Raw genomic sequence first — 57443 nt, forward strand, 5'->3', positions numbered from 1 at the left:
GGGGGGTCCTGAGGGGTTGGGACCAGTGGCCCTGCTGTCAGGGGGTGGTGGGAGGGCACCGTGGAAGGGGTAACGGGAGAGTGTGAGGGGGTCCGACCATGGACATCGGCTACAGCGTCGAACAGTTGCGGGTTGCGGCCACCGATGCGGTACGCGCGCCGTCCCTGCACAACGTCCAGCCGTGGCGGTTCCGGCTGCGCGACGGCGGCATCGAGATCCTCGTCGACCCGGCCCGCCGGCTGCCCGCCACCGACCCCAGCGGATGGGGTGCCCGGGTCGCCGCCGGCGCGGCACTGTTCAACCTGCGGCTGGCCCTCGCGGTGGCCGGCAACCCGGCGACGGTCCGGCTGCGACCGTACCCGGCGGAACCGGACGTGGTCGCCCGGCTGGTGCCGGACGTGCCACGCCGACCCACCCCGACCGAACAGAACCTGTACGCGGCCATTCCCCGCCGGTTCAGCAACCGTGCCCCCTTCTGGCCGGATCCCGTACCCGCCGACGCCCGCTGGCGCCTCGGCGACGCGGCGCGCGCCGAGCACTGCTGGCTGGAGCTGGTGATCGGGGTCAGCGCGGTCAACGCGTTCGCCGAGATCGCCCACGGCGCGAACCGTGTCCTCGAACGCGACCCGGCCTACCGGGCGGAACGGCAGGCCTGGATCCGCCGTGAGTACGCCCTCGACGGCGTACCTGCCGCTGCCGGCGGCCCTCGCGCCGAGGCGCAGGACCTGCTGCCGGCGCGGGGCTTCGGCGACCGGTACCGCCCGCCCGGCCGCGACTTCGAACCCGAACCGCTTGTCGCGGTGCTCGGCTCGACCGGCAACACCGCCGTCGACCAGGTCGTCGCCGGTCAGGCGTTGCAGCGGGTGCTGCTCACCGCCACCGACTGCGGATTGTCGGTGTCGATGCTGTCCCAACCGGTGGAGGTGCCTTCGGCGCGGGAGCAGTTGCGCGTGTCGCTGGGACGCTTCGGCACCCCCCAGATGGTGATGCGCATCGGGTACGGCCAACCCGGCTGGCCCACCCCGCGTCGGGACGTCGACGAGGTGCTGGACCTGCCGGTGCACCAGATGTAGCGCCGGCTACATGCTCCGGTCCGCAGCGAGCGAGGCGAGCAGAGCGGCCTCCCGCTGCGGGTCCAGACCGACCGGCGGCCGGGCCGGACGACCGGCCCGGGACGGCACTTCACCGACCCGACGCAACCACGACCAGGTGTCGGCCACCGTGTCGGCCAGGGGCCGGCAGCGCAGTCCGTCGGCGTACGCGCGGGTGACGTCCTTCTCCTGGATCCATCGCCAGTCGTGGCCCGGCGGGATCCAGATCGGCAGGTCGTTCCACGGCACCACACCGGCGGCGAGGATGCGCTCCGGCTCGACCCAGCGCAGCCGGGCGTCGGCGCCCGTGACGGCACGACAGGCGTCGAGCAGTTCGCCGAAGGTGGCCGCCCCCGGTCGACCGACCACGTTGACCGGTCCGCCACGGCCCGCGGTGCCGGCCTCCAGCAGGAAGGCGGCCAGGTCCCGGACGTCGATGTACTGCACCGGCAGGTCCACCGGTCCCGGTGCCAGCACGTCACCGCCACGCGCGAGGCGACCGAGCCACCACGGCAGCCGACCGATGTCCTCGCCGGGCCCGAGGATCAGCCCGGCCCGGGCCAGCAGCACACGCTCGCCGAACACCTCGCGCAGGGCCCGTTCGGCGCCGGCCTTCAACTGCGGGTAGTCGCCCTCGGTGGCATCCGGGTCGGCGTCCACCACCGGGCTCTGTTCGGTCACCCCGACCGGCACCGGCGGGGCGTAGACGGAGCCGCTGGAGACGTAGACGTAGTGGCCGATCCGACCGTCGAGCAGCCGCGCCACCGTCCGCGCCGCCCGGGGTGCGCCGTCCCAGGTGTCGACGACCAGGTCCCACTCGCCGTCGGTGAGGGCGGCCAGCCCGTCGGGAGCGAGGCGGTCACCGACCAGCCGTCGTACGCCGGCCGGAGCAGCCCCGTGCCGCCCCCGGTTGAACACCGTCACCGACCAGCCACGGGACAACGCTTCCTGGACCGTCGCCCCGCCGACGAAACCCGTTCCACCCAGCATCAGCAGTCGCATACCGCCACCCTGCCGTCGCTTGCGGACGGACGCGAGTCCGGTTCGCCGTGAGCGGATCTGCCGACGGCAGAACGAGGGTGCCCGCGCCGCCCGGACGATCAGTTGTCCGGTCGACGCGGGCCAGGTTCGGCGGTGCCGCGGGCACGGCGGGCGACCACCTGATCACGTCGTTACGAGAACGGGTGACCGACTCCATCGTCGGCCGCGGCCGATACGCCGGTCAACAACTTCCGGAAAACTATCGGTAAATTCCTATGCGGCGGGGGCGGCGCTGTCCCGGATCACGAGCTCGGTGGCCAGCTCCACCCGAGGGCTCTCCACCTTCTCCCCCTTGGCCAGCCGCAGCACCGTACGCGCGGCCAGCATCCCCATCTCGCTCAGCGGTTGACGCACGGTGGTCAGCGGCGGCGAGCACCAGCGCACCTCCGGCAGGTCGTCGAAGCCGACCACGCTGATGTCGTCCGGGATGCGCAGCCCGCGCTGCCGTACCGCCTCGTAGACGCCCAACGCCATCTGGTCGCTCGACGCGAAGATCGCTGTCGGCGGCTTCGCCAGCCCCAGCAGCCGCCCGCCACCGACGAAGCCGGCCTCGTGGTAGAAGTCGCCGGGACAGACGAGTGCCTCGTCGAAGGCGATCCCGGCGGATTCCAGGGCGGCCCGGTAGCCGTCCATCCGGGCCCGACTGCACATCAACTGCGGCGGCCCGGCGATGAACCCGATCCGCCGATGCCCCAGACCGATCAGGTACTCGGTGGCACGCAGGCCACCGGCCCAGTTGGCGGCACCGATCGTCGGCGCTTCCTGGGCCGGCAGTCCGTCCGCATCGACGATCACCACGGGCACGTCGAGCCGACGCAACTCGGCCTGCAGCGGCGCCTCGACCATCGAGGTCACGAAGATGACGCCCTCGGTGCCGCGCCGCCGCATGCCGTCGAGCCACTGTTCCGCGGAGGTGTTCTGGCGGTGGATGGCGGAGACCACCGTGCCCACCCCGGCGCTGTGCGCGACGTCCTCGACCCCGCGGATGATCTCCACCGCCCACGGACTGTCCAGGTCGTTGAAAACCAGATCCACCAGCCCCGAACTCGCCCGCATACTCGGCGGCCGACGCCGGTAACCATGCCGCGACAGCAACTCCTCCACCCGCTGACGCGTCTGCGGAGCCACATCCGAACGACCATTGATCACCCGCGACACCGTCGGCACCGACACCCCGGCCAGATCGGCGATCACGGAGATGGTGACCTTGCGGGTCTCTCTGGCAGCCACTGCACTCCCAACCGGTACGGCGACAGCCCGCGCGGCGACGAGGAGCGGCCGGGACGGGCTGCCGGCTGCCTCCCCTACCCTAGTGCCGAGAAATTCCAGCCGCCTACCGGTAATTGGTGCAATTCACATCGGGCCAACGGTCATCGCACGGCAGCAGTCGGGCTGCTGCCGTGCCTCTCCGGCCAGGTCAGACCTTTGGCGGTGCCGCGCTGTCCCTGATGACGAGTTCGGTGGCCAGTTCCACCCGAGGGCTCTCCACCTTCTCCCCCTTGGCCAGCCGCAGCACCGTACGCGCGGCCAGCATCCCCATCTGGGCCAACGGTTGACGCACCGTCGTCAGCGGCGGCGAGCACCAGCGCACCTCGGGCAGGTCGTCGAAGCCGACCACGCTGATGTCGCCGGGCATCCGCAGCCCGCGCTGCCGTACCGCCTCGTAGACACCCAACGCCATCTGGTCACTCGACGCGAAGATCGCCGTCGGCGGGTCCGCCAACGCCAGCAACCGTGCCCCGCCCGCGAACCCGGCCTCGTGGTAGAAGTTGCCGGGCTGGATCAGCCGGTCGTCGATCGGCAGTCCGGCGGCTTCCAGGGCGGCCCGGTAGCCGTCCATCCGGGCCCGACTGCACATCAACTGCGGCGGCCCGGCGATGAACCCGATCCGCCGATGCCCCAGACCGATCAGGTACTCGGTGGCACGCAGGCTGCCCGCCCAGTTGGTGGCACCGATGGTCGGCGCGTCCTGGGAGGGGACACCGGCCGGGTCGACGATCACCACGGGAATGTTGAGCCGGCGCAACTCGGCCTGCTGCGGTGGCTCAAGGGTCGAGGTCACGAAGATGACCCCCTCGGTGGACCGGGTCCGGATGTTGTCGAGCCACTGCTTGGCCGACGACGTACGGCGGTGGATGGCGGAGACCACCGTGCCCACCCCGGCGGCGTGCGCGACGTCCTCGACCCCGCGGATGATCTCCACCGCCCACGGACTGTCCAGGTCGTTGAAAACCAGATCCACCAGCCCCGAACTCGCCCGCATACTCGGCGGCCGACGCCGGTAACCATGCCGCGACAGCAACTCCTCCACCCGCTGACGCGTCTGCGGAGCCACATCCGAACGACCATTGATCACCCGCGACACCGTCGGCACCGACACCCCGGCCAGGCGGGCGATCGCCGCGATGGTCACCGTGCGGTTGTCGTTGGCACCCACGCGGCCCCTCCCCCTTGCTCATGTTCCTTGCCGGCCGTCGGCCGACGGACACCACTACTGCTTCTGCGCCACTCGGGTGATGTCCTTGACGATCTGCTCCGGCTTCTTGGAACCGACGATCAGATCGGCGACGCTCTTGTTGATCTGCTCACCGACCGCCGGCGGGAAAGCCTGGTCGAGATAGAGCTGGAACCCGCTGGCGACGGCCAGATGCGCCGCGACCACCTGGTTGTTCGGATCCTTGATCCGGCCGACGGCCGCCAGGTTGGTGGGCAGCACCGCGCCGGTCTCCGCCGCCCAACGCTGATTCTCCGACCGCAGCAGCGACCGCAGGAAATCCACAGTGGCCGGTGGTGCGTTGCGACCGACCGCGAAGCCGTTGCCACCGCCGAAGGCGTCGGTAGCCTCACCCTTGCCACCCTCCACCGTCGGAAAGGTGAAGAAGCCGAGCTGCCCGCCGATGCCGAGCTTGCTGGTCGACGACGACGCCTGGATGGAGGGGGCCCACTGGCCCATCAACTCCATGGCCGCCTCGCCGTTGCCCATCGCCGCGGCCTGCCCGTTCGACGACCCGTACTCGGCGCGCCGGAAGCCAGGCTGGAACGGTTGCAGGTCGATCAGCTGGCGGACGTGTTCGCCGGCCGCCACGAAGTCCGGAGTGTTGAAGTTGCCGTCCTCGGCCGCCTGTCGCAACGCACCCAGACCACCGATCCGCATCGCCAGGTACGCCCAGTAGTAGTGCCCGGGCCACTTGTCCTTGCCGGCCAACGCGATGGGCACGATGCCCGCGGACTTGAGCTTCTGCACCGTGGTCAGCAACTGGGCCCAGGTGGTCGGCGGCGAGGTGATCCCGGCCTCGGCGAAGAGGTCACGGTTGTACCAGAAACCGATCATGCCGATGTCGAACGGGATGCCGTAGATCCGGCCGTCGATGGTGTACGGCTGCAACGCGGCCGGCAGCAGTTGACCGATCCAGGGCGACACCTCCGAGGTGATGTCCTTGACCAGCCCCGCCTCGGCCTGTTCGCGCAGCAGACCACCGCCCCAGGACTGGAACAGGTCCGGCGGCGAGCCCGCCTTGGTGACCTTGGCCAGCTCCGCCTTGAAGACCTCGTTCTCCAGCGGATTGACCTCGATGGTGATCTTGTCGTGCCGGGTGGTGTACAACCGCGCCATCTCGGCCCACACCGGCAGCATGGGATCGGTGTTCTGGATGTGCCACCAGTTGATCCGCTGTGGAGTGGTCGGGCCGCTGGGCTCGTCGTCCGCACAGCCGCCGAGCAGAACCGCGCCGACACCCGCACCAGCCAGGCCGAGCAGCGATCTGCGGGAAACGTGCGTTGTCATGCCTCATCCCTTCAACCATGTGACGTGCGCGCGCAACACCACAAACGGCGAGAGGCCAGTCGGCAGCCCGAAAGTTTTCAGCCTGATGCCGGTATTTTCGAGGTGATGGCCGGCACGTTACGACGCGTTGACACACGCGGTCAAGAGGGGTGTCGCAAGGAGACGCCAGCCGATACCGTGAGGCAATCCTGGCGTGTCCAACGGCGACTTTTCCGGAAGTACTCCGGGATCAGAGCCTGAAGGAGTCGAACATGTCGACCGAGACCGCAGACGTGACGACCACCCGGTCGATCCGCAATCCCGTGCTCCCAGGCTTTCACCCGGACCCCTCCATTCTGCGGGTCGGCGACGACTACTACCTGGCCACCTCGACCTTCGAGTGGTACCCGGGGGTACGCGTACACCACTCCAGAGACCTCGTCCACTGGCGGGCGCTGGGCGGCATCGTCACCGAACGCCGGCTGCTCGATCTGCGCGGCTGCGGCGACTCCAACGGCATCTGGGCTCCCGACCTCACCTGGCACGACGGCCTGTTCCACCTCGTCTACAGCGACGTGGCCAGCTTCGCCAGCGGCTACTGGGACGCCCAGAACTTCCTCACCACCGCACCGGCCATCACCGGCCCCTGGTCGGATCCGGTCCGACTGCACTCGCACGGCTTCGACGCCTCACTGTTCCACGACGACGACGGCACGGTGTGGCTGCTGGCCATGAGCGCCGACTGGCGTCCCGGCCGCAACCGCTTCGGCGGCATCGAGATCCAGCAGTACGATCCCGACCGCCGGCAACTGATCGGCCCGACCCGACTCATCTTCACCGGCACCGAGGTCGGCCTGACCGAGGCACCGCACATCTACCGCCACGACGGGTGGTACTGGCTGGTCACCGCCGAGGGCGGGACCAGCTGGGAACACCAGGTCACTGTCGCACGCTCGCGTGAGCTGTTCGGACCGTACGAGGTCGACCCGGCCGGTCCGCTGCTCACCTCGGTGGGCCGACCGGACCTCACCCTGCAGAAGGCCGGCCACGGCAGCCTGGTCCGCACCCAGCACGGCGACTGGTACCTCGCCCACCTGGTCGGCCGCCCCTACACCCCGCTGGGCAACTGCGTCCTCGGCCGGGAAACCGCCCTGCAGAAGGTCGAATGGTCTCCCGGCGGCTGGCCGAGGATCCCCGGCGGCATCCCGGCCGACGAGATCGCCGCCCCCGACCTGCCCGCCCATCCGTGGCCTGCCGAACCGGCCACCGACCACTTCGACGCGCCGGAACTGGCCAGCTGGTGGTCCACCCTGCGCCGGCCCGCCACCGACGACTGGATCGACCTGCGGTCGCGCCCCTCGCACCTGCGCGTCTACGGCGGGCAGTCGCCGGTCGGCAAACAGACACCGAGCCTGGTGGCGCGGCGGGTCGATGCACCACGCTGCTCGCTGGAGACGGTCGTCGAGTTCGACCCCGGCAACCACCGCCACCTGGCCGGCATCACCGGCTACTACAACACCCAGAACTGGCACTATCTGTACCTGACCCGGGCCGACGACGGGCGGACCGTGCTGGAACTGCTCAGCTGCGACAGCGGACGACGCACCCCGTACCCCGAACTCACCGTCGACACCGGCGGTGCCCGCCGGGTCGGGCTACGGGTGAGATTCGACGGCCCGGCGCTGCACTTCGCGTACGACCTCGGCGACGGCTGGCGAGAACTGCCCGTCACCCTCGACGCCACCATCCTCTCCGACGAGCACGCAGCCCAGATCGTCGACGGGGAACCCGCCGCCTGGGGCTTCACCGGCGCCCTGCTCGGCCTCTGGGTGCAGGACATCGGCGGCGACGGCCACTACGCCGACTTCGACCACGCCACCTACCACCAAAAGGGCTGACCGATGTCCCCTCACCCCTCACCCCCGATGACCGCGCGGCACAACAGTTCCATGCCGGGCACCCCGGCCTGCCCCGAAGCGACGATCGGCACCGACCGCGTCCTCTGTCTCACCTTCGACGACGGACCGCATCCGGTGCACACCCCACGCCTGCTCGACGTACTCGCCGCCCACGATGTGCCGGCGGTCTTCTTCCTCCAGGGCGACCAGGCCGCCAGCCACCCGGACCTGGTCCGCCGGATCGTCGCCGCCGGCCACGCGCTGGGCAACCACAGCATGCACCACGACGACATGAGCGACTGGACTCCCGGCCGGATCGCCTCCGACCTGCTGGAAACCAACGCGGTCATCCGCCGGGCCGTGCCCTATACGCCACTGCCCTACTTCCGGGCCCCGTACGGCGCCTGGGGTCAGACCCCGACCGTGGCGACCGCGCTGGGGATGCGACCGATGGGCTGGCAGCTGGCCGTCACCGACTGGGTGCCACCCGGCACCGACGAGTTGGCCCGCCGCCTCACCGAGGGCGTCACCCCCGGCGCGGTGGTGCTGCTGCACGACGGCGGCGGCGACCGCAGCCAGACCGTCGACGCCGTCGACCTCGTCATCCCCCCGCTGCTGGCCGACGGCTGGCGATTCGCCCTGCCCGCATCAGCCGGAGCCTCCGCCGGCAGGTGAACCGACACGTCACGGGTGAGCCTTGATCAGGGTCTGCTCGCCCTGGCTGTCATCGGACGACACCGGGCCGACCCTTGCGCCCTTGACCGCCCGCCAGATCGCGATCGCCGCGGCGATGACGCCGAAGGCCACCGTCAGCACCGCTGCGGCCAGGATGGTGAACTCGGCACCGATGCCGGTGATCAACGGCCCGGCGGTGATGGTGCCCAGCGGTACGGACAGCGTCGCGATCGCGGCGTACGCGGCGAGGACCGGTGCTCTGCCGGCGCCGTCGGTGCTGCGTTGCAGCAACGCCATCGTGGCGGCCGGATACGGGGCCCAGATCAGCCCGCCGATCGCGATGGCGACCAGGGCCACGGCGGTCGGTGCGCCGAGGCCCAGTGGCAGCAGGGCCGCACCCCAGCCGACGACGATGGCGATGATTGTCGGCCACAGCCGCCAACGGCGCAGGTAGCCGGCGACGAATCCGCCGATCAGCGCCCCGGCGCCGAACGCGGTCCAGAATGCGGCGAGGGTGCCGGCGGAGTTGCCGAGCGACTCGGCGACGTGGATCGGCAACGCCACCTGCACGGGCCCGTAGAGGAAGAAGAACCCGAAGGTCAGCGCGGACAGTCCGAGCAACGGTCGATCGCGCCAGATCGCGGCGAAGCCGGCGAGGCTCGATCCCTGCCGCTGCTCGATGGGGGCCCGGGCCGTCCTCGGCACGGCGACCAGGTAGCTGACCGCGAGGACGGCGTACGTGCCGGCGGCGACGCCGATGACGAGCACCGGCCCGGCGGCCGCGATGAGCAGTGCCGCCAGGGCCGGCCCGATCAGCGTCGACGCCTCGCTGAACAGTCCGATGAGCGCGTTGCCCGCCAGCCGGTGCTCGACCGGCAGCAGCTCGGCGATGAGGGTGAACCGGCCCGCCGACCCCCACGAGCGCAGCAGTGCGGAGCACCCGAGCAGCAGCGTGAACCACCTGATGTCGAGGGCTCCGGCGAGGTGGACCACGGGGATCGCCCCGAGCATCACCGCCCGGACGACCGCGTCCCAGGCGGCCAGCTGACCCCCGCTGCGCCCACTGAGCATCCGGGCGAACAGCACGGTGCCGAGGGCACCCGGCAGCGTGTACGCGGCGACCGCGGCGGCCACCCAGACACCGGCGTTCGCCCGGGGCGCCAGCTGGATGGCCAGCCAGCTGACCGCCAGCAGCGCCATCCCCTCCCCGAGGTACGACAGCGCGAATCCCGGCAGCAGCCGGCGCAGGATCCGGTGTCGGACCACCGGCCAGTACGGTGACGAACGAACGAAAGCCGGGGTGCCCATGCGGGAAGTCTGGCAGCTCGATCGAGCATTGCGGCCCGGGCTTAGCGCCCGGCAGAACGCGAATCAGCGCCTGCTCATCGAGACCACACTCCTGGCCGCGGTCCGGATCGCTGGTCAGCCGCGTACGCCGGGTGCGACGTGCAGTGAGAGGTGCGGGGAGATGGCGCGGAGGAAATCCGGGGCGTCGAAGATCGCGCCCGCGGAGGCCACGCCGGTGCCCCTGGTCCGGCCCGTGAGGATGCGGTCGACGGCCTCCACCGCGAGGGGTGCGCTGACGGCGTAGATGTCCTGACCGGTGGCGGCCAGGCGGCGTTCCGTTGCGCCGGAGCGAACGAGGACGTCGACGACGAAGGTCTGCGCGGAACGGCCGCGCTCATCGACGGCGTCCGGCGCCGAAGCGTACGGAGCGGAGAGCTCCGCAGCCGCCTTGGCGGTCATGTAGGTGCGAATCTCCGGGACGGCCAGGTGGCTGGCAATGGTGACGATGTCGGCCATGGTGAACTCCGCGATGACGCTCTGGGAGCCGAGCGGAGCAGGGAAGTCCCACTGCACGGTCGGCAGAGCGTCGTCGTGGTACTCCACCTGTCCGCCGGTGTAACGGACCCGCCGGCCACCGCGTCGCTGCTGCGACACCACACCCGAGGCGACAGTTCCGCCGGTGGGGCTCCAACTGCTCAGGCCGTAGGCGACGTGCACCTCGTCGGCCGTCGTCCAGTCGCCCATCGCGGTGGTGACCAGCAGGTCACCGAGGCCACCGTAGAAAGCCATCGCCGGCACCACCACGGTGCCCGCGGCGTTGGCGCGCTCCGCGAAGTGCGCGAAGGTGTCGAGGTTCGCCTCGATCTCGGCCGCCACGTCGACGTACGCGATGCCGGCGCGCAGCGCCGCCTCGACAATCGGGCCCGCCGTGGCGGCGAAGGGCCCCGCACAGTTGATCACGGCGGCTGCGCCCTCCAGCCCGCGGTCGAGCGAGGCCGGATCGTCGACCGACGCCTGACGCACCCCGAGCCCCGGATGGGTCTGCGCAAGCGCCCGCAACTTGTCCTGGTCGCGGCCGAGGAGCAGCGGTACGTATCCGCGCTCGCGTAACTCCGCGACCACGAAGCGCCCAGTGTGCCCGTACGCGCCGAACACCGCCACGGTCTGACCTGATCCCACGCTTACTCCCAGGTACTCGAAGTGATCCACTGCGGACAATCCTTTCCCCGTCGACCCACCCGGACCAGTGTCTGAAACGACACGCCTCGTACAATTCCCGACATGAGTTCTGCGCGGCGCTCCGTTGCGCTCGCCGCTACCCACGGGATGCTGCACTTCGAGCTGGGCCTGGCCTACGAAGTCTTCGGCTCCAAGCCGGATGCCGTGCCCGGCCCCTGGTACGACGTCCGGGTGTGTGGCACGGAGACCGTCCGGGTCGGCCGGTTCCTGCTGGAGCCGGACTGCGCGCTCGACCGGCTGGCAGATGCCGGCACCGTGATCGTCCCCGCCCTGGCCGATGTCGACGAGGAGCCACCGGCCGACCTGGTCGAGGCGGTACGTGCGGCCCACGCGTCAGGCGCGCGGGTGGTCTCCCTGTGTACGGGCGTGTTCGTGCTCGCCGCCGCCGGTCTGCTCGACGGGTTGTGCGCGACCACGCACTGGGCCCACACCGAGCAACTGGCCACGCGCTATCCCCTGGTGAAGGTCGACCCGGATGTGCTCTATGTCGACAACGGCAGCGTGCTCACGTCGGCGGGCAAGGCTGCGGCGATGGACCTGTGCCTCCATCTCGTCCGCCGCGACCACGGCTCGGCAGTCGCCAACGTCGTCGCCCGCCGCCTGGTCGTGCCGCCGCACCGGGCTGGCGGCCAGGCCCAGTTCGTCACCACGCCGGTACCCGCCCACGACGACCATCCGCTCGCCACGTTGCTCCCCTGGGTGATGCGGCGGCTGGACCAGCCGCTGACCGTGGAGGACCTGGCCCGTCAGGCGAACATGAGCTCGCGCCACCTGGCCCGCCACTTCCACGCGGTAACCGGCACCACCCCGTTGCAGTGGCTGTTGACGCAGCGGATCCGCCGCGCGCAGGAACTGCTGGAGACCACGGACGACAGCGTCGACACCATCGCCTCGACTGCGGGCATGGGCACTGCGACGACTCTGCGCCGCCACTTCCACCGCACCATCGGCGTACCGCCGGACACCTACCGTCGCACGTTCCGAGGATGAGGTGCGTTTCGAGTGGGCGATACTGGGTTTGAACCAGTGACCTCTTCCGTGTCAAGGAAGCGCGCTCCCACTGCGCCAATCGCCCGTGGTGACCGCCACACCCGATCGGGTGTGGGCGAATCGCGAGCGGACGACGGGATTCGAACCCGCGACCCTCACCTTGGCAAGGTGATGCGCTACCAGCTGCGCTACGTCCGCCTGCCCCGGCACCGCCGGGGACGGGCCAACTGTACCCGATGACAAGATCGCCCGAACGGCCACCCCACAGTGCGGGTGATTGCGCCGGTCACCGCCGGGGTACAGAGCCCTTCGACAGCACACCGCATCCCCCGGAAAAGGAGGCTGTCATGGGTATCGGCACCAGTATTTTTCTGCTCGCGGTGGGCGCCATCCTCACCTTCGCGCTCAACGCCAGCATCGGCGGTCTGGACCTGGACGTCGTCGGCTGGATTCTGATGGCAGCCGGTGTGGTCGGCCTGATCATGACCACGCTCGTCTGGGGACGCCGGCGTGAGGTCGTCGCCACCACCGAGGAGCCGGTGGAGTACCGCCGGGTCGAGGAGCGTCGGGACGTCGCACCGCCGCTGTGACAAGCGGCCCAACAAGTTGAGCGATCGACGAGCGGTGGCGGCCACCAGGTTGGTGGCCGCCACCGTCGTGTCCGAGCACGGATCGCAGCGCCGCCGGTCAGTGTTGCGCCAACTCCGCGCTGACCGGGGCGTCCCAGTCGATGCGGTAACGCTGTTCGGCGCCGAGGGACCGCTCCGGGTTGAGGAAGGTCCGCAGCGCCAACGGCATCATGATCCGCATCATCCGCTTCGCGACCGGTCCGGCCGTCTTGGTGGAGGTGGTCTGCCGGCCACGGCGGACCACCTTCTCCACCCGCGGGCGACGCAACCGTTCGTAGGCGGTGAACGCCGCCGGCAGGTCCGGGTGGTCGCGCAGGCAGCGCGCCAACTGCACGGCGCTCTCCACGGCCAGTGACGCGCCCTGGCCGGAACTGGGTGACGGGGCGTGCACCGCGTCGCCGACCAGAACCATCCGGTCGCGGTACCAGCGCGGCACCGACGGCATGCTCTCGATCGACCCGATCGCCACCACGTCGGCGGGCTCGGTGTGCGCGAGCACCTGGTGGGCCGGCACGTCGTCGGCGTACACCTCACGCAGCCGGTGCAGCCACTGGTCCGGCGGGGTCTGGTTGGCCTCGGCCCAGGTGGTCGGTCGCGGGTCGGGCACGTTGGCGAACCAGGCCGTCCGGCCGTCCGGCTCGACCCAGTAGCCGAAGAAACCCCGGGCTCCGAAGACCAGGTACATCGCCTCCGGGTCGGCGTCGGGCACCGCGTACCGGGCGGCGCCGCCAAGGTTGAGCAGCGGCAGCACCTGCGGGTCGGGGGCGGCCGGATCGATCAGGGTACGCACCCGGGAGCGGATGCCGTCGGCACCGATCAGCAGGTCGGCGGTGGCGGTCGAGCCGTCGCCGAACCGGGCCAGCACCCCGTCGGCGGTCGACTCGGCGTCGACGAGACGCTTGCCGTACACGATGGGCACGCCCTGCGCCTCGGCCCGCTCGCGCAGGGCCCGCGCCAGGTCGTCGCGCCACAGACCGACGGTGACCGGCTCCACCGCGACGTGTGGAAGCGTGCCGATCAGCCCGCCGCGGCCGTCGGTGATCACCGTCCGGCGCATCGGCAGGCCGACCTCCCGGACGGCCTGTTCGGCGTCGACGGCGCGCAGCGCGGCGAGCCCGTTGGGGGCCAGGGTCAGGGTGACGCCGGCGCCGTCGGCGGCCGACGGGTGGCCCTCGTACACGGTGGCTTCGATCCCGGCGCGGCGCAGGGCCATCGCGGTCACCGGTCCGGCGATGCCACCGCCGACGACCAGGGCGGTACGGACAGCTGTCATGTTCGATCCCCCATGGTTTCCTGCCAGGACCTGGCGTAGTCCGGCTGCTTGAGCGACTCGATGAGGTCGGCGACGAAACGCCGCTCCGCCTCCAGCAGGGCGAGGCTGTACTCCTCCTCGACCAGGTAGATCCAGGCGAGACCGTCGGCGCGGGCGTCGGCCACGGTGGTCCGGGTCTCCTCGATCTGTCCGGCCAGCGCCGCCGAGCGACGGCGCAGCACCTCGACTGCCTCGTCGGGCGGCAACAGGCTCAACAGGGACAGCGCGACGGCGAAGTGCGGGTACTCCTGGCGTGGCTGGGCGAGCAGCGTACGCAGCCAGTCGTGCACCTCGTGCCGACCCTCGTCGGTGATCGCGTACACGGTCCGCTCGGGTCGGGCGCTGTCCCGGACGGTTTCCTGTGGTGCGACGAAGCCCGTCACCGCTGTCCGGTGACGGGCTTCGTCGTCGAATTCTTCTGGTGGGCGATACTGGGTTTGAACCAGTGACCTCTTCCGTGTCAAGGAAGCGCGCTCCCACTGCGCCAATCGCCCTTGCTGTTGTCCGAGGTGGGGACGGGATTTGAACCCGCGTACACGGCTTTGCAGGCCGTTGCCTCGCCTCTCGGCCACCCCACCGAGGTTGCCCCCGTCAAGCGTGGCGGCAGCTCCGAGCGGACGACGGGATTCGAACCCGCGACCCTCACCTTGGCAAGGTGATGCGCTACCAGCTGCGCTACGTCCGCGTGCCCCCGGAGCGTTCTCCGGTGACGGATGAGAACTTTAGCCGAGCCATGGAACGGTTGCCAAATCGGGTACCGCCCTCCGGCGAGTCAGGAACGCTCCGCCCCGTCGGAAACCTCCACCGCCGGGCTTCCTAGGAGGATGGGTAGGTGGGCTTGCCGCGCAGGTCGGGAAGGTGAATGCCAAACGAGAAAATTCCCCACGAACAATTGTCTGGTGTCCGACTGTCGCAAGATGGATCTACCGGGCTTTGGTGACAGGCCGTATCCGCTTCGATGGGCTACGGTGACGGACGTGACGAGACGTGCGGCTGAAATCCGCCTGGATGCCCTGCTACGCACCGCGTGTGACGTGATTGCGCAGCGCGGATTGGCGAACACCCGCACGGCGGATGTGGCGCAGGCCGCCGGGGTGAGTCAGGCACTTGTCTTCTACCACTTCGCCACCAAGGAACGCCTGCTCGCGCAGGCGTTCGCCTACGCCGTCGAGCAGGATCTGGCCCGGCTGGACACGATCACCCGGTCCAACGCCCCGCCGTTGACCAAACTGCGGCGCATCCTGCGGCTCTACACCCCGACCGGGCGGCCCACCTCCTGGTCGATGTGGATCGACGGCTGGTCGGAGTCACTGCGTACCCCCGAACTGGAGAAGTTGTCCCGCCGCCTGGACCTGCGCTGGCGGCAGGACCTCGCCGCGGTCATCTCCGACGGCGTACGCGACGGGGTCTTCGAGTGCGCGGACCCGGCCGGCGCGGCGTGGCGGATCAGCGCGGTGATGGACGGCCTGGCGGTGCAACTCGCGGTGCACGAGCGGGTGATCTCCCGCCGGCAGTTCGCCGAATGGGTACGCCTGGTGGCCGCCCGGGAACTCGGACTCGACCCGACACAACTGGACTGAGCCCGGGAACCGGTCACCGGCGGCGCTCCTGGCGGCCACAATGACGCCATGGACCTGCTGGAAACGTACCGGCGCAGCGTGGCCGAGTTCGCCGACCGGGTGCCGCTTGTCGCCCCCGGACAATGGTCGGCGCCCACCCCGTGCGCCGACTGGGACGTCCGAACGCTGGTCAACCACGTGGTCGGCGAGGACCGCTGGAGCGTCGCCCTGCTCGCCGGGCGGACCATCGCCGAAGTCGGCGACCGGTACGACGGTGACCAACTCGGCGCGGACCCGATCGCGGCCGCCCGCGACGCGGCGGCGCAGGCCGAGCTGGCCGCCACCCGCCCCGGGGCGCGGGACGCCACCGTGCACCTGTCGGCCGGCGACACCCCGGCCGAGGAGTACCTGCGTCAACTGATCGCCGAACACCTCGTGCACGGCTGGGACCTCGCCGTGGCGATCGGCGCCGATCCGAAGCTGGACGCCGAGGCCGTCGCCGAGTGCGCCCGCTGGTTCGCCGGGGAGGTCGACGCCTACCGGAGCAACGGCCTGGTCCGCGCCGAGGTGGGTGTTCCGGCCGAAGCCGACGAACAGGACCGGCTCATCGCCGCCTTCGGCCGCGACCCCGACTGGGCCCCGTGACGGCCCGGTCGGCCACCGACACCACCGGACGCCCGATCAGCGGGGCACCGTCCGCCATCGCCGTCGGTCCGGCGGCTGTTCCCACTCGCCGGGCGGCCGTTCCCACTCCCCGACCCGTCCCGAGCCGACGGTGACGGTCGCGGGCTCGGGCACCTCCGGCTCGCGGGTCAACTGCCGCAGCCGCATGAGCAGGCCGACGCCGAGGAAGAGCAGCAGTCCACCGAGCAGGAAGGCGGCCTCGGTCAGACCGATCCCGGTGCCGGACTGCGAAACCTGGTTGCCGGCCGCGCCGGCCGCCGGCGGATCGGCCGCAGCGCCCGCGTCCGCCTCGTCGGCGGTGTCGACCTCCTCGTCGACCGGATCCACCGTCGGCACCTCGGTCGGCTCGTCGGTCGGGTCCACCGTCGGCACCGAACTCGGTGTCGGCGCCGCCGTGGTGGGTGGCGCCACCGCAGCCCGGCCGATCACCTCGCGCGTCGCCGTCTGGCGCGACAACAGCCGCAGGTTGCGGTCGTACGCCTCGGCGGCCAGGCTCACCCTGCCCTCAGTTGCATCCGCGGCGAACCCGATCCGGTACTGGGCGGTCACCGTACGCCCCCGGCAGAGCGTGCCCGGGTCCAGTTGCCGGTCGGTCAACCGGGCCACGTCACCGTCGATGCGCACCTGCACCGGGAACGAGCCGGTCTCCTCGATCCGGTCCACCCGCACCTGATCGAGGCGCAGCCCCTGCACCGCGAGCACCAGCGACCAGCGGACCTTCAGGCAGCCGCCGGGATCGTCGCGGGACACCACGGCGGACACCGTCGCCGCCTGCCCGCCCGCCGTGAACCGCTCCGGCAGACCGCTGAGCTCGGTGGCGAACGCCGCGTGCGCGGGCGCGGCCATGGCGACGTCCACCCCGGTGAGACAGGCCAGCACCACCCCGATCCGTAGCGTGCTGCGCCACAGCCTCTTCACGATCCGCCCTCCCGTTGGTCGTCTCCATCGGCAACGCTAGGAGCGCCGGGGGCCACCCGGTAGACGGGTGTGTTCGCACGGATGGTGAAGCAAGATGCCCGTTTTCACGTACGGTATTGAACCGCTCACCGCCGACCCGCGACACGCCGGAAAACGCACCGATGGACAATCACCGGATGTCCGCGCTCTCCACCGCCTTCGTCCGGCTGCACGCCCGGCTCGCGCCCGTCGCCTTCGTACCCGAGGTGCGACTGCATCAGGCCGACGAGCCGATCGGGTTGTGGGAGTTGACCGAGGGCGAGTTCCGCAGCGACCAGCCGCCGCCGTTCTGGGCCTTCGCCTGGGCCGGCGGGCAGGGCCTGGCCCGGTACGTCACCGACCATCCGCAGCTGTCCGCCGGCCGCCGGGTGCTCGACCTGGCGTCCGGCTCCGGGCTGGTGGCCATCGCCGCCGCCCGGGTCGGCGCCGCCGCGGTGCGCGCGGTGGAGATCGACCCCCTGGCGGTCGCGGCGATCACCCTCAACGCCGAAGCCAACGGGGTACGCGTCGACGCCGAACTCGCCGACATCCTCGATGGCGACGCCGGCGACGCCGAGGTGATCTTCGCCGGGGACGTCTTCTACAGCGCGGCCATGACCAACCGGGTGCTGCGCTTCCTGCTGCGCGCCGCCCGCGGCGGAGCACAGGTGTTCGTCGGTGACCCCGGCCGGGCCTTCCTGCCCCGGGACCGCTTCGACGAACTCGCCAGCTACGACGTACCGGTCAGCGAGGCGCTGGAGAGCGTACGGGTGAAGCGCACCACCGTGTGGCAGCTCCGCGCGGGACGGCCGGAGACGACCGGCTAGCGTGGCGCGCGTGCTGTTCCGCAGCTGGGAGCAGGCCCCGGCGGCGCACGACGACGCCTGGGCCGGCAGCGGCGTGGCCCGCGTCGTCGATCACGTGGGGGTCGAGCATCTGCTGGTGACCCGGCACGCGCTGGTCCGGCAGGTGCTCACCGACCCGCACACGTACCGGCCCGACAACGCCCTGGACGCGGTGACCCCGATACCGGTAGCCGCGCTGCGGATCCTCGCCGCACACCGGTTCCGGCTGCCGCCGACGCTTGCCAACAACGGCGACGCCAGCCATCCGGGCATCCGGGCGCTGGTCGCCGACGCCCTGCACCCGAAGCGGGTGGCCGACCAGCGGGACTGGCTGACCGCGCTGGTCCGCCGGCGGGTGGCGACGCTGACCGCCGAGCTGGACGCGGGCCGACCGGTCGACCTGTACGCCGGGCTCGCCGCCGACCTGCCGTTGCTGGTCCTGGCCCGGCTGGTCGAGCTGCCCGACACCCCGGTCACGGCGGTGAAAAGCTTCGCCCGCGCGGCCCTGGAGCTGTTCTGGGCACCGCTGGACGCCGACCGGCAGCAGCAGCTCGCCGCCGAGGTGGGTCGCTTCCACCGGGTGCTGCGCGAGTTCGCGACCACCGGCGGCGGGCTGGCCGGCGCGCTGCGGGCCGCCGGGCACCCACCCGACGTGGTCGTCGGCGCGCTGTTCTTCCTGCTGGTCGCCGGCCAGGAGACCACGTCCCAGTTCCTCACCCTGCTGATGCACCGACTCGTCGGCGAGCCGGCCGTGCTCGCCGGGCTGCGGGACGGTTCGGTCGCGGTCGCCGACGTGGTCGAGGAAGGGCTGCGGCTGGAGCCGCCGATCGTCACCTGGCGGCGGGTCGCCGCCGCGGACACCACGCTGGGCGGGACGGCGGTGGCGGCGGGCACCAGTGTGGTGTTGTGGCTGGCCGGGGCCGGACGGGACCCGGCGGTGGTGGACGCACCCGACGAGTTCCTGCCCGGCCAGCGCGGGTCGCGCCGGCACCTGGCCTTCGGGGCGGGCGTACACCGTTGCGTCGGTGACCAACTGGCCCGGATGGAGGCCGCGACGGTGGTGGCGGAGGTGGCCCCGCTGCTGGCCGAGGTCCGTGTGCTGCGCGCACCCTGGTACCCGGACAACCTCACCTTCCGGATGCCGGACACCTTCCTGGTGGCCCGCTGATCAGTTGATCTCGTCGGCCCAGGCGCGCCAGTCGTCGAGGACGCCGTACAACGCCGGGGTGAGCCAGCCTGGCGCGGACCGGCGGAACACTCCCGGGTCCATCGCGCCGGCACCGGCGGGCAGGGCCCCGAGCAGGTTCGGCAGCAGGTCGCTGAGGTTGGCCCAGTGCACCAGCTCCGGATCGGTCGGCCAGGCGCCGATCACCACCCCGGCCGGCACGGCACGCCGGTCGAGCGCCTCCAGGGTGAGCGCGGTGTGGTTGAGGGTGCCGAGCCCGGCGCGGGCCACCACCACCGCCGGGGCGCCCAGCGACACGACCAGGTCGGCCACCGTCCACGGCTCGCCGGAGGGGCGCACCCCCATCGGTACGAGCAGCCCACCGGCCCCCTCGACCAGCACCAGGTCGTGTTTGTCGGCCTCGTCGCGGATCGCGTCGACCGCGTTGTACAGCTCCAGGGGTGGCAGTTCGGCCACCCGGGCGGCGACCAGCGGGGCGAGCGGGTCGGGGAAGCTGGCCAGGGTACGGCCGGTCATCGGGGCGGCCAACCGGGTGACCGCCTCGACATCACCGGGCTCGCCGGTGGCCGTACCGGTCTGACCTGGTTTGACCACCGCGACCCGCAGCCCGGCCGCCTGCGCGGCGGCGGTGATGGCCGCCGTCACCACAGTCTTGCCGACCTCGGTGTCGGTCCCGGTGACCAGCACCGGTCCCCGCCACTGATCCGTCATGGCGCACATTCCACGATGACCTCCAGGGCATGCTCGAAGTCCGCCTGCGGCACCCCCGCGCCGATCGTCAACCGCAGCCGGGACCGGCTGTCGGGGGTGGAGGGCGGACGGAAACAGCCGACCGCCACGCCCCGGTCCCGGCAGGCGGCGGCCCACTCGGTGGCCGCCTGCGGGCCGGGGGCGGTGACCGACACGACGGCGGCGTCGGGGGTGGAGACGTCCAGGCCGGCGGCGCGCAGCCGACGCACCGCCGTCGCGGCCCGCTCGGTCAGGACGGCACGCCTGTCGTCGCCGGTGCGGGCCACCTCGACGGCGGCGTGCACCCCGGCGGCCACCGCCGGCGGCAGGGCGGTGTCGTAGATGAAGGTGCGGGCGGTCTCCACCAGATGCCGGACGAACTCGGCCGGGCCGGCCACCACGCCGCCCGCGCCGCCGAGCGCCTTGGACAGCGTGGCGGTGACCACCACGTCCGGCTCACCGGCCAGCCCGGCGGCGGCCACCGCACCGGCACCGGCCGGCCCGGTCACGCCGAGCCCGTGCGCGTCGTCGACAAGCAGCAACGCCCCGTGTTCGCGGGCGACCCGGTGCAGGTCCAGCAGCGGGGCCAGGTCACCGTCGACGGAGAAGACCGACTCGGTGACCACCACCGCCGGCCGTCCGGGTGCCGCGGCCAGCGCCGCCGCGACGGCCGCCACGTCGGCGTGCGGGGTGACCACGGTCTCCGCACCGGAGATCCGGCACCCGTCGATCAGGCTGGCGTGGTTGTGCGCGTCGGAGACCAGCAGCGTACGGGGACGCACCAGCGCCCGGACGGCAGCCAGGTTGGCCAGATACCCCGAGGAGAAGACCAGAGCCCGATCGGTGCCGAGCCAACCGGCGAGGGTGTCCTCCAACGCGTGGTGTGCCTCGGTGGAGCCGCGGACCAGGCGGGAGCCGGTCGCCCCCAGCCCGTACCGGGACAGCGCCTGCGTCGCGGCGGCGATCACCTCGGGGTGCGTGGACAGGCCCAGGTAGTCGTTGCCGGCGAGGTCGACCACGGCGTCGGCGGCGGCGCGCGGATGCAGCCGGCGGGTCAGTCCGGCCTTCGCCCGCAAGTCGGCGCGGCGGGTCAGCGCCGCCAGCCAGTCCGCCACCGCCACGTCCCTCCCCCGGGTTTCCGCCGGGCGAAATTACCACCCGTACGGTCGAGCCCGGCGTGGCGCAGTACGGCTCGCCGGGCAACGCCGGCCGTCCGTTCGTGCTGGCTCGCCGCGCCCGTTTCCGCCCGTCTGGCGGCCTTGTAGGGTACGTGCCATGCCAGAGATCCTCGACCAGGCCCGTAACCAGGTGCTGGAGGGCGGCGTCGGCCTCGACCAGGCGGGCGTCCTCGCGGTGCTCAACCTTCCCGACGAGCACCTGACCGCCACGCTTCAACTCGCCCACGAGGTGCGGATGCGCTGGTGCGGCCCGGAGGTGGAGGTCGAGGGCATCGTCTCGCTGAAGACCGGCGGCTGCCCGGAGGACTGCCACTTCTGCTCCCAGTCCGGCCTGTTCACCTCCCCGGTGCGGTCGGTGTGGCTGGACATCCCGTCGCTGGTCAAGGCCGCCAAACAGACCGCAGCCACCGGGGCGACCGAGTTCTGCATCGTGGCCGCCGTACGCGGCCCGGACGCCCGGCTGATGAAGCAGATGCGCGAGGGCGTGGCAGCGATCAAGGCCGAGGTCGACATCCAGGTCGCCGCCTCGCTGGGCATGCTCACGAAGGAGCAGGTCGACGAGCTTGTCGACATGGGTGTGCACCGCTACAACCACAACCTGGAGACCTGCCGCTCCTACTTCCCGAACGTGGTCACCACGCACTCCTGGGAGGAGCGCTGGGAGACCCTGCGGATGGTCCGCGAATCCGGCATGGAGGTCTGCTGCGGCGGCATCCTCGGCCTCGGCGAGACGGTGGAGCAGCGGGCCGAGTTCGCCGCCCAGCTGGCCGAGCTGGACCCGCACGAGGTGCCGTTGAACTTCCTCAACCCCCGCCCCGGCACGCCGCTCGGCGACCGGCCGGTGGTCGAGGGCAAGGACGCGCTGCGGGCCATCGCCGCGTTCCGGCTGGCCATGCCGCGCACCATCCTGCGGTACGCGGGTGGCCGCGAGATCACCCTGGGTGACCTGGGCACCCGCGACGGGCTGCTCGGTGGCATCAACGCGGTGATCGTCGGCAACTACCTGACCACCCTGGGTCGATCCGCCACCGACGACCTGAAGCTGCTCGACGACCTGAAGATGCCGGTCAAGGCGCTGTCGGCGACGCTGTGATCCCGATGGACGAGGCGATCGGGATGTGGTGTGACAGGTGCGGCGAGGCCGCGACGACCGGCACCCACCCGGGTTGCGCGGCGGCGCGCGCGCTGGAGCCGCCGCGCTACTGTGCGCACTGCCGGCGCCGGATGAAGGTGCAGGTGCTGCCGGTCGGCTGGTCGGCGGTCTGTGTCGAACACGGCGAGTTGCGAGGCTGATCATGCTGCTGCGGGGACGATCGGTGGTGCTGCGACCGGTGACCGCAGCGGACGTACCGGCTCTCGCGGCGATCCGCGCCGAGCCGGAGGTGCGCCGCTGGTGGCGCGGCGACGACGACCTGGCCGCCGCCGTCGCCGCCGATCTCGCCGACCACGACCTGACCGTGTACGCCATCGAGCACGGCGGCCGGGTGGTCGGCGCGATCCAGTGGTACGCCGAGGACGACCGCGACTACCGGCACGCCAGCCTGGACATCTTCCTCGACCCGGCGGTACGCGGTGCCGGGCTCGGCGGCGACGCCATCCGCACCCTGGTCCGACACCTGATCGACGACCACGGCCATCACCGGTTCACCATCGACCCGGCCGCAGCGAACACCCCCGCGATCCGGGCGTACGCCAAGGTCGGTTTCCGTCCGGTCGGGGTGCTGCGCCGCTACGAGCGCGGTGCCGACGGCCGCTGGCACGACGGCCTGCTGATGGACCTGCTCGCCGACGAACTGGCCGACTGACGTCCCCTGGACGGCACGCGCCTCCACGGTCCCAACATCACGCTCGATGTCGGATCGAGTGGTTACCGTGCCGCTCGAAGACCACTCGATCTCAGATCGAGCGTGATCTTGCACTGTGGTTTCGGACGAGAGTGAGCAGGGCGGCGTGTGTCTGCTCGTCGGCAGCTACGACGAGGCCGCCGAGGCCGGTGTGGAGCGGCTTGCCGTCGATGCCGGTGACCACGCAGCCGGCCGCCTGGCACAGTGCGATGCCGGCCGCGAAATGCACGTTGTCGCGCAGGTGGCCGTCGGTGACGTAGGCGGCTCGGCGACCGGCGGCGACCCAGGCCACGGCCAGGGTGGTGGAGACCACCCGCGGGCGGAAGGTGTCGATGAAGCCCTGGTCGGCGAGCAACCGGGCAGCCGAGAAGACGTCGATGTTGGGAAAGGGCGGGTCGAGATTGACGTCGACCAGCCTCGACTCGGATGACGGATCGAGTCGCTGGTCCACACCACCGTGACGCACGTACGCACCGGCACCGTCGGTCCAGAACACCTCATGACTGAACGGGTCGGCAGAGGCGGCCACGGTGACCTGCTCCCCGACCCGCAGAGCCACGTTCACCGCGGCCAGCATGTTCCTGACCGCGTAGTTCAGGGTTCCGCACAGCGGATCGACAAACCACACGCGGCCGCTGACACCGGTACCTGTGCGTCCGCTCTCCTCGCCCACGAAAAGATCATTCGGGCGCGCGCTGCGCAGGACGTCGAGGATCGCCGCCTCCGCTTCGACGTCGGCCGTGGTGGCGAAGTCACCAGCGAACTTCGGGAAGTGCGTCAGCGCCGACCCGTAGTGCGAGCGGACGACCGCCGCCCCGGCCTGCGCCGCGGCAACGACCAGGTCCGCATCGCTGATCGGCATGCCGGCACCATAGCCGCTGGGATCCCGCCGGCGGATGTGGACGAGGTCGGGGCGGCTCACCGGTCGGTGAGCCGCCCCGCCCCACGATGCGTCCGTCAGCCGATGGTGCAGGTGTTGCCGTTGAGGGTGAAGCTGGTCGGCCTCGGGTTGCTGCCGGTGTGGGTGCCGTTGAAGCCGATGCTTGTCGAGGCACCGGGCGCGATGGTGCCGTTGTAGGACATGTTGGTGGCGGTCACCGAGGTGCCGGTCTGCTGGAAGGTCGCCGACCAGCTCTGGCCGACCCGTTGGCCGCTGTGCGGGAAGGTGAACGCCAGGGTCCAGCCGTTGATCGCCGTGGTGCTGGTGTTGGCGATGGTGATGTTGGCGGTGAAGCCGGTGCCCCAGTCGTTGGTGCCGTAGGTGATCCGGCAGGGCGAGGTCGGCAGCGGTGCCGACGTCGTCACGGTCACCCGGTCCGAGGGCGACGAGGCGTTGCCGGCCGCGTCGATCGCCACCACGTAGAAGTAGTACGTGATGTCCGGCTCCAGGCCGGTCACCTGGTACGTGGTGCCGGTGACCGTGGCGACCAGGACGTCACCGAGCGCCGGTCCCCGGTAGATCCGGTAACCGGTCACGCCCACGTTGTCGGTCGACGGCGTCCAGTTCAGGGTCACCCCGGTCGTGGTGATCTGCGAAGCGGTCAACGAGCCGGGCGCGGTGGGTGGCTGGTTGTCCCCGTCGTCGACGGCCGGCACGGTCACGGTCAGCGTCGGCGAGTGGGACGAGGTGTTGCCGGCCTTGTCCCGAGCCTGCACGTTGATCTCGTAGGTGCGTCCCGGCGACACGCTGAGCACCAGCGAGTTCGTGCTGGAGGGGTACCAGCTGTAGGTGTCGCTGCCGACCACGTGGGTGTTGACGATGTAGCCGTCGACACCGCTGCCGCTGTCGGTCGACGGCGCCCAGGTCAGGCTCACCGAACGGGAGGCGACCGAGGTCGCCACGGGCGTGCCGGGAACGGTCGGCGGTGTGGTGTCCGTACTGGTGGCGGGCTCCTCGCCCCACACCCGCTGGCCGCCGACGTACAGCGGTACCTTGCGGTTGGGCCCGGCGGTGGCCTGGTACGACGGGTCGTCACTCGGGTCCCACGCGACACCCTCGGGGACGCCGATCTTGAACTGCACCTCCATCCGGTGCTGCGACTGACCGGCCGGCGCGATGGTGTGCCCGGTGCAGTCGACCTCGACGTAATAGAGATCGCCGCTTACGTTGCGGGCGGAGGTGGGCGCCGGGCAGCCCTGGGTGTAGCCGGGGGTGACCACCACCGGCGACAGGCCGAGGCCGCTGACCCGGAAGTAGTAGCGGAACTTGGCGTCGGTCAGCGCCCGCGCCGGGAAGGCCGACTTGTTGTAGACGATGGCCTTGATCCCGGTGGCCCGGGTCTCGTTCTGCATGACCGTGGTCTCCACGGTCAGCTCGTCGATGTCGGGCTGCTCGGCGACCGGGAAGTTGGCCAACGGGGTGCCGCCGTACTCCTGGGTCAGTCGGGCCAGCGCGGAGGTGAAGCCGGCGTTGTAGTCGGTGGCGACCTCGTTCATCACGTAGTCCGACCGGTTGTCGGTGTACGCGTCGTTCGGCGAGGACGGCCCGCCGACCAGGGCGCCGTAGAGGGTGTGCCGGGTCTCGGTGGGTACGGTCATGCTGTCCCACCAGGAGCCGTGCGCGGTGCGGTGGTGCGGGTTGCGCGGGGAGTTGGCGCCGAAGCCGATCACGTAGCTGGAGTTGCGCGGGTTGTCGCCGAGCGCGTAGTTGATCTGCCGGACGGCGAAGTCCTTGTAGCGGGCCTTGCGGGTCGCGTCGGTGGTCTTGTCGCTGTAGACCAGGGCGGCGAACGCGGTGTTGGCCGCGTAGCGCAGCGCGCCCCAGGAGTCGAGCACGGCCATCCCGCCGGGCGAGTAGCGCACCCGCTCGCCGTTGACGCCGACGGTCCAGAAGTCCAGCCAGCGGTTGGCGTCGTCGATGTACTTCTGCTTGCCGGTCAGGTTGGCCAGCAGCACGTACGCCCCGAACTGCTTGTTGTCCCAGGCCACCGTCCACTTGTAGGAGCGGGTGGTGGTCTGCGGCTCGGTGCCGAGCTTGTCGTACTCGCTCTCGGCCTTGGCCAGGTAGGTGGCGTCGCCGGTGGCCCGGTACAGCCAGATCGCACCCCAGACCAACTCGTCCTGGTAGCCGCTCCAGGAGCGGTAGAAGCTTGTCGCGTCGGTGATGCACTCGTGGTAGTTCTTGCGCACCGTGTCGGCGAAGGTGTAGAGCTGCCGCGCGTGGGTGAGCAGCTTGTCGGCGTACGCGGCGTCGGTGGGTCGGAACACCATCGAGGAGGCGGCCATCGCCGCCGCCGTCTCCCCGGCCAGGTCCGCGCCGCCACAGCTGGCATCGATCTTGTACGCGGGCCGCGCCATCGGCATCACCTCGGCCGGGCCCCACCACTTGTGGTCGTCGTCGCCCTTGCCCACCTGCCCGTAGAGCACGTTCGGGGCCGGGTGCGCCTTGACGAAGTAGTCGTTGACGAACCGCAGGTTGTTCAGCAGGTGGGTGAGCTGACCGGAGGCGGCGTAGCCGGACCGGTACTCCACCGCACCCCAGGCGAGCATGGTGGTGGTGAACGCCATCGGGAAGCCGAACTTGACGTGGTCACCGGCGTCGTACCAGCCGCCGGTCAGGTCGAGCCCGACGTCGGAGCCGTCGCGCAGGCCGGAGTCGCCGCGCCAGGAGACCCGGTTCCAGTCCGGCAGCTTCCCGGACTGCTGCGCCTCGTAGAACAGCAGGGACTTCTGCAGCGCCTCGGCGTAGTTGAAGGCGGGCGCGGCGGCGCTGGTCGAGGCGTCGCCGGTGGTCGGCGCGGCGACACCGGCCGCCGGTACGCCGAGCACCAGCGCGAGCCCGGTGGCGAGGGCGGTGCCGGCGGTTCGGAGCCGGCGGGACCAGGGCTGGTGGTGGCCGGGCTCGTCGCCGCGGGCGCGACGCGGCCCTCTGGTGTGGTGCATGCGGCTGCTCCTGTCGGTGCGGGGCAGGCAGCGCCGACGCGTGCCGCGTCGGGATGGACGGCTGCCGGCAAGGTGGCGGAGGATGGGATCCAGCAGGACCGGGAGCGCTCCCATGGATAGGTAGCAATGTAATCTGGCACCGACCACTTTGGGAAGGCCGACGCGGAGCCGCGAGCAGCGCCGAGCAGGCCCGGCGTGTTACGCCGACACGCCGTCTTGAGCCCTCGAATCGTCTCCGTCGTCGCGACAGGAGATCCTCCCGTCCGCCCAGGTCAGACCGTTCACCTGAGATCAACACGGGCGGTCGGCAGGCAAACTTGTGTCATCCCCCGACCAGGTCGGGAAAGCTCGCTGCATACCAACCACCAGAAAACGGCCGCCGGTGTCCCTCCGGCGGCCGTTTTTGTCGTGCCACAGGCGAAGGGCAGGGCCTCCGCACCGGAAGTCCTGCCCTTCTCACCGTCCTCCGCATCGGAGGTCGGTCGTCTGATTCCCCCGGTCAGCCCGCGCTCTCCGCCGGCACCTCGGCGACCAGGGGCACCGTCACGGTCAGCAGGCCACCGTCCTGCTCGATCGTGGTCGGCCGGTGCAGCCGGCGCAGCGTACGCAGCATCGGCGTGTTGTCGGCCTGGGTGTGCAGCACCGTGGCCGCGTACCCACTCGACTCGGCCTGCCGGACCAGCCGCCGCAACAGCATCGAACCCAGCCCGCGCCGCTGCCAGTCGTCGCGCACCAGCAGCGCCAACTCGGCCTCGTCGCCCTCGGCGAGCAGGTTCGCCATCGCCACCACCGTCTCCGTCGACGGATCGGCGTCGTTGGTGACCGCGACGAGGGTCAGCCCACGGGTCGGCTCCAGCAGCCGCCGCAGCCGCGCCGGTGTCGGCAACGCCGCCCCACCCAGGTAGCGCCGTTGGCGGGTGCGTGCCGAGCAGGCCTCGTGCAACTCGGCCACCGCGGTCATGTCCTCGGCGACCGCCGGACGGACTGTCAACTCGGCCCCGTCGGGCAGGACCACGGTGATCTGGTCAGCGCCCCGGCCCGCCGCGGTGGCGCCCAACTCCAGCAACGCCTGGGCTCGCGCGTACTCCGCCGGGGTGAAGCTCGGCGCGGCCCGACGCAGGTGGTACGCGCCCCCGTTCGGGTCGGCCAGCAGCATCGTCAGGCCGTCGATCCCACACCGGGCCGCCTCGGACGCCGGGCGCCAGGTCACCTCGTCGGCACCGAGCAGGGCCCGCAACACCTCCCCGGTCGCGTCCGGGTCACGCACCAACCGGGTCGCCAGAGCGAGCACCCGGGTCGGCTGGTCGACCAGGCCACGCGCCTCGCTGCGCGCCACCCAGCAGTCCCGCCCCCGACCCCGCTCGACAGCGGCGACGAGGTCCGCCTCGTCGAGGGTGTCCGGCGCGTCGACCAGGAAGTCGTCGACGGCACCGTGCTCGGTGGTGTGCACCTGCACGGTGAGGATGTTGACACCGCGCAACGCGAGGCTCGCCGTGAGCACCGACAGGTAGCCCGGTCGGTCGTCGACGGTGGCCCGAATTCGCCAGAGGGTCATTGGTGCCTCCCTTCGCGTACCACCCTCGCGCCCGCCTGTTGCCGGCCGATTGCCCCGCCGTGTCGAGCCGCGTCCGGCCCTGCGGCGTACGTCACAGCTGGCCAGGGGCGGTCACGGCGTGGCGGTGATCGGCGGAACGTCGACCAGGTCCAGCCGATCGCCGAGGATCACCGCGCTGGCCCGGACCAGCTGCGCCAGCCGGTCCACCTCGGTGGAGTGGAACGTGGCCGGGGTCAACGACTCGCTGTGCTCGCGGCACACGACCATGACCAGCCCGGCCCGACCGAACGGCGCGACCGCGCAGTGCCCGCCGTCGCGCATGGTCATCGACCTGGCCCGCAGCGGGGTCACCTCCGGCAGGCGCGGCGGCACCGGAGTACGCCAACTGGCGTGCACGACCGCGGCCCCACCGCCGCCGGTCCGGCTGGCCCAGTCGACGGGCACCACCGCGGCGACCGCCCAGTCGGCGGCGAGCAGTCCGGGCACCGCGTCGACAAGGGTGGCCAGCCCGTCGGTCGGGTTGGCGGCTACCTGTGCCAACAGTTCGGCGTCCTGACCGGTGGTGGTGGGCGCGCCGATCGCCCGCCACACCCCGTCCACCCGAACGCCGGGGATCGCCGCCAGGCCCGCGAGCAGCCGTTCGACCCGAGCGGCGCCGGGCCACACCACGGTGAAGTCGTCGACCGCGCGCCCGCCGAGCCGTTCCAGCACGACCACCTGGACGATGTCCGCGCCCGACACCCCGAGGGTGCGGGCCACCTGGCCGAGTGTGCCCGGGCGGTCCGGCAGGGTGACCCGTACGCGCAACAACATCTCGAACCCCTCCGCTCGGCGGGCCAGCACCAGGGCCGGCAGGCTGATCACCAGGCTGCCAGGTGACCATTTCGTCCCTGTTGCGGCGGCATGACCCGAGGGTCAAACCTGACCTTGACAAGCGGTCCGAGCTGCCCTGAACTGTCCGGATGACCGATCCGGCCACCCGCCACCCGACGCCGGAGCAGCACCGGGACACCGACGGCGACTCCCCCGCCGGTCTGGACCTGGGTCGACTCGGCCGCTACCTGGCCGAACACCGACCCGAACTGGCCACCGCCCCGCTGCGGGCCGAGCTGATCACCGGCGGCCGGTCCAACCTGACCTACCTGCTGTGGGCCGGCGGACAGGAGTTGGTGCTGCGCCGTCCGCCGCTCGGGCACGTGCTGGCCACCGCGCACGACATGGCCCGGGAGTTCCGGGTGATCTCGGCGCTCGCCCCGACCGACGTACCGGTGCCGGACGCGGTGTTGCTGTGCTCGGACCCGGACGTGCTCGGCGCGCCCTTCTACCTGATGCGACGGGTGCCCGGCGAGGTGTTCCGCAGCCGGCGGCAGACCGACCGGCTCACCGCCGCGCAGCGACACGGGCTGGCCATGGCGATGATGGACACCCTCGCGGCCCTGCACACGGTCGAACCGGAGGCGGTCGGCCTGGCCGACTTCGGCCGCCCCGAGGGTTACCTCGCCCGGCAGGTACGCCGCTGGGCCGGGCAGTTGGACCGCTCCCGCAGCCGGCCGCTGCCCGGCATCGACGACCTGCGCGACCTGCTCGCCGCCACCGCACCCGAGGGCCGCAACGCCGGCCGCATCGTGCACGGCGACTACCGCCTGGACAACCTGCTCGCGACTGTCGATCCGGTGACCGTGGCGGGCGTACTGGACTGGGAGATGGCCACCCTCGGCGACCCGCTGGCCGACCTCGGTCTGCTGCTGACGTACTGGGAGGTGCTCGGCGGCAGCGACATCGCCGACGGCAACCCGGTCGCCGATGGCCTGGGCCCACGGGCCGGCTTCCCCACCGGCACCGAACTGATCGACCGGTACGTCGACCGCAGCGCCGTCGACGTCGGCCCGCTGCACTGGCACATCGCCCTCGGTTGCTTCAAGCTCGCGGTGATCTGCGAGGGCATCCACTACCGGTACACCCTCGGGCAGACCCTCGGCGAGGGCTTCGACACCATCGGGGACATGGTGGCGCCGCTGGTCACGCACGGACTGAACGCGGTAAGGGAGAGCTGATGGACTTCGGGTACGACGCCCGCACCGAGCAGTTGCGCGCGGAGCTGACGGACTTCCTCGACCAGCACGTCCACCCGGCCGAGGCGGTGCACGCGGCGCAGGTGGCCGCCGCCGGTGACCCGTGGGCCCGTCCGCCGGTGCTTGCCGAGTTGAAGGCCGAGGCCCGCCGGCGCGGCCTGTGGAACCTCTTCCTGCCCGACCCGCGCTACGGTGCCGGGCTGACCAACCTCCAGTACGCCCCGCTGGCCGAGCTGACCGGCCGCAGCCCGCATCTCGCCCCGGAGGCGCTCAACTGCGCGGCACCGGACACCGGCAACATGGAACTGCTCGCCGAGTTCGGCTCCCCCGCCCAACGGGAACGCTGGCTGGCCCCGCTGTTGGCCGGTGAGATCCGGTCCGCGTTCTGCATGACCGAGCCGGAGGTGGCCTCCTCCGATGCCACGAACATCGCCACCTCGATCCGTCGCGACGGCGACCACTACGTGATCGACGGACGTAAGTGGTGGTCGTCCGGGGCGATGGATCCGGCCTGCGAGCTGTTCATCGTGATGGGCAGGACCGATCCGGGCGCCGAGCGGCACCGGCAGCAGAGCATGGTCCTGGTCCCCCGGGACACCCCGGGCGTCACGGTCCGCCGAGGCATGACGGTGTACGGCTACAGCGACGGTCCGCACGGCGGGCACGCCGAGATCGACTTCACAGGCGTACGGGTGCCGGTGGAAAACCTGATCGGCACCGAGGGCACCGGTTTCGCCATCGCCCAGGCCCGCCTCGGCCCCGGCCGGATCCACCACTGCATGCGGCTGGTCGGGATGGCCGAACGGGCACTGGAACTGCTCTGCCGGCGGGTCACCGAGCGGGTCGCTTTCGGCCGCCCGCTTGCCGAGCAGGGCGTGGTACGCGAGTGGATCGCCGAGTCCCGGGTCCGCATCGAGCAGGCCCGGCTGCTGGTGCTCAAGACCGCCTGGCTGATGGACACGGTCGGCAACAAGGGCGCGCACACCGAGATCCAGGCAATCAAGATCGCCACCCCGGCGATGGCCGAGTGGGTGATCGACAAGGCCGTTCAGGCACACGGTGCCGCCGGGGTCAGTCAGGACACCCCGCTGGCCGCGCTCTGGGCCCAGGCCCGCACGCTGCGGCTCGCCGACGGCCCCGACGAGGTGCACCGCGCCAGCCTCGCCAGACGCGAACTACGCCGCTGGGCTGCGGAGCAACCTCCGGCGTGACCCGCGTTGCCTCGTTGTCCGCCCGGCCCGTGAACGCCCGAAGCGCAGCACGACTCCTGCCATGACCAGGGCTAGCGCGCCTATCGAGGTGACCTCGAGCGCGAGTACCCACGGTTGTGGTGCCAGAAGATCGTTGAGCAGGCCGTACATTTCCGCCACCGAACCGATGGCGAGAATCGTCGCGGCGGTGGTGAGGATGGTGTTCAAGCGTCGACCCCGCTGGGAGTCGAGAGCCGCCATCCGGTCGTCGAAGGCCCGGAACACCCCGGAGGCGGTCTGGTACATCTCCTCGGCCTGCTGAATCTGGTCCATCAGGGAGCGCTCGTACACGGCCAGGCCAGCCGCGTCATACAGCCGGTCGAAGTACGCACGCCTGATCAGGTCACGCAGCAGGGTGGGCGAGCCCAGCCGGTTGATCTTGGCGCGAACGTCGCTGGTCACCAGCCTGAGCTCGATGTAATGCTGCTCGAGGGAACTGATGGCGGCCCGTAGCGCAGCCTTCTCCTGCACCGTCGGCACCGAGGTGGTCTCCAACAACTGTCGCGCTGCGTCGAGCTGCCTGCGGGCGCGACGGATGTGCTCAGCCATGTCGGCCGCCCAGCCGAGCAGGGCGCCGGGCAGAGCGGCGATGAACTCGGCCAGATTGCTGTAGGAAACGGCCATCCAGTCCGGGGTCTCCGGCGCCGACACCACTGTCGTGTTGGCCGTACGCAGCACGATGTCGCCGGAGTATCCGTACTCGTCGAGCAGGTCGGTGACATCGGGTGAGCGCCGGTAGCGCACCCACTCCTCAAGCGCCACCGCGTCGCGGCCGACCGGGCAGATGAGCAGACTGCTGCCGACCAGCGACGGATCACTTATCTCCGAGCCTCGTGCCGGGCGGACCGTACCGTCCGCGGCGACGATCTGAAGGGACCGGATTCGCAGCAAGGAGTGACTCAAGGCTGTCGCCGAAGCAGCGGTCTGCCAGATGGTCCTGCTCGGCACGACCTGCTCGGCTGTCTTGACCATCAATCCGTCGAGGAACTCGGCGATGACGTCCCGGGCATAGTCGGACAATCGGGTCCATGACTCCGTCCGGTCGGGGTCTGCCAGTCGGACCTGCTCACCGGCCCCCATCACCACCGTGGGACGGCGGAGTGCCTGGTTGACGGCGTGCACGTCCGCGTCGACCAAGCTGCCTTCGAGGCGGAGGCTGTGATTGCCGACACTGCTGATTCTGAGCGACGCGGCGAAGGTCTCCTGCGTTCGCAGGGCATTGGTCATCGTGATCTGCACCGGGGGCAGCGACACGGTCAAGACCCGGTAGTCGGACTCTGGGCCCCAGTCATCGCCGACGGCGTCATCGACGATCGCACTCACAGGTCGCCCGTGCACCCGCAGACGTTGCTCGTCGTACAACCTTCTGATCACGCTGATCGGATCGGCGTCGCCAGCGTCGCCCTCCGGTCCGTCGACGGACTGGCGACCCGGGGCGGGCACGCCGCCGTGTCGTCCCGACAAGCCGCCCAGCGCGGAATGCGCAATCGTGAACGGATAGATGTAGACGACCGTCGCATCCGCCACGTGGAGGAAGTCCCGCTTCACCCAGTCGTGCATCACCCGCAGCGTCGCCGTACCGGCCGCGAGGTCGGAGGACAGCCAGGCTGTCGGTGGGTGCCGACGCTGGATCTGTGTGAGGTGCTCGATCTGCTCGGCAATTTCGCCGGCCAGGAACTCGCGGCCTACCCCGCCGTTGGCCGGCTGCCGATTCTCCGGTTTCCGCCCGGCGGCGAGAAACCGGTGTGTCGCTTTCGCGCACCGACTGAGGGCCTCGTAGTAGTCCCGAATCTCGTGCGCGTAGCCGACCAGCCATTCGGTCAACTTGTCGCCGTCACGGATCGCCTGCATCCGACCGATCTGGTCCTCGGAGGCTGTCACCACGTGGTTGGCAAGGTCCGCTGCCGCGTCCGGGCAGGAACAGTTGATGGCGCTGCTGACCGACATACCCACCGGCACCAACCTGATCTGCTCCGCCAGGATGGTGATCTGTTCGGCGAGGGCCTGGGTGTGAGCGTCGGAGTCCGCGCTACGCAGGGCTGCCAGGTGCTCGGGCAGCTCCGCGTCGAGGACCTCGATGACCGCGTGAGGCAGCCCTCGCTGATCGGCGTACAGGTCCCAGATCCCGTTGATTCGGGAGTGGAGATAGGCGACAAGGACGACAAGGAGGTCGGTCCGGCGGGCGGCGTCTCGCAACTGTGCGCAAAGAACAGCCCGGACGACCTGCTGATCAGAGATCAGATTCGTGAACAGGTCGTCGAGGTCGGCGAAGGCGTCCGCCTGCCCCGCTCGCGCCAAAAGGTCATGGAATGGTCGTGGACTGCGCTCGTCAGAGGCCTCATCAAGAGCCGCAACGATCGCCGCGGAGGTGAAGATGTCGGGCTGCGTCGGATGAAGTGTCTCCACGCTGAGCCTCCAGCACTACTGCCACCGGGGGACCTCACAGTAGTTGACGTTGTCCTGTGGGTCCGTCCGCTGTTCAGGTGGAGGCGCGTTCCACCAGCTGCGTCTGGAGCACGATGTGCGGGGCGGGGATCTCGTCACCGCGGATCCGGGCGACCAGCAGCCGGGCCATCTGCCGTCCCATCTCCTCCACCGGCTGGAAGACCGAGGTCAACGGAGGGACCGCCTGCCGGGCGATGGGCGCGTCGTCGAAGCCGATCACCGCCACGTCCTCGGGTATCCGGCGGCCGGACTCCCGCAACGTACGCATCGCGCCGAACGCCATCAGGTCGGCCGCGACGAAGACCGCGTCCAGGTCGGGGCAGCGCTCCAACAGGTGCCGCATGGCGGTCGCGCCGCTCTCCTCGCTGAAGTCGCCGTACCCGATCAGGTCGGGGTTGATGCCGAACCCGGCGCTGCGGACCGCGTCCCGGTAGCCGGAGAGGCGGGCCAGACCGGCGCCCATGTCCTGCGGGCCGGCGATGGTGGCGATGCGTCGCCGGCCGCGACCGGCCAGGTATTCCACGGCCTGGCGGGCCCCGCCGACGTTGTCCACGTCGACGAAGGAGGCGGGTTGGGCCTCCGGGTGCAGCATCCGCGCGGGCCGACCACCGAGCACCGTCGGCAGGCCGCGCTCCTCCAGCAGCGTGGGCAACGGGTCGTCGTCGTGCAGCGACAGCAGCAGTACGCCGTCGACGTGCTGGTTGGTCAGGTGGTGCTCGACCCGCTCCCGCTCCAGCGGGGACTGCGCCATGGCCAGCCAGAGCTGAAGCGGGGTCTCCAGCAGGGTCGAGCTGATCCCCCGCACGATGCCGGCGAAGAACGGCTCGGCGAAGATCCGCTCACCGGACTCGCTGACCACCAGCGCCACCGAGTCGGTCCGCTGGGTGACCAGCGCGCGGGCGGCCCGGTTCGGCACGTACCCCAGTTCGGCGATGGCCTGTTGCACGGCGGCACGGGCCTCCGGGCTCACCTGGGGAGAGCCGTTGACCACGCGGGAGACAGTCCCACGGCCAACACCCGCACGCGCCGCGACCGCGTCCAGGGTCGGGCGCCCGAGTGACCGGGTGCGCTGCGTTGTCATCGTCTGCTCCTCCGACGTCAGGCGGCACCGGCACCTGGTCGAGCGTCGGTGCCGGGCCGCCCGTTACTGACTGGCCGTCGCCTTATTGTGCGGCCAGACCGTTGCGTCGGATCACCTCTGCGTACCACCTGGCGCTGGACTTGGGGATGCGAGTCTGGCTGTCGTAGTCGACGTAGATCATGCCGAACCGCTTGGTGTAGCCCCAGGCCCACTCAAAATTATCCAACAGTGACCATGCGAAGTATCCCTGCAGGGGGACACCGGCGCTGATCGCCTCGTGCGCGGCACGCAGGTGCGCGTCGAAGTACGCCAGTCGATCGACATCGTCGACCTGGCCGTCGATCACCGCGTCGACGAACGCGGAACCGTTCTCCGTCACGTAGAGCGGGAGATCCGTGTACTCCTCGTGCACCCGACGCAGCGTCTCCACCAGCCCGGGAGCATCGATCTCCCAGTCCATGTCGGTGACCGGCACGCCCCGGGTGACGAACCGCACGTCCTCGCTGCCCGGCCAGTTGGTCGGTGCCCGCCAGTACCGCTCGGGCTGCTCACCGGGGACCGGCGCGGCGACCACGTGCCGGCTGTAGTAGTTCACCCCGACCAGGTCCATCGGCGTGGAGATGACGGCCAGGTCCCCGTCGCGGACGTGCCCGAAGTCGGTCACCTTCGCCAGGTCGGCGACCAGGTCGTCGGGGTACTGGCCCCGCAGCATCGGGTCGAGGAAGAACCGGTTGGCCAACCCGTCGATGCGTCGCGCGGCGTCGACGTCGCCGGGCGCGTCGCTGGCCGGGGTGACCGGGTAGAGGTTCACGGTGACACCGAGTTGCGCCTGGGGCAGCGTGGCACGCAGCGCCTGCACGGCGAGCCCGTGCCCGAGCATCAGGTGATGCCCGGCCTGGACCGAAGCCGCCCCGTCGGTACGGCCCGGGGCGTGCACCCCGGAGCCGTAGCCGAGGAAGGCCGAGCACCAGGGCTCGTTGAGCGTGGTCCAGTACTTCACCCGGTCGCCGAGGGCGTTCGCCATCAACTGCGCGTACTCGGCGAAGCGGGCGGCGGTGTCGCGGGCGGGCCAGCCCCCGGCGTCCTCCAACTCCTGGGGTAGGTCCCAGTGGTAGAGGGTGAGCCAGGGCTCGATCCCGTTGGCCAGCAGGTCGTCGACCAGCCGCTTGTAGAAGTCGAGCCCCTCGGGGTTGACGGGACCGGACCCGCCGGGCTGCACCCGGGGCCAGGAGACCGAGAACCGGTACGACTTGAGCCCCAGCTCGGCCATCAGCCGTACGTCGTCGCCGACCCGGTGGTAGTGGTCGCAGGCGACGTCGCCGGTGTGCCCGGCGACCGTGCGTCCCTCGGTGTGGCTGAAGGTGTCCCAGATCGACGGGGTACGCCCACCTTCGGCCGCGGCCCCCTCGATCTGGTAGGCGGCGGTGGCCGCTCCCCAGAGGAAGCCCGGCGGGAAGGTCAGCGGCGCACGCTCGTCGAGGACGCCGACTGCGGGCGGGGTGGCAGGGTTGCTCACGACTTGACTGCACCTTCCATGATGCCGCCGATGATCTGACGGCCGAACACGATGAATACGATCACCAACGGCAGGGTGCCGACCGCGGTGGCGGCGAAGACCTGGGAGTAGTCGGTGTAGTAGGCGTACGAGAGGAAGGAGAGCGAGACCTGGAGGGTCGGGTTCTCCGGGGTGAGGATCGCGTACGGCCAGAGGAAGGAGTTCCACTGCTCCATGAAGGTCAGCAGACCGAGCACGGCGGCGGCGGGACGCAGCGCGGGCAGCACGATGTTCCAGTAGATCCGGAAGGTGCTGGCGCCGTCGACCCGACCGGCCTCGATCAGCTCGTCGGAGATCGCCTGAGTGGCGTATTGCCGCATCATGAACACACCGAAGGCGGTGACCAGGAACGGCACGGTGACCGCGAGCAGGCTGTCGTACCACCCCAGGGTCTGCATCATGCCCCAGAGCGGGATGAGGCCCATCTGGGTCGGGATCATCATGGTGACGATGATCGACAGCAGCAGGATGTTGCGGCCCCGGAAACGCAGCTTGGCGAAGGCGAAGCCGGCCAGCGAGCCGGTGAGCACCACCGCGAGGGTGACCACCGAGGACACGATGATCGAGTTCATCAGACCGGTGAGGAAGTTGGCCGCCTCGTTGTCGAGCACTCGGCCGAAGTTGTCTCCGAAGGCTCCGCCCGGGGTCATCGGCGGCGGCACGTCGTTGATCGAGTCCAACGTGCGGGTGCTGACCACCACCATGTAGTACAAGGGGTAGATGGAGAACAGCGCCGCCATCACGAGCGCGACGTAGGTCAGCGGACTGGTGCGCCACAGGCGCTGGGAAGCCGAGATCATTTTCCGATCTCTCCTCACTTGGCCGAGCGGCGCACGAGTAGGAAGTTGACCAGCGACACCAACACGATGATCATGAAGATCGCCCAGGCCACCGCGGCGCCGTAGCCAGCGGTGCTCAGGTTGTAGATGCCCTTTTCGAACATGTACATCGCCAGCGTCTGGTACTCCCGCTGGTTACCGCCGATGACGCTGCCGTTGGCGAAGAGCAGCGGCTCGGTGAAGAGCTGCATGCCGCCGATCGTGGAGAGGATGACCACGAAGAGGAAGGTGGGCCGGAGCATCGGCAGGGTGATCTGCCAGAACTGCCGCCACTGGCTGGCCCCGTCGATCGCGGCGGCCTCGTACAGGTCCTTCGGAATGGCCTGCATGCCGGCGAGCAGGATCAGCGTGTTGTAACCGGTCCACCGCCAGTTGACCATGGTGGCGATCGCGGTCCAGGAGCTCCACGTCTGGTTGCGCCAGTCGATCGCGTCCACCCCGACGGTGCTGAGCAGCCAGTTGAACAGACCGAAGTCGCGCTGGAACAGCATGCCGAAGACGATCGCGACCGCGGCCACCGAGACCACGTTCGGGACGAAGATCGCCATCCGGAAGAAGGTCTTGGCCCGCAGCATGGAGCGGTTGAGCAGGTTCGCCAGGAAGAGCGCCAGCAGCAACTGCGGGATGGTCGACAGCGCGAAGATGCCGAAGGTGTTGCCCAGCGCGTTCCAGAAGTAGTCGTCGGACAGCAGCGCGGTGTAGTTGTCGAGCCCGATGAACTCCTTCTCGCCGATCATGTCCCAGTCGTGCAGGGACATCCAGGCGGTACGGACCATCGGGTACAGCGAGAAAACGCCGAAGATCACGAAGAACGGCGCGATGTAGAGGTACGGCGAGTACTTCATGTCGAGGCGGTTGAGCAGACTCCCCCGCCGCCGAGGTGGTGTCTCCGAAGGCGGTGGTGCGGGCGACGGCGGCGCCGTCGTGGCCGAGAGGCTCATGGCTTGGTTTCCTTTGCCGGCAAGGCCCGGGTAGCCCACACGCAGGGGGCTACCCGGATGGGGACCGACCGGTGGCGTTCGGGCCCCGTCCCCGAACGCCACCGGTGTCAGGATTCACTCAGAAGGCACCCTGAGTCGCTGCGTCCTTCGTGAACTGCTCCCAGGCCTTGTTCTTGTCGGCCTGACCGTTCTCGAACGCTCGCAGTGCCGGCTCGTACGCGTTCTCCTTGACGGCCTGGTGCTTCGGGCCGAGGTGCACGGGCTCGATCTTGGCGACGCTCTCCCCGAAGATCTTGCCGGTCGGGGCGTTGCTGAAGTACTCGTTGGTGTAGCTGAGGAACTCCTCGTTCTTCAGCGCCTCCAGGTTGGTCGGCAGCGGACCCTTGGCCTTGAAGGCCTCCACCTGGCTGGTGGCGTTGGTCAGGAACTCGGCGAGCTTCGCCGCCTCCTTCTGGTGCTTGCTCTGTTCCGGCACGGCCAGCCAGGAGCCGCCCCAGTTGCCGCCGCCGCCCGGCACGGCCGCCACGTCCCACTTGCCCTTGTTCTCGGCGCCGGAGTTGTCCTGCACGATGCCGAGCATCCAGGACGGGCAGAAGGTGGTCGCGAAGGTGCCCTGCTTGAAGCCGCCGTTCCACTCCGCCGACCAGGTGGACGCCTTGGCGGAGATGTCCACCATCGAGGTGGCGGTCTCCCAGGCGTTCTTCACCGCGGGGCTGCTGTCCGCGATGATGTTGTTCTCCTTGTCGTAGAACAGGTCGCTGCCCTGCTGGAACAGCACGCCGTTCGAGACTGCGGTGATCGAGTCGACGAAGGCCTTGCCGGTGGCCTGCTTGTACTTCTTGCCGGCCTCGTGGTAGCCGTTCCAGTCCGGCCAGAGGGCCGCGACCTGGTCCCGCTCGGTGGGCAGGCCGGCCTGCTCGAAGAGGTCCTTGCGGTAGCAGACGGCGAGGCTGCCGACGTCGGTGGGCAGACCGATGAGTCGCCCGTCCGGCGCCTTGCCCAGCTCCCACTTCCAGGGCAGGTAGTCGTCGGTGATGCCGGAGTCGATCAGCGGGTTCAGGTCGACCCAGTTACGCGGGTTGGCCTTGAACTCGTTGAGGATGCCCTCCTCCAGGGCGGTCACGTCCGCCGCGCCCTTGCCGGTGGCCAGGTAGCGGACCAGCTTGGGCCGGTACTCACCGAGCTGGGCGGTCTTGCGCAGCTCGACCTTGATGCCGGTCTGCTGCTCGTACTGCTTGACGAGCTCGTCGTAGCCCATCTCGCCGAAGGTGTCGACGACCAGCTTGGCGGGCTTGCCGCCGTCAGTCGAGGTGTTGTCGTCGTCGTTACCGCAGGCCGCGAGGCCACCGACGGCGGTGATCGCCGCCACGGTGGCTGCCGCCAGGCGGGCACGCCGCTTGGTGAGGTTCATCCTGACCCCTCTTTCAGTGGTGAGGCTGGTTTATGTGGTGGGGGGGTACCGCAGCGTCTGCCGGCCGCCGGCTGGTCAGCCGGTCGTCGACGCCCCGGGGCGCGCTGAGATGTGATCTACGCCCCTTGGGAACGCTCCCATGAGATTGCCGGGAGGTATCAGGAGTGTCAATAGGCCATTGGGAGCGTTCCCAGATCGTTACCACCGAACCGGTTTGATCCCGCTTCGTGCCAGCCTCGAAGACCGGCCGGCCACGTTGCCGGAACGTCCTTGATCAGCAGAAGCGCCGCAGCAGTGTGGTCACCCGGCCGGCGTCGAATGCCTCCGGGTCGAAACCGTCACCGGCCCACGCGCGCATCGCCGCGTGCTCCGGGTGCCCCGGATCGGCGAGTGCGGCGAGCAGCAGCAGGTGCCCCTGCGCACCGCCGACGCTCTCCGGCGGAGCGGCCCGCTCGCCGTCGACACACCTCGGGTAACGCTCGTCGGCATCGGCGGTGACCACGTCCTCCACCAGCAGGTCGTGCTCCCACCAGTCACCGAAGTCGTACGTGTACTGCAACCGGCTGCCCTTGCCCGCCACCGCGTCCAGCCGCACGTCCAACTCGTCGTGCAGGGTCAACTCGTCGTCCAGCGCCAGATCGCCGTCGGGGTCCGGTTCGCCGTACTGCACGCCGTCGATCTCGAACGAGTGCAGGTGACAGTCGCGCCAACCCATCGCGTGCTGCACCACCCGGTGCAGGCGATCCAACGTGTAGCCACCGGGCACGAGCACCCGCCGCCAGATCGTGGGACGAACCCCGGACAGCGAGATCCTCAGCTGGAAGATCTGACGCGGCATGCGTGTCCCATCCTTCCTCGGCATAGGCTGCGAGCATGATCTGCCGAGCGTGCCGGGCGCGGCGGCACGACGACTGCCCGGGCCGGAACTGGTGCGACTGCCAGCACCGTACCCCTCGACCCACCCCCGTCGTCACCGGTCCGGCCAGCGAATGACCGCCGACGCGCCGATTTCCGCCCTCTGGCCGGATCCGTCACCCGCCCCGCTGGACGACGATGCGCTGACCGCGCTCTATCGCCGGGCCGACACGCCGCAGCTGCGGATGAACTTCGTGACAAGCGTCGACGGCGCGGTGAGCCTCGACGGCTACTCGGCCGGGTTGTCCGGCGAGCCCGACAAGCGGGTCTTCCGGCTACTGCGCATGGTCTGCGACGCGCTGCTGGTGGCCGCCGGCACGCTGCGTCACGAGGGTTACCGGGCGCTGCGGCTCGACGAACAGCGCCGCGCCTGGCGACGCCGGCACGGGCTGGCCGAATATCCGACGCTCGTGGTGGTCTCCAACAGTCTCGACCTCGACCCCGCCCAGGCCGCCTTCGCCGACGCGCCGGTACGCCCGATCGTGCTCACCCGCGACGGCGCGCCCGCGGCACCGGACCTGGCCGCCGTGGCCGACCTGGTGCACTGCGGCGCCGACGAGGTCGACCTCGCCGTCGGCCTGGCCGAACTACGGCGGCGTGGCCTCGACCAGGTGCTCTGCGAAGGCGGCCCGCACCTGTTCGGCGCGCTCACCGCCGCCGACCTGGTCGACGAGGTCTGTCTGTCGGTGGCGCCGCTGCTCGCCGGTGCCGGCGCCGGCCGGATCACCGCCGGTACGCCGAGCGCGGCACGGCACCTGCCGCTGCGCCACGTGCTGCTCGCCGGCGACGGCACCCTGCTGTTGCGCCACGCCCGCCCCTGACCGCCGGCCCCGACAGCCACCAGCACGACAGCCAACAGCACGGCAGCCACCTGCGCGACAGCCGCCTGACCGCTTGCACGAGTGTCGGCGGAAATGGCCGAACCGCCACCGGCGCCCAGGTCAGCTCAATACCGTGAACCGGGATCGGCAGGTGCCGGAGGACGGGACGTTGACGCACGAGGTGGTCGAACTACGGGTGCACGGCGTCTCGGGCACCTCCGCCGAGACGCTGCTGGACCACCCGGTGGTGATCCGGGTCGCCGGTGACGACAACGCCGCCTTCTACCGCCCCCGGCCCGGGTTCGGCATCAGCGACCGGCCCGGCGGACTGAAGATCGAAGCGTACCGCTGGGGGGCGCTCACCGCCGGCGCCACGGTGCGTACCCTCTCCCTGCTGTTCCTGTTGCCGTTCATGCTTGTCAACCTCGCCGTCTGGGCGCGGCCGGCGACCGGCGGGGCCGGCGGGTTGATCGGCCCGCTGTGCCGGCTGCTCGCCGCCACCCTGACCGCGGCGTTCGTGTTGTCCGTCGTGGGGGTGAGCATCGACCTGGTCGGTTGGCAGTGCGTCGGCTACCAGCCCTGCCGGGCGGGTCGCGGCTATCTGGCCTGGCTCGGCAGCATCCCCCTCGGGCCGCGCCTGGCGATCCTCGCGCTGGTGCCCATCGCCGCGCTGCGGCTGCTGTGGTGGCTCGGCGCACGTTCGTCCCGGGTCTTCGAAGCGTTTCCGGCCGTGCCCGGGCAGGCGCGCGACGCCCTCGGCGAGGACCGCATCGACCAACCAGGCTTCTGGAGCGACGCGATCGTGGTGCGTCGGCTGCTGACACTGCACGTCGCGGTCGGGCTCGGCACCCTCGACACGATCCTGCTCGGCGCGCAGATCCATCTCCGTCCCACGCCCGTGGTGTACGTGCTCTTCGGTGCGGCCTGGTGTCTGCTCGCCGTCGCGGCCGTCCTGCTCTGCCGCCCGGCCCGCGCCGTCGACGAGGGGCCGGGCCGGGGACCTGTCGACATGCGGGGTGTGCGGCGGCTGCGTCAGGCGACGACGGTGGTCACCCTGCTGTCGCTCGCCTACACCGTGGTGCCGTTGGAACCGGAGCCGCCGCACGGGCAACTACCCGGATACGAGGGCGCGGTGGCCGCGTTGATCGCGGTCCAGGCCGGCCTGCTGATCGCGCTTACCGTCACCACCTGGCACCAGCGCCGGCGTAGCCGCGCGGGAACCTCGTTGTGGCTGGGTGGTCTGGCCGGCCCGATGCTCGCCACCGCGGCGGTCGCCGCCGCCTACGGATTCGCCGCCGCGCTGGTGTACCGGGTGGCCGACCTTCTGGACCGCGGCGACATCCCGAACCCGGCACGGCCGGTACGACCCGGCGCACCGCCGCTGGAGCCACCGGTCTCCTACCGTTGGGCGGCACTGGCCGGGCTGGCGGCGATCATGGTCGTCGCGATCGCGGCACTCTGGCGGATCGTCGCGACCCGACGGCGGCGACGCCGGTTGGCCGAGCAGATCGTCCGACGAGACTTCCCCGATCCCCCGCCGGAGGCGCTGGCCCAGCGCACCGCCGTCCGGGAGGTCGTCGCCCGGGCGGCGTTCACCGAACAACTCGGGCCGATCTTCGTCGTCTTCCTGGTGCTGTCCCTGCTCGGCGTGGCGATCGTCGCCCTGGACCTGATCGGCATCGGGCCGTCGGAGCTGTCACGGCACCTGGCCGGGACCGACGGTCAGGCGACCACCAACCTGGCGCTCGCGACCGACGCCGGGATCTACGTGATCGGGCTGGTCGCGGTCGGGATCGTCGTGCTCGGGGTGGTCTCCTACCGTTCGGAGGGCACCCGCCGCTCGGTCGCGGTGCTCTGGGACCTGGGCACGTTCTGGCCGCGTACGGTGCATCCGTTCGCGCCGCCCTGCTACGCCGAGCGGGCCGTGCCGGAACTCGCCAAGCGGGTCAGCGCACTGGCCCGCAAAGGAGGGGTGATCCTCTCCGGGCACTCCCACGGCTCGGTGCTCGCCGCCGCCACCCTGCTCCAGTTGCCGCGGGAGGTGCTGCCCCGGGTGGCGTTGCTTACCCACGGCAGCCCGTTGCACCGGCTCTACTCCCGGCTCTGTCCGGCCTTCCTCGGTGACGACGTGCTGCACGAGGTCGGCGACCGGGTCGGCTGGCGATGGATCAACCTGTGGCGCGACACCGACCCGATCGGCGGTCCCGTCTTCTCCGCGCACTGGCCCGGGCAGCCGCCCCGGGTGCCGCCGCCGGCCGGCACCGTCGACCGCCGGTTGCGGGATCCGGTCGAGGTCACCGTGCCGCCGGACGACACCGTGCCGCCCCGCATCGACCAGCATTGGCCCTACCACACCGATCCGCAGTACGAGGCTGCCGTACGGCAGTTGGCCGGGCGACTCGACCCGGACCTGCTCCACCTCGGCCCGGACCGGTAGGAATCCCGCCAACCGGCACGTGCCGTGGGGGCGTCGTCGCGCTGCGCGGTCGGCCCCGGAGTCCCGACGTGGCCTCCGCCGCGTCGCGTGGCGGTGTGTCGTACTCCTCCGGCAGGATGCAGGGCGTGCGTGCCGACCGCGATGACCGCCAAGGACGCCATGACCGCCGAGGAGGAGCCGCCCGATGACTGACCCGGGGTTCGACGTCACGGGCGAGGGTCCGGGCGAAGGTGTCGGCCGGGTGCTCGGCACCGCCGACGCCACTCCCCTGCAGTTCTGGACGGCCGTCGCCCCCGGCAGCTATCTGCAACTCGACGACGTGGTGGTGACCCGCCGGGAGCTGCCCGACCGGGAGCCGGTGACCATCGCCGGGGTGGTCACCCAGGTCCGGGCGCGGCACGAGGGCGCCCAGTTCGACTCCGACGTGTTCGCCATCGCCGACGGCACCCTGCCCGCCCAGGTGCAGGAGGCCGCCGAGATCACCACCACCCGGGTCGACCCGGAGTTCTACGTGCCGCCGCAGCCCGGCGCGGTGGTGCACCGGGCCGAGGGCGACGCCCGGGCGCGGGCGCTGCACTTCGACCGGATGGAGCGCCGCATCCCGATGGGCACCGGCCGCGACGGGGTGCCGGTCTACCTCAACGCCGACTTCCTGGACGGCACCCGGGGCGCCCACGTGTCGATCTCCGGCATCTCCGGGGTGGCCACCAAGACCAGCTTCGCCACATTCCTGCTCTACTCGGTGTTCCGCTCCGGCCAGTTGGGCGGTGACGCGGTCAACGCCAAGGCGCTGATCTTCAACGTGAAGGGCGAGGACCTGCTCTTCCTCGACCACCCGAACACCCGGCTCGACGACGCCACCCGGGCCGCGTACGCCCGCCTCGGCCTGGTCGCCGACGCCTTCGGTGACGTACGGGTGTACGCCCCGCCCCGAGTCGGTGACTCCTCCGGCACCCCCGACGTGAGCAGCCGACTCACCGGGGTCGACAGCTTCTACTGGACGCTGTCGGAGTTCTGCGCCGACCGGCTCCTGCCGTACGTCTTCGCCGACGCCGACGATGAACGCCAGCAGTACACGATGGTGGTCCACTCGGTCGCCGCCCACCTGGCCCGCTACGCCCAACCGGCCGACGGCGGGGTGAGCCTCGACGGGGTGCGCCTGGGCAGCTACGGCGACCTGGTCGACCACATCGTCGAGCAGCTCAGCGACGACGAGACCCGCGGCGAGTGGGCCGGCAGCGCGGTCGGCCTGGGCACGGTCAACGCCTTCGCCCGGCGGTTGATCGGCAGCAAGAAGGACCTGTCCCGGCTGATCCGGGGCGACCTGGCCACCCGCCGCCCGCACTCGATCAACACCGCGGAGAGCGCCCAGGTGACCGTGGTCGACCTGCACAACCTGCCCGACCGCGCGCAGCGGTTCGTGGTGGGTGTGACGCTCAAGAGCGAGTTCGAACGCAAGGAGAAGGCCGGCACCGCCAAGCCACTGCTGTTCGTGGTGCTCGACGAACTGAACAAGTACGCCCCGCGGGAGGGCTCCTCCCCGATCAAGGAGGTGCTGCTCGACATCGCCGAGCGGGGCCGCTCGCTCGGGGTGATCCTCATCGGGGCCCAGCAGACCGCCAGCGAGGTGGAACGCCGCATCGTCACCAACTCGGCGATCCGGGTGGTGGGTCGGCTCGACCCGGCCGAAGCGTCGCGTCCCGAGTACGGCTTCCTCCCGCCGGCCCAGCGGCAACGCGCGTTGCTGGCCAAGCCCGGCACGATGTTCGTCAACCAGCCGGACATCCCGGTCCCGCTCTGCCTGGAGTTCCCCTTCCCGGCCTGGGCGACCCGGGTCTCCGAGGCCGGGGCCGCGCCGTCGCAGACACTGCGCTCGATCACCCAGTCCGCCGACCCGTTCGCCGTGGTCGGCTCCGGTGGCGGCAGCGTCGACGACGACATCCCGTTCTGAGGAGCTTGGTTGTGGTGAGCGCGAGGAGGCCGGCCCGGTGAAGATCCTGCACACCTCCGACTGGCACGTGGGCAAGGTCCTCAAGGGACAGTCGCGGGCCGAGGAGCACAAGAACGTGCTGGCCGGGGTCATCGACATCGCCCGGCAGGAGCGGCCGGACCTGGTCGTCATCGCCGGTGACCTCTACGACACCGCCGCGCCGACGGCGGAGGCGACCCGGCTGGTCACCCGGGCGTTGACCGCGCTGCGGCGTACCGGCGCGGACGTGGTCGCCATCGGCGGCAACCACGACAACGGCCCGGCGCTTGACGCGCTGCGTCCCTGGGCCGAGGCCGCCGGCATCACCCTGCGCGGCGCGGTCCGCGAGGACCCGGCCGAGCACGTCATCGACGGCACCACCGCCGGCGGGGAACGCTGGCAGCTGGCCGCCCTGCCGTTCCTGTCCCAGCGGTACGCCATCCGCGCGGTGGAGATGTACGAGCTGACCGCCGCGGAGACCACCCAGACCTACGCCGACCACCTGGGCCGCATCCTGTCCCGGCTGACCGAGGGCTTCACCGAGCCGGACCGCGTCCACCTGGTCACCGCCCACCTGACCGTGGTCGGGGCGGCCACCGGCGGCGGTGAACGGGACGCGCACACGGTGATGGGGTACGCGGTGCCCGCCACGGTCTTCCCCGGCACCGCGCACTACGTCGCGCTCGGGCATCTGCACCGCGCGCAGCGGGTGCAGGGGCCGTGCCCGATCCGCTACAGCGGGGCACCCCTCGCGGTGGACTTCGGCGAGCAGGAGAACGTCCCGTCGGTGACCCTGGTCGAGGTGAGCGCGACCACCGCGGCGCAGGTGCGGGAGGTGCCGGTGACGGCGGCGACGGCGCTGCACACCGTACGCGGCACGCTGGCGCAGCTCGCCGGGATCACCGCGCCGGAGGGTTGGCTGCGGGTGTACGTGCGCGAGCAGCCTCGCGCCGGGCTGCGCGAGGAGGTGCAGGAGTTGTTCCCCCGGGCGCTGGAGATCCGCATCGACCCGGAGCTGGTGCCGGCGCCGGGCAGCGGCACCCGGGTCGCCCAACGATCCGGGCGTTCCCCCCGGCAGTTGTTCGCCGACTACCTGGACAGTCGGGGGCACGCCGACGACGGTGTCCGGGACCTCTTCGACGAGTTGCTCGAGGAGGTCGAGCACTGATGCGGCCGATGCGACTGGACCTGGCCGGTTTCACCGTGTTCCGCGACGAGACCACCATCGACTTCACCGACGCGGACTTCTTCGCCCTGGTCGGGCCCACCGGTTCCGGCAAGTCGACGGTGCTCGACGCGATCTGCTTCGCCCTCTACGGCACGGTGCCCCGCTGGGGTGGCACGCGCGGGTTGGGTAACGCGCTGGCTCCGTCGGCGACGGAGGCCCGGGTGCGGCTGGTGTTCGAGTCGGCCGGGGCCCGGTACGTCGCGACCCGGGTGGTGCGCCGCGACGGCCGGGGCAATGTGAAGACCGCCAACGCCGGGTTGCAGCTGATGCCGGACGGCTTCGACGTCACCAAGCTGGACACCGGGCTGAGCCCGGAGGATCTCGGCGAGGTGGTCGCCGGCACCCCGGGCGAGATGGACGAGGCGGTGCTGGCGGCGGTCGGCCTGCCGTACGAACAGTTCACCAGTTGCGTGGTGCTGCCGCAGGGGCAGTTCGCCGACTTCCTGCACGCCCGGCCGGCCACCCGGCAGCAGATCCTGGTCAACCTGCTCGGCCTCGGCGTCTACGAGCAGGTGCAGCAGCGGGCCACCGGGCGGGCCGCGCAGGCCGAAGCGAAGCTGGAGACGGTCGACCAGTTGCTCGCCGGGCTCGCCGACACCGACGACGCCACCCTGGAACGGGCCACCGAGCAGGTCGAGCGGATGACCGAGCTGGCCACGGCGGTGACTGCCGCCGTACCGGAGCTGGAGACGGCGCGGGCGACGGCGCGCGAGGTGACGCAGGCGCTGGCCGCCCTCGACGCCGAGTTGGCCGTGCTGGACGCGGTCCGGGCACCGGACGGCACGGCCGAGCTGACGCAGGCGGTGACCGCCGCCCGGGCGGCGGCCGACGCCGCGGTCGACGCGGTGTCGCTGGCCGAGGAGCGCGAGGAGAAGCTGCGCGGCGAACTGACCGCCCTCGGCGACGAGAGCACCCTGCGGTTGCAGCTGCGGTCCTACGCCGAGCGGGAGCAGTTGGCCGGTCAGGCCGACGCGCTGCGCGCAGCGGTGCAGGCCGCCGGCGCCGAACACGACGCGGCCGTGGCGGCGCTGGCGCAGGCGACCGCGGCGGCCGAGCGGGCCGAGGCGGAGCTGGCGGCGGCCTTCCAGGCCCACGAGGAGGCGAAGACCGCCGACCAGGCGGCGGCGCTGCGGGCGCACCTGAACGACGGGGACGCCTGCCCGGTGTGCGAGCAGGTGGTGGCCCGGGTGCCGGCGATGCCGGCCGGGTCGGCGGTGGCCCGCGCGGTGGCCGCCGGCAAGTCGGCGCGGGCGGCCAGCGAGGCCGCGAAACGGCTGGTGGTCGAACGCGACGCGGCGGCACGGGACCTGGACCGGGTGCTGGTGCGCACCCGCGCCGAACACGACGGGATACAGACCCGACTGTCCGCACTGGACGAACGGCTCGCCGACGCGGCGAGCGCGCAGACGCTGCGCGAGCGACTCGACGAACACACCCGGCTGCGGGCGGCGCTGGACGAGGCGGCCACGGCGGTACGGGCCGGTCGGGACGCCGCCCGGCGGGCGCGGGGCACGGTGGATGCCGCGCAGGAGCGGCTGCGTACGGCGTGGCGGCACTTCGACGGCACCCGCGACGGGTTGGCCCGCTTCGGTCCGCCGGCCGCGGACCGGGACGACCTGGCCGCCGCCTGGGCCACCCTGGCGAAGTGGGCGCAGGAGCAGGCGCGACAGCGCCGGTCGCAGCGGGACGGCCTGGCCGCGTCGGTGGCCGACGCGGAGGCGGCGACCCGCGCGGTGGCCGCCCGCATCGACGGCATCTTCGCCGACGCCGGGTTGCCGGCCCCCGACGATCCGGTACGCGCCGCCACGGTCGCGGTGGAGCGGGCCGAGGCCGAGCTGCGTCGGCTGGTCGAGCGCCGTGAGCAGGCCGCCGAGCTGCGTGAGCAGCGCGCCGAGCACGAGCGGCAGGCCCAGGTCGCCCGGGCGTTGGCCGGGCACCTGCGGGCCAACAACTTCGAGCGGTGGCTGCTGGCCGAAGCCCTGGACCTGCTTGTCGACGGGGCGTCGGGGATCCTGCGGGAGCTGTCCGGCGGCCAGTACGACCTGATCCACGACAAGGGCGAGTTCTTCGTCGTCGACCACCACGACGCCGGTCTGCGGCGCGGCGTGCGGACGTTGTCGGGCGGTGAGACGTTCCAGGCGTCGCTGGCGTTGGCGTTGGCGTTGTCCGAGCAGTTGGCCGGGCTCTCCACCACGGCGGCCAGCCTGGAGTCGATCGTGCTCGACGAGGGCTTCGGCACTCTCGACGCGGCCACCCTCGACACCGTCGCGGCCACCCTGGAGAACCTGGCCGCCCGGGGCGACCGGATGGTCGGTGTGGTCACCCACGTGCCGGCGCTGGCCGAACGGATCCCGGTCCGCTTCGAGGTACGCAAGGACGCCCGCTCGGCCCGCGTCGAACGCACCGGCCGGTGAGGCTCCCATGACGCGGTTCTTCGTCGACAGTTGGGATCCCGCCTACGGGGCCTCGTTCGAGGCGTCGGCGGCGGGGCCGGCCGCGCCGAGCAGCGCCCAGGTCGACGCCGACGCCGAGTTGCCCGCGGTGGACTGGCGGGCCATCGGCCCGCGCCCGGGGGTGCGGGCCCCGGACGTGGTGCTGCTCGTCGACGGGGTACGCCGGATCGACGCCAGCGTCTGGACGGCCGAGGAGGACGGCACCTCCTTCCCCGGCCTGGCCGCGTCGTACGCCGCCGGGGTGGTGCGGTGCGATCTGGAGCGTGGGGCGGCGCACCTGGCCGGGGCCAGGGTGGGCCGGGGCTTGTTCACCGCCAGCCCGTCGGCGGGCGGGGTGGTGGCCGGCAACGTCCGCTATCCGGTGCACCGGGTCAGCGGCACCGGCGAGTTGGCGAAGTTGCCGGCCGCCGTGCAGGGGCCGCTGACCGCGCTGGAGGTGGAGGTCTCCGACGCCGCCCGTACCGATGACGACCTGCTGGTGGTGGACGGGCCGTTACGCAACCGGCGGCAACTGCCGCGCACCCTCGGCTACATCAAGACCCAGCACAGCCAGTATCTCGACGCCCGGCTCACCGCCGTGGTCACCGGGCTGGCGCCGGGTCACCGGTCACCGGTGTTCCGGCTCGGCACCGCCTGGGGTGGCTGGTCGTGGTATCTGCGGCTGCCGGTGGCCGCCGGGGCGCCGTGGGCCGGCATCGTCCGGATCGAATGCTCCGCCGACCTGGAGATCACCGAGGCGGTACGGCTGGCGGATCTGTCGCTTGTCACGTTGCCCCGGTTCGCCTCCAGCCCGTACAAGGATCCCCGGGCTCCACAGAATCTGGTGCCGATCGCCGGCCTGGAGCGGCTGCTGCGGTCCCGGTTGGGTGATGCCCGGCTGCTGCACCGTGCGCTGACCGCCGCCGCCCGGACCAACCGCTGATGGGCCGCCGCCGCGACACCGAGCGGGTCACCGAACAGGTCGACACCGGGCTCGCCGAGCTGGCCCCGGATCCGGACCGCCCCGGCTCGTGGACGCTCATGCTGGACGGCGCACCACAGTCGCATGTGGACCTGAACGACCCGACCCACCTGGAGTTCGAGTACGTCCGGCGGCTGGCCGCCGCCTTCGACCTGATCGCGCCCGCCGGCACCCCGTTGCGGGTGCTGCACCTGGGCGGTGGCGCATTGACGCTGCCCCGGTACGTCGCCGCCACCCGACCCGGCTCCGCCCAGCGGGTGGTCGAGGTGGACGCCGCCCTGGTCGACCTGGTCCGGCGGGCCCTGCCGTGGCGGGCCGACGCACGTCTGAAGGTGCGGGTCGACGATGCCCGCGCGGCATTGACCAGCACCCGGGACGGCAGCTACGACGTGGTGGTCGCCGACGTGTTCGCCGGTGCCCGCACACCGGCCCGACTGACCTCGGTCCAGTACGCCGCCGAGGTGGCCCGGGTGCTGCGGCCGGGCGGCTGGTATCTGGCCAATCTCGCCGACGGCCCGCCGCTGCGCTACGCCCGGGGGCAGGTCGCCACCGTTCGTACCGTGCTGCCTCGGGGCTGCCTGGTCGCCGACGCCGCGGTGCTGCGCGGCCGCCGCTACGGCAACCTGGTGCTGGTCGCCGGCCGGCAGGAGCCACCGGTGGCGGAGTTGACCCGGCGGGCCGCCGGTGACTGGTTCCCCGGCCGGGTCCTCGCCGGAGCCGACCTCGACCACTTCGTCGGGGGTGCTGCCGTGGTCCACGACGAGCAGGCCACCGACTCCACGCCACCGCCGTCGGGAATTTTTTCCGTCCGACGTTGATCTGTTCGGCAGGGCCGTGCGTATCCATCGGCAGCCATGCCCGTGGGGGGACGGCTTTCTGTCCATGGACAACGGAGGTCTGCATGCACGCACTGGCGGCCGGTTGGCGCGGCGAGCGGGTGCGGGCGGACTGGATGTCCGCCCGGTCCCAGTCGCGGCCGACCACGACCACCAACGGGGTCGACTCGCGTGCGGCGGATCGCCAGAATAGCCCGGTGACGCCGCGACCCGCCCCTGGCCGCCACCAGGCGACGACCACCGAGGCCGCCCACTCCGACCAGTTGATCCGCACCCTGTACGCGGAACACGCCGGTCCGTTGCTGATGTTCGTGATGCGGCTGACCGGCGGTGACCGGCAGCGGGCGGAGGACATCGTCCAGGAGACGCTGCTGCGGGCCTGGCGCAACGCCCACCGGCTGGGCACACAGGGGCAGGGGTCGCTGCGCCCCTGGCTGGTGACGGTGGCCCGGCGCATCGCCATCGACGAGCACCGCAGTGAACAGGCCCGGCCGGCCGAGACGTACGACCGGGACCTGACCGCGTTCGCCGAGTCGGACAACACCGACCGGGTGCTGCGTTCGATGACGGTCGCCGACGCACTACGAACGTTGAGCCAGTCGCACCGGGAGATCCTGGTCGCGACCTACTTCCGAGGACGTACGGTGCCAGAGGCGGCCGAGGAACTTGGGCTGCCGTTGGGCACCGCCAAGTCACGGGTCTACTACGCGCTGCGCGCCCTGCGCACAGCCTTGCAGGAGAGGGGGGTGACGGAATGAGCCGGGTTGACCACATGGACGTCGCCGCGTACGCGCTCGGCGTGCTGGACGAACAGGACATGGAACGGTTCGAGGAACACCTCGCAACCTGCTGGGCGTGCGCCGCCGAGTTGGAGTCGATGGTGCCGGTGGTCGGGCTGCTCTCCGACATCGACGCGGAGTCGGTGACGGCGCTGGAGCAGACCCACACGAATCCGGTCCTGCTGGACCGGACGTTGGTGGCGATGCGTACGCACCGCCGCCGGGCACGGTTCCGGCAGATCCTCGCGACCGCCGCCGCGGTGGTGGTCTTCGGCGGGATCACCGGGGTGGTGTTCAGCAACCTGGCCGACAGCGGCACCGCGCCGCAGGTCGCCGGGCCGACCAGCGGGCCGGTGCAGGTGCCGAACACCGGCTCGGGTGACCCGGTTGGTCCGGGAGTCGGCGGTACCGAGCAGGAGGGTAGGCAGGTAAACGTCACCGACCCGACCACCGGGGTCACGGCGACGTTCTTCCTCGCCTCGAAGGACTTCGGCACCAACATCGCCTTCACGCTGGGTCGGCTGCCCGGTCCTCGCGAGTGCCGGCTGGTGGTGGTGCGCGAGGATGCCAGCACCGAGGTCATCTCCACCTGGTCGGTGCCGCAGGGCGGCTACGGCACCAACAGCAATCCGCAGAAGCTGAGCCTGGCCGCCGCCACGTCGTCGAAGTTGGACGCGGTGAAGCACTTCGAGGTGCAGGAGGTCGACGGCAAGGGTGCGGGCAAGCCGCTGGTGACGGTGCCTGCCAACTGACCACCACAGCGCAGCAAGGGCCCGCCTCGGTCGAGGCGGGCCCTTGCTCGTCTGCGCCGGGTTGAGGTACGCCCACACACGGACAGCTGTCGATTCCGGTTCAATCATCCGGGTGTGAAATGAGCCACCCTTCTGCTTTCAACCTTGACAGCCTCGTTTCCCGTACTTCCCGGTGACTTGTCAAGTATGAGGAGGGCACGTGGCAAAGATGAAGCGCACCGTCGTTGTCGCGAGCGCCATGGTCGCACTTACGGCCTGCGCGCCCGCGGGCTACAACGGAGCAGACCCCGGCGTGGCGGAACCGGTCGCTGTCGCCGCGGCCGACTCCACGTCCACCCCGGACCCGGAGAGCAGCGCGGACCCCGAGGCCAGCGCCGAACCGGGCGCCTCCGCGTCGCCCGGAGCGGAGCCTGAAGCCGACGCCCCACTGCCCGACGGTGCCGAGTTGACCGAGAGCCTGACCGGCAAGAAGTTCCCCCGGATGGGCAGCGCGGTCGTCAACCAGGACGGCTTCCTGCTGTACCGCTTCGACCGCGACAGCAACGACCCGCCCGCCACCAACTGCGAGGGCCAGTGCGCCGAGGTGTGGCCGCCGGCGCTGACCGACGGCAACCCGAAGCTCAAGGGCGTCTCCGACGACGCGGTCGGCACCATCACCCGCCCCGACGGCACCCGCCAGATCACCCTGGACGGCTGGCCGCTCTACACCTACATCGGTGACAAGAAGCCGGGCCAGTGGAAGGGCCAGGGCGTCGGCGGCACCTGGTTCGTGGTCAACCCCGACGGCAGCAAGAACCTGGAGTGCCTGCCCAAGGGCACCCCGAAGGCGGTCGAGCCGCCCTCGAAGACCAAGTCCGACAGTTCCGACTCGGACTACGACTACTGACCCTGTTCAGTCGGATGGCCGGCCGCAGCCCGTCGGGGGCGCGGCCGGCCATCGTCGTATGTCGGATAGAGCCGAATCAGTCGGGCACGGCTATGTGAAAGAAGCCGAACAGTTGATGGCCGGTGACCGAACGGCAAGTATCCGCACGAACCGGCTGACTGGTACATTGCCACACGTCGCGCGCCGGGGCGTCCGGCCACGGTGCGCCGAGCCTGACGCCCATCACGGTGAGTCGACAACTTATCGGGGGCTCCCGGCCTGGCCCGGGGCGACAACACATGGGATCTCGGCTTGTCTGCTGACCTTCTCTGGCATCGCGTTCCGCGTAGTTCGGCCACCGTCGAAGCGAGGCGATGACGATGGCACTACGCATCCACCGGGTAGTACCTAAGCGTTATCGACTCCGGCTCGTCCAAGCCCTTCCGCCGCAACGGCAACTCTGGCTCGTACGCCGACTGACCCGGCTGGCGCCACGTCAGACCCACACCCCCGTCGGCCGAGTGCACCAGGTCAACGACGGCGGTCGTCGAGTGGGAGCCGAGGTGGTCGAGCAGGCCACGCCGCTGGCACTCTGGCAGCGCAACCTCGACCTCGTGACCCAGACCCTGGACAAGGCGGGGATCGACTACTTCTGCGTCCGTCACGCCGACGACCTGCGCAGCGCGGTCGCCGTGCCCCTTGCTCGCAAGGGCGAGACGCTCCGGGCGCTGCAGGAGCTGACCGGGCAGCCGCAGATCACGGTGAGCGTGGTCAACGCACAGGGCAAGCAGGTCAGTCCAAGCGAGCGGGACGCCATCGTTCAGGTTTTCCACTGCGTGTCGGACCCCGGCAGCACCACGATCATCGGCAGTCGCTTCGCGTCGGAGGTCGAGTTCTGGCAGCTCGTGACGCCGAGCGACCGGCCAACCGCAGAGATCGTCGCACCGCGCAGCAACCAGGTGGCCGCAACCCTGCCCGCGCAGGGCGAGCCGGTCACCGTACCGGCCTCCCGGCTGACCCGGTTCGCCCCCGACCGGGGCGAGCCGGGCCGATACCGCAGCCGGGCGGAGTTTGCAGGGCTGGGTTACGAACACGTCACCTTCCCGATCGATGCCGTCTACACCTGGGTGGACGGCAATGACACCGACTGGCTGGAGCGCAAGAACCGGGCGCTGCGGCAACAGGCGGGAGCCGAGATCAACGAGGTCGCGCTCGATCCGTCCCGATACGTCAGCCGGGATGAACTGCGTTACTCGTTGCGCTCCCTGGTGAGCTACCTGCCCTGGATCCGGATGATCTATCTCGTCACGGACGATCAGATTCCACCGTGGCTGGACGTCGACCATCCGATGATCAGGGTTGTCCGGCACCGCGACATCTTCCGGGACACCGGCCAGCTACCCACCTTCAATTCACATGCCATCGAGTCCCGGCTGCACCGCATCGAGGGCCTCAGCGAGCACTTCATCTACGTCAACGACGACATGTTCTTCGGGCGGCCGCTGTTGCCGACCAAGTTCTTCCACGCCAACGGGATCGCCAAGTTCTTCCCCTCGCCGGCTCAACTCGACGTCGGCCCGGCGACGATCTACGACGCCCCGGTCACCGCCGCCGGGAAGAACAACCGGCGGCACATCCAGGACCGGTTCGGACGCACGATCACGCAGAAGATGCGCCATGTGCCGTACGCCCTGCGCAAGAGCGTGCTGGAAGACATCGAGCGACAGCTCACCGACGAGGTGCTGGGTACCGCCGACCATCAGTTCCGGCACCCGGCCGACCTGTCGATCCCGTCGTCCCTGCAGCACTACTGGTCGTACTTCTCCGGCAAGGCGACTCCCGCGACCATCGCCTACACCTACGCCGACCTGGCCCATCCCGCCACGCCGGTGCAGTTGGCGCAGCTCCTTGCCCGGCGTGATCGGGACGCCTTCTGCCTGAACGACACCGAGTCGGCCGAGGTGTCAATTCCCGAACAGCACGCGATGCTCACCGAGTTCCTCACGGCGTACTTCCCGTTCCGCGCCCCGTTCGAGCTTCCCGCCGACGTCGAAGCGGAGCGGGCACGACACACCGCGACGGCGCTCGCCTCGGCGAGCCTGCCTGGCCACGCCACGCCCGCCGCCCGGCCGTCTCGCGAAGGCCAGGTCGACGGTGCGATCGACGATCGCGAGCCGGTCGGATGAGCCCGAGCGAACGTCGCAGGTCGACACAGCCGCCACTGCGACTGCTCCAGGTGGTGTACGGCGCCCGGCGGCGCGCCGGTCTGGTCGCGGATCGTCTCGCCCGCCGCACCAACCAGCTGCGCCGGGATCCCGTCGCCGAGCTACCCAAGGTCGACTGCGACTTCTTCGCGGTACTCGACGGACGCACGCTGCACCTGCACGCGCTGCTGCCCAGTGCCGCGGTGCCCGCTCCGAGCCGGGCCACCCTGGTCTTCCTACAGGGTGCGCAGGTCGTGGAGTGCCCGGCAACGGTCGAGGCGGAAGGCGACGCCTTCGGGGTACGGGTGCAGGCCGCCTTCGGGACGGGCAACGACGACATCTCGCTCGCCAAGGGTGTCTGGTCGCTGGCGCTCGCGGTATCCGGCGAGGCCGGTGAACAGCAGTTCGCGTTGCGCGCCGGCGAGTCGCCGGAGCACGACGGACCGACGGTGCCGGCGCCGCCGCACCCGATCTCCGGCTGGCGGTACGAACCCGGCCTCGGCCCGCACGGGCTGGCCCAACTAACGGTCACGGGGGCCAAGGCCCGTGCCGAGGTGATCCAGCTGGCAACGGGACGCACCGAGGCGCGAATCCAGGCTCGCCTGCTCGGCGTCCGCTCGCTGGAGGACCCGGTCGTGGTCTTCACTCCGCGCGCCGGTGGCGCAGACCTGGTCATCCCGATCGACCCGGTCGACGGCCGGTTCGAGTTCGTCGTGCCCCTGGCCGAGTTGGCCTCCGGTCCGCCGGGCACCGAGGTGATCTGGGAGGCGTGGGTACGCACCTCCCCCACGCGCATGATCCGTCTCGGCCGGTTCCTCCACGACCTCCGTGATCCGCGCACGGTCCTGCGGGTCAGCCGGACCACCGTGGTGGTCGGCGACCGGCACTTCGTGGGATACCGGCCCTACTACACCAAGGCCGGCAATCTTGCCGTCGCCTGTCTGCACTTCACGGGGGCACCGACATGAAGATCACCTTCCTGCTCAACACAGCCGACGCCCTTGGCGGAACCGAACGGGCCATCCTGACCCAGGCCGACTACCTGGCGCGACGACACGACGTCGAAGTGATAAGCGTCTTCCGCACCAGCGACACCAGCTTCTTCGCCATCGACGAGCGGGTGCGCCGCCGTTACCTGGTCGACCTGACCGGGCCCACTCCCCGCCCCCAGCGGGCCACCTCGGTCGACGACGCCAGCTACGTGGCGTTGGCGAACAGCGCCAGCCGACTGATCCCGAAGCCCTGGGAGAGGCAGTTCAACCGGCTGGCCGACCTGGAGGTCGAGCGGGCGCTGCGTTCGCTCGAC

General features: G+C 70.9%; 49 protein-coding genes and 5 tRNA genes (1 of these 54 running past the window's edge). 27 read left to right on the forward strand and 27 right to left on the reverse strand.

The window, feature by feature from the left end; genetic code table 11:
• The first annotated feature begins 98 nt into the window (after window positions 1-98).
• Entirely contained in the window at window positions 99-1073 is a 975-nt protein-coding gene (locus tag C1A38_RS12355; RefSeq protein ID WP_102657978.1) for an Acg family FMN-binding oxidoreductase, read from the forward strand.
• Window positions 1074-1079: 6 nt separating this feature from the next.
• On the opposite strand, the gene C1A38_RS12360 is transcribed toward C1A38_RS12355, so the two are convergent.
• The 4 genes from C1A38_RS12360 to C1A38_RS12375 form a co-directional block, all read right to left on the reverse strand.
• Window positions 1080-2093: an NAD-dependent epimerase/dehydratase family protein gene (locus C1A38_RS12360; protein ID WP_102657979.1), complete on the reverse strand. Its 1014-nt coding sequence runs from the start codon at window positions 2091-2093 to the stop codon at window positions 1080-1082.
• Between the two features lie 252 nt (window positions 2094-2345).
• The gene (locus tag C1A38_RS12365; RefSeq protein WP_102657980.1) at window positions 2346-3362 is read right to left on the reverse strand and encodes a LacI family DNA-binding transcriptional regulator; all 1017 of its coding nucleotides are present in this window, start codon (window positions 3360-3362) and stop codon (window positions 2346-2348) included.
• A 187-nt stretch (window positions 3363-3549) separates the two neighbouring features.
• A complete protein-coding gene (locus tag C1A38_RS12370; protein ID WP_102657981.1) occupies window positions 3550-4569 on the reverse strand; it encodes a LacI family DNA-binding transcriptional regulator in 1020 nt (339 codons plus the stop codon).
• A 54-nt stretch (window positions 4570-4623) separates the two neighbouring features.
• Complete coding sequence (locus C1A38_RS12375; RefSeq protein WP_102657982.1) at window positions 4624-5916, reverse strand: extracellular solute-binding protein; 1293 nt, start codon at window positions 5914-5916, stop codon at window positions 4624-4626.
• A 251-nt stretch (window positions 5917-6167) separates the two neighbouring features.
• Here C1A38_RS12375 and C1A38_RS12380 point away from each other — a divergent pair, with 251 nt between their 5' ends.
• Window positions 6168-7793, forward strand: coding sequence for a glycoside hydrolase family 43 protein (locus C1A38_RS12380; protein WP_102657983.1), 1626 nt, complete (start codon window positions 6168-6170; stop codon window positions 7791-7793).
• A 51-nt stretch (window positions 7794-7844) separates the two neighbouring features.
• Window positions 7845-8468 carry a polysaccharide deacetylase family protein gene (locus C1A38_RS12385; RefSeq protein WP_233196788.1) on the forward strand — a complete coding sequence of 208 codons (624 nt, stop codon included), beginning with the start codon at window positions 7845-7847 and terminating at the stop codon, window positions 8466-8468.
• A 9-nt stretch (window positions 8469-8477) separates the two neighbouring features.
• On the opposite strand, the gene C1A38_RS12390 is transcribed toward C1A38_RS12385, so the two are convergent.
• Complete coding sequence (locus C1A38_RS12390) at window positions 8478-9734, reverse strand: MFS transporter (RefSeq protein ID WP_102658040.1); 1257 nt, start codon at window positions 9732-9734, stop codon at window positions 8478-8480.
• A 156-nt stretch (window positions 9735-9890) separates the two neighbouring features.
• Window positions 9891-10934, reverse strand: a complete 1044-nt coding sequence (locus C1A38_RS12395; RefSeq protein ID WP_102658041.1) for a saccharopine dehydrogenase family protein — start codon at window positions 10932-10934, stop codon at window positions 9891-9893.
• 102 nt (window positions 10935-11036) lie between these two features.
• Here C1A38_RS12395 and C1A38_RS12400 point away from each other — a divergent pair, with 102 nt between their 5' ends.
• The gene (locus C1A38_RS12400) at window positions 11037-11984 is read left to right on the forward strand and encodes a helix-turn-helix domain-containing protein (protein WP_102657985.1); all 948 of its coding nucleotides are present in this window, start codon (window positions 11037-11039) and stop codon (window positions 11982-11984) included.
• Window positions 11985-11997: 13 nt separating this feature from the next.
• Here C1A38_RS12400 and C1A38_RS12405 read toward each other — a convergent pair.
• Both C1A38_RS12405 and C1A38_RS12410 read right to left on the reverse strand, forming a co-directional pair.
• Window positions 11998-12069, reverse strand: a tRNA-Val gene (locus C1A38_RS12405).
• 40 nt (window positions 12070-12109) lie between these two features.
• Window positions 12110-12182: transfer RNA gene (locus C1A38_RS12410), tRNA-Gly, on the reverse strand.
• 149 nt (window positions 12183-12331) lie between these two features.
• Between C1A38_RS12410 and C1A38_RS12415 the strand changes: the two genes are divergently transcribed.
• Window positions 12332-12574 carry a DUF6458 family protein gene (locus C1A38_RS12415; RefSeq protein WP_013732390.1) on the forward strand — a complete coding sequence of 81 codons (243 nt, stop codon included), beginning with the start codon at window positions 12332-12334 and terminating at the stop codon, window positions 12572-12574.
• 97 nt (window positions 12575-12671) lie between these two features.
• Here C1A38_RS12415 and C1A38_RS12420 read toward each other — a convergent pair whose 3' ends face one another.
• The 5 genes from C1A38_RS12420 to C1A38_RS12440 all read right to left on the reverse strand — a co-directional run bounded on the left by C1A38_RS12420 (window position 12672) and on the right by C1A38_RS12440 (window position 14610).
• Complete coding sequence (locus C1A38_RS12420; protein ID WP_102657986.1) at window positions 12672-13886, reverse strand: FAD-dependent monooxygenase; 1215 nt, start codon at window positions 13884-13886, stop codon at window positions 12672-12674.
• Window positions 13883-14308, reverse strand: a complete 426-nt coding sequence (locus C1A38_RS12425) for a PadR family transcriptional regulator (protein ID WP_102657987.1) — start codon at window positions 14306-14308, stop codon at window positions 13883-13885. Before C1A38_RS12425 ends, C1A38_RS12420 begins: the two co-directional genes overlap by 4 nt.
• A gap of 36 nt (window positions 14309-14344) precedes the next feature.
• Window positions 14345-14419, reverse strand: a tRNA-Val gene (locus C1A38_RS12430).
• Between the two features lie 13 nt (window positions 14420-14432).
• Window positions 14433-14503 (reverse strand) — tRNA-Cys (locus C1A38_RS12435).
• Window positions 14504-14537: 34 nt separating this feature from the next.
• Window positions 14538-14610: transfer RNA gene (locus C1A38_RS12440), tRNA-Gly, on the reverse strand.
• 292 nt (window positions 14611-14902) lie between these two features.
• Between C1A38_RS12440 and C1A38_RS12445 the strand changes: the two genes are divergently transcribed.
• Window positions 14903-15505 (forward strand): TetR/AcrR family transcriptional regulator, encoded by a 603-nt coding sequence (locus tag C1A38_RS12445; protein WP_102657988.1) that lies wholly within the window; start codon window positions 14903-14905, stop codon window positions 15503-15505.
• 48 nt (window positions 15506-15553) lie between these two features.
• The gene (locus C1A38_RS12450) at window positions 15554-16129 is read left to right on the forward strand and encodes a TIGR03086 family metal-binding protein (protein ID WP_102657989.1); all 576 of its coding nucleotides are present in this window, start codon (window positions 15554-15556) and stop codon (window positions 16127-16129) included.
• A gap of 36 nt (window positions 16130-16165) precedes the next feature.
• Here C1A38_RS12450 and C1A38_RS12455 read toward each other — a convergent pair whose 3' ends face one another.
• Window positions 16166-17086, reverse strand: coding sequence for a hypothetical protein (locus C1A38_RS12455; RefSeq protein ID WP_102657990.1), 921 nt, complete (start codon window positions 17084-17086; stop codon window positions 16166-16168).
• Window positions 17087-17262: 176 nt separating this feature from the next.
• Between C1A38_RS12455 and C1A38_RS12460 the strand changes: the two genes are divergently transcribed.
• Window positions 17263-17931, forward strand: a complete 669-nt coding sequence (locus C1A38_RS12460; protein WP_102658042.1) for a class I SAM-dependent methyltransferase — start codon at window positions 17263-17265, stop codon at window positions 17929-17931.
• 1 nt (window position 17932) lies between these two features.
• Window positions 17933-19117 (forward strand): cytochrome P450, encoded by a 1185-nt coding sequence (locus C1A38_RS12465; RefSeq protein ID WP_199180187.1) that lies wholly within the window; start codon window positions 17933-17935, stop codon window positions 19115-19117.
• Here the strand turns inward: C1A38_RS12465 and bioD are convergent, their stop codons facing one another.
• On the reverse strand, window positions 19118-19855 hold the full coding sequence (gene bioD, locus C1A38_RS12470; protein ID WP_102657991.1) for a dethiobiotin synthase: 738 nt from the start codon (window positions 19853-19855) through the stop codon (window positions 19118-19120).
• Window positions 19843-20979, reverse strand: coding sequence for an 8-amino-7-oxononanoate synthase (locus C1A38_RS12475; RefSeq protein WP_102658044.1), 1137 nt, complete (start codon window positions 20977-20979; stop codon window positions 19843-19845). Before C1A38_RS12475 ends, bioD begins: the two co-directional genes overlap by 13 nt.
• A gap of 160 nt (window positions 20980-21139) precedes the next feature.
• On the opposite strand from C1A38_RS12475, the gene bioB reads away from it, so the two are divergent.
• The 3 genes from bioB to C1A38_RS12490 are packed head-to-tail and all read left to right on the forward strand — an operon-like array spanning window position 21140 to window position 22847.
• Window positions 21140-22135: a biotin synthase BioB gene (gene bioB, locus C1A38_RS12480; RefSeq protein WP_102657992.1), complete on the forward strand. Its 996-nt coding sequence runs from the start codon at window positions 21140-21142 to the stop codon at window positions 22133-22135.
• 5 nt (window positions 22136-22140) lie between these two features.
• Window positions 22141-22335, forward strand: a complete 195-nt coding sequence (gene bsaP / locus C1A38_RS12485; protein ID WP_102658045.1) for a biotin synthase auxiliary protein BsaP — start codon at window positions 22141-22143, stop codon at window positions 22333-22335.
• Window positions 22336-22337: 2 nt separating this feature from the next.
• A complete protein-coding gene (locus C1A38_RS12490) occupies window positions 22338-22847 on the forward strand; it encodes a GNAT family N-acetyltransferase (RefSeq protein WP_373306967.1) in 510 nt (169 codons plus the stop codon).
• 91 nt (window positions 22848-22938) lie between these two features.
• On the opposite strand, the gene C1A38_RS12495 is transcribed toward C1A38_RS12490, so the two are convergent.
• The 4 genes from C1A38_RS12495 to C1A38_RS12510 all read right to left on the reverse strand — a co-directional run bounded on the left by C1A38_RS12495 (window position 22939) and on the right by C1A38_RS12510 (window position 29136).
• On the reverse strand, window positions 22939-23748 hold the full coding sequence (locus tag C1A38_RS12495) for an inositol monophosphatase family protein (RefSeq protein WP_102658047.1): 810 nt from the start codon (window positions 23746-23748) through the stop codon (window positions 22939-22941).
• Window positions 23749-23843: 95 nt separating this feature from the next.
• Window positions 23844-26768, reverse strand: a complete 2925-nt coding sequence (locus C1A38_RS12500) for a glycoside hydrolase family 9 protein (RefSeq protein WP_102657993.1) — start codon at window positions 26766-26768, stop codon at window positions 23844-23846.
• A 499-nt stretch (window positions 26769-27267) separates the two neighbouring features.
• On the reverse strand, window positions 27268-28323 hold the full coding sequence (locus C1A38_RS12505; protein ID WP_102657994.1) for a GNAT family N-acetyltransferase: 1056 nt from the start codon (window positions 28321-28323) through the stop codon (window positions 27268-27270).
• A gap of 111 nt (window positions 28324-28434) precedes the next feature.
• On the reverse strand, window positions 28435-29136 hold the full coding sequence (locus tag C1A38_RS12510; RefSeq protein ID WP_102658048.1) for an ACT domain-containing protein: 702 nt from the start codon (window positions 29134-29136) through the stop codon (window positions 28435-28437).
• 149 nt (window positions 29137-29285) lie between these two features.
• Between C1A38_RS12510 and C1A38_RS12515 the strand changes: the two genes are divergently transcribed.
• Complete coding sequence (locus tag C1A38_RS12515) at window positions 29286-30377, forward strand: phosphotransferase family protein (RefSeq protein WP_102657995.1); 1092 nt, start codon at window positions 29286-29288, stop codon at window positions 30375-30377.
• Window positions 30377-31606, forward strand: coding sequence for an acyl-CoA dehydrogenase family protein (locus tag C1A38_RS12520; protein WP_102657996.1), 1230 nt, complete (start codon window positions 30377-30379; stop codon window positions 31604-31606). Before C1A38_RS12515 ends, C1A38_RS12520 begins: the two co-directional genes overlap by 1 nt.
• Here the strand turns inward: C1A38_RS12520 and C1A38_RS12525 are convergent.
• The 7 genes from C1A38_RS12525 to C1A38_RS12555 all read right to left on the reverse strand — a co-directional run bounded on the left by C1A38_RS12525 (window position 31571) and on the right by C1A38_RS12555 (window position 40755).
• The gene (locus C1A38_RS12525; RefSeq protein WP_102657997.1) at window positions 31571-33943 is read right to left on the reverse strand and encodes a hypothetical protein; all 2373 of its coding nucleotides are present in this window, start codon (window positions 33941-33943) and stop codon (window positions 31571-31573) included. The genes C1A38_RS12520 and C1A38_RS12525 overlap by 36 nt on opposite strands.
• Window positions 33944-34124: 181 nt before the next feature.
• Window positions 34125-35171 carry a LacI family DNA-binding transcriptional regulator gene (locus tag C1A38_RS12530; RefSeq protein WP_043720107.1) on the reverse strand — a complete coding sequence of 349 codons (1047 nt, stop codon included), beginning with the start codon at window positions 35169-35171 and terminating at the stop codon, window positions 34125-34127.
• An 82-nt stretch (window positions 35172-35253) separates the two neighbouring features.
• Complete coding sequence (locus tag C1A38_RS12535; protein ID WP_102657998.1) at window positions 35254-36687, reverse strand: GH1 family beta-glucosidase; 1434 nt, start codon at window positions 36685-36687, stop codon at window positions 35254-35256.
• Complete coding sequence (locus C1A38_RS12540) at window positions 36684-37526, reverse strand: carbohydrate ABC transporter permease (protein ID WP_102657999.1); 843 nt, start codon at window positions 37524-37526, stop codon at window positions 36684-36686. Before C1A38_RS12540 ends, C1A38_RS12535 begins: the two co-directional genes overlap by 4 nt.
• Window positions 37527-37540: 14 nt before the next feature.
• A complete protein-coding gene (locus tag C1A38_RS12545) occupies window positions 37541-38506 on the reverse strand; it encodes a carbohydrate ABC transporter permease (protein ID WP_102658000.1) in 966 nt (321 codons plus the stop codon).
• Window positions 38507-38624: 118 nt separating this feature from the next.
• A complete protein-coding gene (locus C1A38_RS12550; RefSeq protein WP_102658001.1) occupies window positions 38625-39917 on the reverse strand; it encodes an ABC transporter substrate-binding protein in 1293 nt (430 codons plus the stop codon).
• Between the two features lie 274 nt (window positions 39918-40191).
• Window positions 40192-40755 (reverse strand): plasmid pRiA4b ORF-3 family protein, encoded by a 564-nt coding sequence (locus C1A38_RS12555; RefSeq protein WP_102658002.1) that lies wholly within the window; start codon window positions 40753-40755, stop codon window positions 40192-40194.
• A 151-nt stretch (window positions 40756-40906) separates the two neighbouring features.
• Here C1A38_RS12555 and C1A38_RS12560 point away from each other — a divergent pair, with 151 nt between their 5' ends.
• From C1A38_RS12560 to C1A38_RS12620, 13 genes are all read left to right on the forward strand, one after another.
• Entirely contained in the window at window positions 40907-41653 is a 747-nt protein-coding gene (locus C1A38_RS12560; RefSeq protein ID WP_102658003.1) for a pyrimidine reductase family protein, read from the forward strand.
• Between the two features lie 133 nt (window positions 41654-41786).
• Window positions 41787-44090 (forward strand): hypothetical protein, encoded by a 2304-nt coding sequence (locus C1A38_RS12565; protein WP_102658004.1) that lies wholly within the window; start codon window positions 41787-41789, stop codon window positions 44088-44090.
• A gap of 184 nt (window positions 44091-44274) precedes the next feature.
• Window positions 44275-46041: an ATP-binding protein gene (locus C1A38_RS12570; RefSeq protein ID WP_102658005.1), complete on the forward strand. Its 1767-nt coding sequence runs from the start codon at window positions 44275-44277 to the stop codon at window positions 46039-46041.
• Window positions 46042-46078: 37 nt separating this feature from the next.
• Window positions 46079-47227: an exonuclease SbcCD subunit D gene (locus C1A38_RS12575; protein ID WP_102658006.1), complete on the forward strand. Its 1149-nt coding sequence runs from the start codon at window positions 46079-46081 to the stop codon at window positions 47225-47227.
• Window positions 47227-49701 carry an AAA family ATPase gene (locus C1A38_RS12580; protein ID WP_102658007.1) on the forward strand — a complete coding sequence of 825 codons (2475 nt, stop codon included), beginning with the start codon at window positions 47227-47229 and terminating at the stop codon, window positions 49699-49701. The genes C1A38_RS12575 and C1A38_RS12580 overlap by 1 nt, the downstream gene beginning before the upstream one ends.
• Before the next feature lie 7 nt (window positions 49702-49708).
• A complete protein-coding gene (locus C1A38_RS12585) occupies window positions 49709-50662 on the forward strand; it encodes a hypothetical protein (protein ID WP_102658008.1) in 954 nt (317 codons plus the stop codon).
• Window positions 50662-51519, forward strand: coding sequence for a spermidine synthase (locus C1A38_RS12590; protein ID WP_102658009.1), 858 nt, complete (start codon window positions 50662-50664; stop codon window positions 51517-51519). Before C1A38_RS12585 ends, C1A38_RS12590 begins: the two co-directional genes overlap by 1 nt.
• 83 nt (window positions 51520-51602) lie before the next feature.
• Window positions 51603-52295, forward strand: a complete 693-nt coding sequence (locus C1A38_RS12595) for a sigma-70 family RNA polymerase sigma factor (RefSeq protein WP_102658010.1) — start codon at window positions 51603-51605, stop codon at window positions 52293-52295.
• Window positions 52292-53068: an anti-sigma factor gene (locus C1A38_RS12600; RefSeq protein ID WP_102658011.1), complete on the forward strand. Its 777-nt coding sequence runs from the start codon at window positions 52292-52294 to the stop codon at window positions 53066-53068. The genes C1A38_RS12595 and C1A38_RS12600 overlap by 4 nt, the downstream gene beginning before the upstream one ends.
• Window positions 53069-53267: 199 nt before the next feature.
• Window positions 53268-53954 (forward strand): COG4315 family predicted lipoprotein, encoded by a 687-nt coding sequence (locus C1A38_RS12605; RefSeq protein ID WP_102658012.1) that lies wholly within the window; start codon window positions 53268-53270, stop codon window positions 53952-53954.
• Window positions 53955-54484: 530 nt separating this feature from the next.
• Window positions 54485-56119 (forward strand): stealth family protein, encoded by a 1635-nt coding sequence (locus tag C1A38_RS12610; protein ID WP_233196789.1) that lies wholly within the window; start codon window positions 54485-54487, stop codon window positions 56117-56119.
• A complete protein-coding gene (locus C1A38_RS12615; RefSeq protein WP_146017529.1) occupies window positions 56116-57105 on the forward strand; it encodes a hypothetical protein in 990 nt (329 codons plus the stop codon). The genes C1A38_RS12610 and C1A38_RS12615 overlap by 4 nt, the downstream gene beginning before the upstream one ends.
• A protein-coding gene (locus tag C1A38_RS12620) for a stealth family protein (RefSeq protein WP_102658014.1) crosses the window boundary here: on the forward strand, window positions 57102-57443 show its beginning. The gene runs 2505 nt beyond the window's last position; 342 of the gene's 2847 nt are visible here — the first part of the coding sequence; it begins with the start codon at window positions 57102-57104; the stop codon falls past the right edge of the window. The genes C1A38_RS12615 and C1A38_RS12620 overlap by 4 nt, the downstream gene beginning before the upstream one ends.

It is taken from the genome of Verrucosispora sp. ts21 (genome assembly GCF_002879555.1).
Lineage (GTDB): Bacteria > Actinomycetota > Actinomycetes > Mycobacteriales > Micromonosporaceae > Micromonospora > Micromonospora gifhornensis.

Excerpts from the sequence above, each read along its gene's own strand:
- C1A38_RS12590 (WP_102658009.1), top strand. The coding sequence starts at position 50,662 with ATGGGCCGCCGCCGCGACACCGAGCGGGTCACCGAACAGGTCGACACC.
- C1A38_RS12380 (WP_102657983.1), top strand. The coding sequence starts at position 6,168 with ATGTCGACCGAGACCGCAGACGTGACGACCACCCGGTCGATCCGCAAT.
- C1A38_RS12490 (WP_373306967.1), top strand. The coding sequence starts at position 22,338 with ATGCTGCTGCGGGGACGATCGGTGGTGCTGCGACCGGTGACCGCAGCG.
- C1A38_RS12580 (WP_102658007.1), top strand. The coding sequence starts at position 47,227 with ATGCGGCCGATGCGACTGGACCTGGCCGGTTTCACCGTGTTCCGCGAC.
- C1A38_RS12375 (WP_102657982.1), bottom strand. The coding sequence starts at position 5,916 with ATGACAACGCACGTTTCCCGCAGATCGCTGCTCGGCCTGGCTGGTGCG.
- C1A38_RS12615 (WP_146017529.1), top strand. The coding sequence starts at position 56,116 with ATGAGCCCGAGCGAACGTCGCAGGTCGACACAGCCGCCACTGCGACTG.
- bsaP (WP_102658045.1), top strand. The coding sequence starts at position 22,141 with ATGGACGAGGCGATCGGGATGTGGTGTGACAGGTGCGGCGAGGCCGCG.
- C1A38_RS12550 (WP_102658001.1), bottom strand. The coding sequence starts at position 39,917 with ATGAACCTCACCAAGCGGCGTGCCCGCCTGGCGGCAGCCACCGTGGCG.
- C1A38_RS12385 (WP_233196788.1), top strand. The coding sequence starts at position 7,845 with ATGCCGGGCACCCCGGCCTGCCCCGAAGCGACGATCGGCACCGACCGC.
- C1A38_RS12515 (WP_102657995.1), top strand. The coding sequence starts at position 29,286 with ATGACCGATCCGGCCACCCGCCACCCGACGCCGGAGCAGCACCGGGAC.
- C1A38_RS12415 (WP_013732390.1), top strand. The coding sequence starts at position 12,332 with ATGGGTATCGGCACCAGTATTTTTCTGCTCGCGGTGGGCGCCATCCTC.
- C1A38_RS12460 (WP_102658042.1), top strand. The coding sequence starts at position 17,263 with ATGTCCGCGCTCTCCACCGCCTTCGTCCGGCTGCACGCCCGGCTCGCG.
- C1A38_RS12505 (WP_102657994.1), bottom strand. The coding sequence starts at position 28,323 with ATGACCCTCTGGCGAATTCGGGCCACCGTCGACGACCGACCGGGCTAC.
- C1A38_RS12540 (WP_102657999.1), bottom strand. The coding sequence starts at position 37,526 with ATGATCTCGGCTTCCCAGCGCCTGTGGCGCACCAGTCCGCTGACCTAC.
- C1A38_RS12420 (WP_102657986.1), bottom strand. The coding sequence starts at position 13,886 with ATGACAGCTGTCCGTACCGCCCTGGTCGTCGGCGGTGGCATCGCCGGA.
- C1A38_RS12545 (WP_102658000.1), bottom strand. The coding sequence starts at position 38,506 with ATGAGCCTCTCGGCCACGACGGCGCCGCCGTCGCCCGCACCACCGCCT.
- C1A38_RS12360 (WP_102657979.1), bottom strand. The coding sequence starts at position 2,093 with ATGCGACTGCTGATGCTGGGTGGAACGGGTTTCGTCGGCGGGGCGACG.
- C1A38_RS12450 (WP_102657989.1), top strand. The coding sequence starts at position 15,554 with ATGGACCTGCTGGAAACGTACCGGCGCAGCGTGGCCGAGTTCGCCGAC.
- C1A38_RS12520 (WP_102657996.1), top strand. The coding sequence starts at position 30,377 with ATGGACTTCGGGTACGACGCCCGCACCGAGCAGTTGCGCGCGGAGCTG.
- C1A38_RS12595 (WP_102658010.1), top strand. The coding sequence starts at position 51,603 with ATGCACGCACTGGCGGCCGGTTGGCGCGGCGAGCGGGTGCGGGCGGAC.
- C1A38_RS12495 (WP_102658047.1), bottom strand. The coding sequence starts at position 23,748 with ATGCCGATCAGCGATGCGGACCTGGTCGTTGCCGCGGCGCAGGCCGGG.
- C1A38_RS12560 (WP_102658003.1), top strand. The coding sequence starts at position 40,907 with ATGACCGCCGACGCGCCGATTTCCGCCCTCTGGCCGGATCCGTCACCC.
- C1A38_RS12500 (WP_102657993.1), bottom strand. The coding sequence starts at position 26,768 with ATGCACCACACCAGAGGGCCGCGTCGCGCCCGCGGCGACGAGCCCGGC.
- C1A38_RS12600 (WP_102658011.1), top strand. The coding sequence starts at position 52,292 with ATGAGCCGGGTTGACCACATGGACGTCGCCGCGTACGCGCTCGGCGTG.
- C1A38_RS12555 (WP_102658002.1), bottom strand. The coding sequence starts at position 40,755 with ATGCCGCGTCAGATCTTCCAGCTGAGGATCTCGCTGTCCGGGGTTCGT.
- bioD (WP_102657991.1), bottom strand. The coding sequence starts at position 19,855 with ATGTGCGCCATGACGGATCAGTGGCGGGGACCGGTGCTGGTCACCGGG.
- C1A38_RS12510 (WP_102658048.1), bottom strand. The coding sequence starts at position 29,136 with ATGTTGTTGCGCGTACGGGTCACCCTGCCGGACCGCCCGGGCACACTC.
- C1A38_RS12355 (WP_102657978.1), top strand. The coding sequence starts at position 99 with ATGGACATCGGCTACAGCGTCGAACAGTTGCGGGTTGCGGCCACCGAT.
- C1A38_RS12570 (WP_102658005.1), top strand. The coding sequence starts at position 44,275 with ATGACTGACCCGGGGTTCGACGTCACGGGCGAGGGTCCGGGCGAAGGT.
- bioB (WP_102657992.1), top strand. The coding sequence starts at position 21,140 with ATGCCAGAGATCCTCGACCAGGCCCGTAACCAGGTGCTGGAGGGCGGC.
- C1A38_RS12400 (WP_102657985.1), top strand. The coding sequence starts at position 11,037 with ATGAGTTCTGCGCGGCGCTCCGTTGCGCTCGCCGCTACCCACGGGATG.
- C1A38_RS12530 (WP_043720107.1), bottom strand. The coding sequence starts at position 35,171 with ATGACAACGCAGCGCACCCGGTCACTCGGGCGCCCGACCCTGGACGCG.
- C1A38_RS12585 (WP_102658008.1), top strand. The coding sequence starts at position 49,709 with ATGACGCGGTTCTTCGTCGACAGTTGGGATCCCGCCTACGGGGCCTCG.